At 57.9% G+C, this 57,277-nt stretch carries 54 protein-coding genes and 2 tRNA genes (2 of these 56 cut by a window edge); 19 read left to right on the top strand and 37 right to left on the bottom strand.

The annotated features are described in order from the left end of the window. A protein-coding gene (locus tag ACQUWM_RS01335; RefSeq protein WP_428921416.1) for a bifunctional aconitate hydratase 2/2-methylisocitrate dehydratase crosses the window boundary here: on the top strand, window positions 1–1,877 show its 3' portion. The gene continues 718 nt to the left of window position 1, outside the view; the window shows 1,877 of its 2,595 coding nt (coding positions 719–2,595); its start codon lies off the left edge, out of view; the stop codon is at window positions 1,875–1,877. A gap of 258 nt (window positions 1,878–2,135) precedes the next feature. On the opposite strand, the gene putP is transcribed toward ACQUWM_RS01335, so the two are convergent. The 13 genes from putP to ACQUWM_RS01270 form a co-directional block, all read right to left on the bottom strand. Further along, entirely contained in the window at window positions 2,136–3,626 is a 1,491-nt protein-coding gene (gene putP / locus ACQUWM_RS01330; RefSeq protein WP_428920925.1) for a sodium/proline symporter PutP, read from the bottom strand. A gap of 173 nt (window positions 3,627–3,799) precedes the next feature. Then, complete coding sequence (putA, locus tag ACQUWM_RS01325; protein ID WP_428920924.1) at window positions 3,800–7,018, bottom strand: bifunctional proline dehydrogenase/L-glutamate gamma-semialdehyde dehydrogenase PutA; 3,219 nt, start codon at window positions 7,016–7,018, stop codon at window positions 3,800–3,802. Window positions 7,019–7,219: 201 nt separating this feature from the next. After that, window positions 7,220–7,999: an AraC family transcriptional regulator gene (locus ACQUWM_RS01320; protein ID WP_428920923.1), complete on the bottom strand. Its 780-nt coding sequence runs from the start codon at window positions 7,997–7,999 to the stop codon at window positions 7,220–7,222. Between the two features lie 102 nt (window positions 8,000–8,101). Further along, entirely contained in the window at window positions 8,102–8,734 is a 633-nt protein-coding gene (gene tmk / locus ACQUWM_RS01315; RefSeq protein WP_428920922.1) for a dTMP kinase, read from the bottom strand. Then, window positions 8,731–9,786: an endolytic transglycosylase MltG gene (gene mltG / locus ACQUWM_RS01310; protein ID WP_428920921.1), complete on the bottom strand. Its 1,056-nt coding sequence runs from the start codon at window positions 9,784–9,786 to the stop codon at window positions 8,731–8,733. Before mltG ends, tmk begins: the two co-directional genes overlap by 4 nt. A 1-nt stretch (window position 9,787) precedes the next feature. Beyond that, on the bottom strand, window positions 9,788–10,597 hold the full coding sequence (gene pabC / locus ACQUWM_RS01305) for an aminodeoxychorismate lyase (protein WP_428920920.1): 810 nt from the start codon (window positions 10,595–10,597) through the stop codon (window positions 9,788–9,790). An 18-nt stretch (window positions 10,598–10,615) separates the two neighbouring features. Continuing rightward, window positions 10,616–11,863 carry a beta-ketoacyl-ACP synthase II gene (fabF, locus tag ACQUWM_RS01300; protein WP_428920919.1) on the bottom strand — a complete coding sequence of 416 codons (1,248 nt, stop codon included), beginning with the start codon at window positions 11,861–11,863 and terminating at the stop codon, window positions 10,616–10,618. Between the two features lie 131 nt (window positions 11,864–11,994). Then, window positions 11,995–12,228: an acyl carrier protein gene (gene acpP, locus ACQUWM_RS01295; protein WP_012136033.1), complete on the bottom strand. Its 234-nt coding sequence runs from the start codon at window positions 12,226–12,228 to the stop codon at window positions 11,995–11,997. 132 nt (window positions 12,229–12,360) lie between these two features. After that, a complete protein-coding gene (fabG, locus tag ACQUWM_RS01290) occupies window positions 12,361–13,104 on the bottom strand; it encodes a 3-oxoacyl-ACP reductase FabG (protein ID WP_407001137.1) in 744 nt (247 codons plus the stop codon). A gap of 17 nt (window positions 13,105–13,121) precedes the next feature. Then, window positions 13,122–14,060: an ACP S-malonyltransferase gene (gene fabD, locus ACQUWM_RS01285; RefSeq protein WP_428920918.1), complete on the bottom strand. Its 939-nt coding sequence runs from the start codon at window positions 14,058–14,060 to the stop codon at window positions 13,122–13,124. Between the two features lie 113 nt (window positions 14,061–14,173). Beyond that, complete coding sequence (gene plsX / locus ACQUWM_RS01280) at window positions 14,174–15,175, bottom strand: phosphate acyltransferase PlsX (protein WP_407001135.1); 1,002 nt, start codon at window positions 15,173–15,175, stop codon at window positions 14,174–14,176. Window positions 15,176–15,218: 43 nt separating this feature from the next. Continuing rightward, window positions 15,219–15,398, bottom strand: coding sequence for a 50S ribosomal protein L32 (rpmF, locus tag ACQUWM_RS01275; RefSeq protein ID WP_406984839.1), 180 nt, complete (start codon window positions 15,396–15,398; stop codon window positions 15,219–15,221). 89 nt (window positions 15,399–15,487) lie between these two features. Then, a complete protein-coding gene (locus ACQUWM_RS01270) occupies window positions 15,488–16,042 on the bottom strand; it encodes a YceD family protein (protein ID WP_428920917.1) in 555 nt (184 codons plus the stop codon). A 129-nt stretch (window positions 16,043–16,171) separates the two neighbouring features. Here ACQUWM_RS01270 and ACQUWM_RS01265 point away from each other — a divergent pair, with 129 nt between their 5' ends. After that, window positions 16,172–16,765 (top strand): Maf family protein, encoded by a 594-nt coding sequence (locus tag ACQUWM_RS01265; protein ID WP_428920916.1) that lies wholly within the window; start codon window positions 16,172–16,174, stop codon window positions 16,763–16,765. 9 nt (window positions 16,766–16,774) lie between these two features. On the opposite strand, the gene ACQUWM_RS01260 is transcribed toward ACQUWM_RS01265, so the two are convergent. From ACQUWM_RS01260 to rluC, 3 genes are read right to left on the bottom strand one after another with little or no spacing between them, the layout of a single operon-like run. Next, the gene (locus tag ACQUWM_RS01260; RefSeq protein ID WP_428920915.1) at window positions 16,775–17,806 is read right to left on the bottom strand and encodes a S49 family peptidase; all 1,032 of its coding nucleotides are present in this window, start codon (window positions 17,804–17,806) and stop codon (window positions 16,775–16,777) included. Window positions 17,807–17,838: 32 nt separating this feature from the next. Further along, window positions 17,839–18,486: an HAD family hydrolase gene (locus ACQUWM_RS01255; protein ID WP_407001131.1), complete on the bottom strand. Its 648-nt coding sequence runs from the start codon at window positions 18,484–18,486 to the stop codon at window positions 17,839–17,841. A 45-nt stretch (window positions 18,487–18,531) separates the two neighbouring features. Further along, window positions 18,532–19,620 carry a 23S rRNA pseudouridine(955/2504/2580) synthase RluC gene (rluC, locus tag ACQUWM_RS01250; protein ID WP_428920914.1) on the bottom strand — a complete coding sequence of 363 codons (1,089 nt, stop codon included), beginning with the start codon at window positions 19,618–19,620 and terminating at the stop codon, window positions 18,532–18,534. Window positions 19,621–20,219: 599 nt separating this feature from the next. On the opposite strand from rluC, the gene rne reads away from it, so the two are divergent. Then, window positions 20,220–23,435, top strand: coding sequence for a ribonuclease E (rne, locus tag ACQUWM_RS01245; protein ID WP_428920913.1), 3,216 nt, complete (start codon window positions 20,220–20,222; stop codon window positions 23,433–23,435). Window positions 23,436–23,438: 3 nt separating this feature from the next. Further along, the gene (locus tag ACQUWM_RS01240) at window positions 23,439–23,981 is read left to right on the top strand and encodes a YecA family protein (protein ID WP_407001128.1); all 543 of its coding nucleotides are present in this window, start codon (window positions 23,439–23,441) and stop codon (window positions 23,979–23,981) included. Here the strand turns inward: ACQUWM_RS01240 and ACQUWM_RS01235 are convergent. Next, complete coding sequence (locus tag ACQUWM_RS01235) at window positions 23,978–24,859, bottom strand: PHP domain-containing protein (RefSeq protein WP_428920912.1); 882 nt, start codon at window positions 24,857–24,859, stop codon at window positions 23,978–23,980. The two genes, ACQUWM_RS01240 and ACQUWM_RS01235, sit on opposite strands and share 4 nt — an antisense overlap. Window positions 24,860–24,946: 87 nt before the next feature. Between ACQUWM_RS01235 and ACQUWM_RS01230 the strand changes: the two genes are divergently transcribed. The 3 genes from ACQUWM_RS01230 (at window position 24,947) to ACQUWM_RS01220 (ending at window position 26,337) form a co-directional block, all read left to right on the top strand. After that, on the top strand, window positions 24,947–25,246 hold the full coding sequence (locus tag ACQUWM_RS01230) for a YciI family protein (protein ID WP_428920911.1): 300 nt from the start codon (window positions 24,947–24,949) through the stop codon (window positions 25,244–25,246). A 124-nt stretch (window positions 25,247–25,370) separates the two neighbouring features. Beyond that, the gene (locus tag ACQUWM_RS01225; RefSeq protein WP_407001125.1) at window positions 25,371–26,042 is read left to right on the top strand and encodes a TIGR04211 family SH3 domain-containing protein; all 672 of its coding nucleotides are present in this window, start codon (window positions 25,371–25,373) and stop codon (window positions 26,040–26,042) included. A 4-nt stretch (window positions 26,043–26,046) separates the two neighbouring features. Continuing rightward, window positions 26,047–26,337: a PilZ domain-containing protein gene (locus ACQUWM_RS01220; RefSeq protein WP_406984825.1), complete on the top strand. Its 291-nt coding sequence runs from the start codon at window positions 26,047–26,049 to the stop codon at window positions 26,335–26,337. Between the two features lie 56 nt (window positions 26,338–26,393). On the opposite strand, the gene rraA is transcribed toward ACQUWM_RS01220, so the two are convergent. Next, window positions 26,394–26,873 carry a ribonuclease E activity regulator RraA gene (rraA, locus tag ACQUWM_RS01215; protein WP_407001123.1) on the bottom strand — a complete coding sequence of 160 codons (480 nt, stop codon included), beginning with the start codon at window positions 26,871–26,873 and terminating at the stop codon, window positions 26,394–26,396. A gap of 30 nt (window positions 26,874–26,903) precedes the next feature. Continuing rightward, a complete protein-coding gene (ppsA, locus tag ACQUWM_RS01210) occupies window positions 26,904–29,297 on the bottom strand; it encodes a phosphoenolpyruvate synthase (protein WP_428920910.1) in 2,394 nt (797 codons plus the stop codon). Between the two features lie 103 nt (window positions 29,298–29,400). Between ppsA and ppsR the strand changes: the two genes are divergently transcribed. Beyond that, window positions 29,401–30,216: a posphoenolpyruvate synthetase regulatory kinase/phosphorylase PpsR gene (gene ppsR / locus ACQUWM_RS01205; protein ID WP_407001121.1), complete on the top strand. Its 816-nt coding sequence runs from the start codon at window positions 29,401–29,403 to the stop codon at window positions 30,214–30,216. 60 nt (window positions 30,217–30,276) lie between these two features. On the opposite strand, the gene ACQUWM_RS01200 is transcribed toward ppsR, so the two are convergent. Beyond that, a complete protein-coding gene (locus ACQUWM_RS01200) occupies window positions 30,277–33,201 on the bottom strand; it encodes an insulinase family protein (protein ID WP_428920909.1) in 2,925 nt (974 codons plus the stop codon). Between the two features lie 122 nt (window positions 33,202–33,323). Between ACQUWM_RS01200 and ACQUWM_RS01195 the strand changes: the two genes are divergently transcribed. The 4 genes from ACQUWM_RS01195 to ACQUWM_RS01180 all read left to right on the top strand — a co-directional run bounded on the left by ACQUWM_RS01195 (window position 33,324) and on the right by ACQUWM_RS01180 (window position 37,176). Then, the gene (locus ACQUWM_RS01195) at window positions 33,324–33,860 is read left to right on the top strand and encodes a hypothetical protein (protein ID WP_407001119.1); all 537 of its coding nucleotides are present in this window, start codon (window positions 33,324–33,326) and stop codon (window positions 33,858–33,860) included. A 102-nt stretch (window positions 33,861–33,962) separates the two neighbouring features. Further along, the gene (locus tag ACQUWM_RS01190) at window positions 33,963–35,135 is read left to right on the top strand and encodes a PEGA domain-containing protein (RefSeq protein ID WP_428920908.1); all 1,173 of its coding nucleotides are present in this window, start codon (window positions 33,963–33,965) and stop codon (window positions 35,133–35,135) included. 50 nt (window positions 35,136–35,185) lie between these two features. After that, window positions 35,186–36,223 (top strand): response regulator, encoded by a 1,038-nt coding sequence (locus tag ACQUWM_RS01185; protein WP_428920907.1) that lies wholly within the window; start codon window positions 35,186–35,188, stop codon window positions 36,221–36,223. A gap of 101 nt (window positions 36,224–36,324) precedes the next feature. Then, a complete protein-coding gene (locus ACQUWM_RS01180; RefSeq protein ID WP_428920906.1) occupies window positions 36,325–37,176 on the top strand; it encodes a 6-carboxytetrahydropterin synthase in 852 nt (283 codons plus the stop codon). A 107-nt stretch (window positions 37,177–37,283) separates the two neighbouring features. On the opposite strand, the gene ACQUWM_RS01175 is transcribed toward ACQUWM_RS01180, so the two are convergent. The 3 genes from ACQUWM_RS01175 to gltX all read right to left on the bottom strand — a co-directional run bounded on the left by ACQUWM_RS01175 (window position 37,284) and on the right by gltX (window position 39,039). After that, window positions 37,284–37,359 (bottom strand) — tRNA-Glu (locus tag ACQUWM_RS01175). A gap of 7 nt (window positions 37,360–37,366) precedes the next feature. After that, window positions 37,367–37,442 (bottom strand) — tRNA-Ala (locus ACQUWM_RS01170). A 112-nt stretch (window positions 37,443–37,554) separates the two neighbouring features. Next, entirely contained in the window at window positions 37,555–39,039 is a 1,485-nt protein-coding gene (gene gltX, locus ACQUWM_RS01165; protein WP_407001114.1) for a glutamate--tRNA ligase, read from the bottom strand. A 153-nt stretch (window positions 39,040–39,192) separates the two neighbouring features. Here gltX and ACQUWM_RS01160 point away from each other — a divergent pair, with 153 nt between their 5' ends. Then, window positions 39,193–40,167 (top strand): zinc ABC transporter substrate-binding protein, encoded by a 975-nt coding sequence (locus tag ACQUWM_RS01160; protein WP_428920905.1) that lies wholly within the window; start codon window positions 39,193–39,195, stop codon window positions 40,165–40,167. Here ACQUWM_RS01160 and ACQUWM_RS01155 read toward each other — a convergent pair. The 5 genes from ACQUWM_RS01155 to ACQUWM_RS01135 form a co-directional block, all read right to left on the bottom strand. Continuing rightward, window positions 40,147–41,061: an AEC family transporter gene (locus ACQUWM_RS01155; protein ID WP_407001112.1), complete on the bottom strand. Its 915-nt coding sequence runs from the start codon at window positions 41,059–41,061 to the stop codon at window positions 40,147–40,149. The genes ACQUWM_RS01160 and ACQUWM_RS01155 overlap by 21 nt on opposite strands. Window positions 41,062–41,143: 82 nt before the next feature. Next, entirely contained in the window at window positions 41,144–41,914 is a 771-nt protein-coding gene (locus ACQUWM_RS01150; protein WP_407001111.1) for an SDR family oxidoreductase, read from the bottom strand. Window positions 41,915–41,942: 28 nt separating this feature from the next. Then, entirely contained in the window at window positions 41,943–42,527 is a 585-nt protein-coding gene (locus ACQUWM_RS01145; RefSeq protein ID WP_428920904.1) for a bacteriohemerythrin, read from the bottom strand. Between the two features lie 130 nt (window positions 42,528–42,657). Then, a complete protein-coding gene (locus ACQUWM_RS01140) occupies window positions 42,658–43,065 on the bottom strand; it encodes an MAPEG family protein (protein WP_407001109.1) in 408 nt (135 codons plus the stop codon). 80 nt (window positions 43,066–43,145) lie between these two features. Next, window positions 43,146–44,018, bottom strand: a complete 873-nt coding sequence (locus ACQUWM_RS01135; RefSeq protein WP_428920903.1) for a metal-dependent hydrolase — start codon at window positions 44,016–44,018, stop codon at window positions 43,146–43,148. A 109-nt stretch (window positions 44,019–44,127) separates the two neighbouring features. Between ACQUWM_RS01135 and ACQUWM_RS01130 the strand changes: the two genes are divergently transcribed. From ACQUWM_RS01130 to ACQUWM_RS01105, 6 genes are all read left to right on the top strand, one after another. Further along, window positions 44,128–45,201, top strand: a complete 1,074-nt coding sequence (locus ACQUWM_RS01130; protein WP_428920902.1) for an AraC family transcriptional regulator — start codon at window positions 44,128–44,130, stop codon at window positions 45,199–45,201. A gap of 185 nt (window positions 45,202–45,386) precedes the next feature. After that, window positions 45,387–46,400 (top strand): tRNA dihydrouridine(20/20a) synthase DusA, encoded by a 1,014-nt coding sequence (dusA, locus tag ACQUWM_RS01125; RefSeq protein WP_407001149.1) that lies wholly within the window; start codon window positions 45,387–45,389, stop codon window positions 46,398–46,400. Window positions 46,401–46,488: 88 nt separating this feature from the next. Continuing rightward, window positions 46,489–47,454, top strand: a complete 966-nt coding sequence (gene tal, locus ACQUWM_RS01120; protein ID WP_428920901.1) for a transaldolase — start codon at window positions 46,489–46,491, stop codon at window positions 47,452–47,454. A 33-nt stretch (window positions 47,455–47,487) separates the two neighbouring features. Then, a complete protein-coding gene (locus ACQUWM_RS01115; RefSeq protein ID WP_407001105.1) occupies window positions 47,488–47,934 on the top strand; it encodes a TerB family tellurite resistance protein in 447 nt (148 codons plus the stop codon). A 17-nt stretch (window positions 47,935–47,951) separates the two neighbouring features. Continuing rightward, window positions 47,952–49,079: a 3-deoxy-7-phosphoheptulonate synthase gene (locus ACQUWM_RS01110; RefSeq protein ID WP_428920900.1), complete on the top strand. Its 1,128-nt coding sequence runs from the start codon at window positions 47,952–47,954 to the stop codon at window positions 49,077–49,079. Then, window positions 49,076–49,876, top strand: coding sequence for a glycerophosphodiester phosphodiesterase (locus tag ACQUWM_RS01105; protein ID WP_428920899.1), 801 nt, complete (start codon window positions 49,076–49,078; stop codon window positions 49,874–49,876). Before ACQUWM_RS01110 ends, ACQUWM_RS01105 begins: the two co-directional genes overlap by 4 nt. Window positions 49,877–49,940: 64 nt before the next feature. Here ACQUWM_RS01105 and sthA read toward each other — a convergent pair whose 3' ends face one another. The 9 genes in view from sthA to ACQUWM_RS01060 are tightly spaced (at most 58 nt apart) and all read right to left on the bottom strand, a layout consistent with a single transcriptional unit that may run on beyond the window. Then, entirely contained in the window at window positions 49,941–51,332 is a 1,392-nt protein-coding gene (gene sthA, locus ACQUWM_RS01100) for a Si-specific NAD(P)(+) transhydrogenase (RefSeq protein ID WP_407001102.1), read from the bottom strand. 58 nt (window positions 51,333–51,390) lie between these two features. Further along, window positions 51,391–51,639, bottom strand: a complete 249-nt coding sequence (gene nqrM / locus ACQUWM_RS01095; RefSeq protein ID WP_428920898.1) for a (Na+)-NQR maturation NqrM — start codon at window positions 51,637–51,639, stop codon at window positions 51,391–51,393. Window positions 51,640–51,649: 10 nt separating this feature from the next. After that, the gene (locus ACQUWM_RS01090; protein WP_428920897.1) at window positions 51,650–52,699 is read right to left on the bottom strand and encodes an FAD:protein FMN transferase; all 1,050 of its coding nucleotides are present in this window, start codon (window positions 52,697–52,699) and stop codon (window positions 51,650–51,652) included. A 9-nt stretch (window positions 52,700–52,708) separates the two neighbouring features. Continuing rightward, on the bottom strand, window positions 52,709–53,935 hold the full coding sequence (gene nqrF / locus ACQUWM_RS01085; RefSeq protein WP_428920896.1) for an NADH:ubiquinone reductase (Na(+)-transporting) subunit F: 1,227 nt from the start codon (window positions 53,933–53,935) through the stop codon (window positions 52,709–52,711). 37 nt (window positions 53,936–53,972) lie between these two features. Continuing rightward, window positions 53,973–54,581, bottom strand: a complete 609-nt coding sequence (gene nqrE / locus ACQUWM_RS01080; RefSeq protein ID WP_406984787.1) for an NADH:ubiquinone reductase (Na(+)-transporting) subunit E — start codon at window positions 54,579–54,581, stop codon at window positions 53,973–53,975. Continuing rightward, complete coding sequence (locus ACQUWM_RS01075) at window positions 54,581–55,246, bottom strand: NADH:ubiquinone reductase (Na(+)-transporting) subunit D (protein ID WP_428920895.1); 666 nt, start codon at window positions 55,244–55,246, stop codon at window positions 54,581–54,583. The genes nqrE and ACQUWM_RS01075 overlap by 1 nt, the downstream gene beginning before the upstream one ends. 2 nt (window positions 55,247–55,248) lie before the next feature. After that, on the bottom strand, window positions 55,249–56,052 hold the full coding sequence (locus ACQUWM_RS01070) for a Na(+)-translocating NADH-quinone reductase subunit C (protein WP_428920894.1): 804 nt from the start codon (window positions 56,050–56,052) through the stop codon (window positions 55,249–55,251). After that, window positions 56,045–57,250: an NADH:ubiquinone reductase (Na(+)-transporting) subunit B gene (locus ACQUWM_RS01065; RefSeq protein WP_428920893.1), complete on the bottom strand. Its 1,206-nt coding sequence runs from the start codon at window positions 57,248–57,250 to the stop codon at window positions 56,045–56,047. The genes ACQUWM_RS01070 and ACQUWM_RS01065 overlap by 8 nt, the downstream gene beginning before the upstream one ends. A 4-nt stretch (window positions 57,251–57,254) precedes the next feature. After that, window positions 57,255–57,277 carry the end of a Na(+)-translocating NADH-quinone reductase subunit A gene (locus tag ACQUWM_RS01060; RefSeq protein ID WP_407001094.1) on the bottom strand. 1,324 nt of this gene lie beyond the right edge of the window, so the window shows 23 of its 1,347 coding nt (coding positions 1,325–1,347); its start codon lies beyond the right edge, outside the window; it ends in the stop codon at window positions 57,255–57,257.

The raw sequence follows: 57,277 nt of genomic DNA, 5'->3' as shown, positions 1-57,277 counted from the left end.
TCGGTACCGGTTCCTCGCGTAAGTCTGCCACCAACTCCGTGCTGTGGTTCTTTGGTGAAGACATCCCGGGCGTACCGAACAAGCGTGCTGGCGGTGTCTGTATCGGTAACAAGGTTGCCCCGATCTTCTTCAACACCATGGAAGATGCCGGCGCCCTGGTATTCGAGGCACCGGTAGACGACCTGAACATGGGCGACGTCATCGAGATCCGTCCGTACGAAGGCAAGATCCTGAACGAAGCCGGCGAAACCCTCTCCGAGTTCGGCTTCAAGTCCGACGTCATCCTGGACGAAGTTCAGGCAGGCGGCCGTATTCCGCTGATCATCGGTCGTGGCCTGACCGCCAAGGCGCGCGCCGCTCTCGGCCTGGGCGCTACCGACATCTTCCGTCTGCCAACGGACCCGGAAGCCGGCACCAAGGGCTTCACCCTGGGCCAGAAGATGGTTGGCAAGGCCTGTGGCCTGGAAGAAGGCAAAGGCGTTCGTCCTGGCACCTACTGCGAGCCGCACATGACCACCGTGGGCTCTCAGGATACCACCGGTCCGATGACCCGTGACGAACTGAAAGACCTGGCGTGTCTGGGCTTCCAGGCCGACCTGGTGATGCAGTCATTCTGTCACACCGCCGCCTATCCGAAGCCGGTTGACGTTGAAATGCAGCACACCATGCCGGACTTCATCCAGACCCGTGGCGGTGTTGCCCTGCGTCCGGGTGACGGCATCATCCACTCCTGGCTGAACCGCATGCTGTTGCCAGACACCGTCGGTACCGGTGGTGACTCCCACACCCGCTTCCCGATGGGCATCTCCTTCCCGGCCGGCTCCGGTCTGGTGGCGTTTGCTGCCGCCACCGGTGTTATGCCGCTGGATATGCCGGAATCCGTTCTGGTTCGCTTCAAGGGCGAAATGCAGCCGGGTATCACCCTGCGTGACCTGGTACACGCGATTCCCCTGTACGGCATCAAGAACGGCATGCTGACCGTTGAGAAGAAAGGCAAGATCAACGAGTTCTCCGGTCGCATCCTGGAAATCGAAGGCCTTGAGCACCTGACCGTTGAGCAGGCGTTCGAACTGTCTGACGCCTCCGCCGAGCGCTCCGCAGCCGGTTGTACCATCAACCTGTCTGAAGAGTCCGTGGCCGAGTACCTGCGCTCCAACATCACCATGCTGCGCTGGATGATTGCGGAAGGTTACGGCGATCCGCGTACCCTGGAGCGTCGCGCCAAGCAGATGGAAGAGTGGATTGCCGATCCAAAACTGATGCGTGCCGACAAGGACGCCGAGTACGCCCACGTGGTGGAAATCGATCTGGCCGACATCAAAGAGCCGATCGTATGCTGCCCGAACGACCCGGACGACGCCAAGTTCCTGTCCGAAGTGGCTGGCGACAAGGTGGACGAAGTGTTCATCGGTTCCTGCATGACCAACATCGGTCACTTCCGTGCCGCCGGCAAGCTGCTGGAGATGAACAAGGAGCCGCTGAAGACCCGTCTGTGGATGTCTCCGCCCACCAAGATGGACCAGGCGCAGCTGATGGAAGAAGGCTACTTCAACACCTACGGCACCGCCGGTGTTCGCACCGAGATGCCGGGCTGCTCCCTGTGCATGGGTAACCAGGCGCGTGTGGCTGCCAAGTCCACGGTGCTGTCCACCTCCACCCGTAACTTCCCGAACCGTCTGGGCGATGGCGCCAACGTGTACCTGACCTCTGCGGAGCTGGCAGCTGTGGGTGCGGTACTGGGCAAACTCCCCTCCCCGGCGGAGTACATGGAGTACGCCAAGGACCTGAACAGCATGTCGAAAGAGATCTACAAGTATCTCAACTTCGACCAGATGGAGAACTACACCAAGAAGGCGTCTGAAGCGGACGTCGCTTAAGACCTGACCTTCAGGGTTTAGTTTAGCTCCACGAAAACGCCAGCCTCCGGGCTGGCGTTTTTTATACCTGAAAGATAACCCTTCGAAGTCAGATCGGGCACGGAGTGGGGTACCTTTTCTGTCAGGAAAAAGGTGTCTGAGCGCAGCGAGTTCTTTTTCCAGAAGAAAAGGTACCCCGCTGCGGGCCCAGCCTCGCTATAAAAAAGGGGCCCCCGAAGGAGCCCCTGTCATTACTCAGAGCGTTGTAAGCGCTCTTGTTTACCGGGGGATGGCCTGGTACTCGCCGGCATCCTCTGTGGCAAGACTTACCACCATGATGGCAATCCAGGCAGCGATGAAGCCAGGAATGATCTCGTACACACCCGGGCCACCCATGAACTCACCGTTCCAACCCAGCGAAATCCAGATGATGACGGTGGCTGCACCCGCAACCATGCCCGCAATCGCACCAGCGCCGTTCGTACGCGACCACATCAGCGACAGGATGATCAGCGGGCCAAACGCCGCACCAAAGCCTGCCCAGGCGTTACTCACCAGCGCCAGAACCTGAGAGTTCGGGTCGGAAGCAATAACCGCAGCAACCAGACCAACCAGTACGACACAAACCCGACCGACATTTACGCATTCCCTATCGCTCGCTTCCTTGCGCAGGAACAGGCGATAGAAGTCTTCAGTCAGCGACGATGAAGACACCAGCAGCTGACTGGAGATGGTGCTCATGACCGCAGCAAGCAGCGCAGCGTAAAGGAAACCAGTAATCAGCGGATGGAACAGCAGGTCCGACAGGATGATAAAGATGGTTTCCGGATCCTGCACATCCATACCATTGCGAATTGCGTAAGCGCGGCCGAACACACCCAGAGAGACTGCGCCAATCAGGGAAATAAGCATCCAGCTCATACCGATGTTACGGGCAACCGGTACCTCTTTCAGAGTGCGGATTGCCATGAAGCGCACAATGATGTGAGGCTGGCCAAAATAACCCAGACCCCAGGTAACCGCAGACAGCCAGCCGATAAAGGTCAGTCCCTCTGTCCAGGATAGTAGCGTGGGATCGACTTCATTCAGGGTCTGTGACGCCTGAGCGAAACCGCCGCCACCTTCGCCAAAGAGCACAACCGCAGGCATGATAACCAGAGCCAGCATCATGATGCAGCCTTGTACGAAGTCCGTCATGCTCACTGCCAGGAAGCCACCAACAACCGTATAGCACAGCACGACGCCCAGCGTGATGACGATACCCACAGCGTAGTCACTCAGGCCGCCAAAGTTGAAAATTCCGGCAAACGCGCTCTCAAACAGCTTGCCACCGGCAACCAGGCCTGACGCCGTGTAAACCGCGAAGAAGATAACGATAACGATGGCTGACACCGTACGCAGAGAAAGCGCCTGTGTCGGAAACCGGTTAGCCAGAAAGGACGGAATCGTGATCGCATTACCATAGTGAACCGTCTGTTCACGCAGCCGTGGCGCTACGAGGGTCCAGTTAAAGAACGCACCCACCAACAGGCCGATACCGATCCAGGCCGAACCCAGGCCCGATGCAAACAGTGCCCCGGGCAACCCCAGAAGCAACCAACCACTCATGTCCGAAGCGCCGGCCGAAAGGGCCGCCACTTTTGGACTGAGCGCTCGCCCACCCAGCATGTAGTCCTCGGATGACGACGTAGCTCTGCGCATCGCATAAATGCCGATGGCAATCATGAGCGCAAAATAAAGAAATAGACTTATCCAAACACCAATAGCCATGAAACTCCTCCAGTTCAAATGGGACGGAACTAGCTCCGACCGATTGGCGCGTTTACCATGTTGACTCCGGTAATCGCACCCTTTGTTGTTTTATCGCGTTTTTCTTATCCCCTTATAGTGCGCTACTGCCATTAACGCCAGCGTCTGCATCTCAATACTTACCTCCGTATCATTCAGTTATCGTTGTGCACCACTTTGAGAGCATGACGCCCTTCAACCTTTTCGATTCCAAGCGACAGCAGCGACGCGTTACCGCCCACTGCCGTGGTATTTATGGTGCGTGTCCGCTCGGTGGCGAACCTCAGCAGGTAATGTGGACCGCCCGCTTTAGGCCCCGTGCCTGAGAGGCCGCGGCCGCCAAACGGCTGGACACCAACCACCGCACCAATCTGGTTGCGGTTGATGTAGCAGTTACCCACTTTTACCCGTTGCTCAATGTAAGCTGCGGTGCCCTCACTGCGACTGTGAATTCCCAGTGTGAGCCCGTAGCCCGCTGCATTGATCTCATCAATAACCTCGTCCAGCTTTTCGGCGTCATAGCGGACAACATGAAGGATCGGGCCGAAATGCTCGGTCTTCAGGTCTGTGATGCTGGAAATGCCATAAGCCGAGGGGGGGATAAAGTACCCGGCTTCGCAGGAGGTCGGAACCGGCGCCCTGGCAATGAATCGTGCGCTGCTCTCCAGCGACCGCAGATGCTGCTGCAGTCCGGATTGGGCGTCCTCATCAATGACCGGCCCGACATCCGTGCTGTGAAGCTCTGGATTACCCACAGACAGCTCCTGCATGGCCCCCGCCAGCAGGGTTTCGATCTTATCCGCCACGTCTTTCTGCAGGTACAGCACCCGTAACGCGGAGCAGCGCTGACCGGCGCTGGCAAAGGCGGATTGCAGCACGTCCTGAACCACCTGCTCCGGCAGTGCGCTGCTGTCCACGATCATCGCGTTCTGGCCACCCGTTTCGGCAATCAATGGCACGATAGCCCCTTCCCGAAGGGCCAGCGTACGATTGAGAATATGGGCAACCTGAGTAGATCCGGTGAAGGCAATGCCGGCAATTCTGGGGTCCGGGGTCAGCTTGCCGCCAATTGTTGCCCCCTCACCGGGTAACAGTTGAATAACGTCCGGCGGGAAGCCGGCTTCGAGCATCAGTTCCGTGGCCCGATGGGCCACCAGGCTTGCTTGTTCAGCCGGTTTGGCAATCACGGTGTTGCCTGCCACCAGGGCTGCCATGATCTGGCCGGTAAAAATGGCCAGGGGAAAGTTCCAGGGACTGATGCAGAGAAACACGCCCCGGCCTTCCATATAAAGCTCGTTACTCTCGCCGGTAGGGCCAGGCAACGCAACGGCCTTACCGAAGCGGGCCTGCCCCTGCACGGCGTAATAACGACAGAAATCCACCGCCTCACGCACTTCGTCAATGCCATCCTGCATGGTTTTGCCCGCTTCACGGCAACAGATGGCCATGAGCTCTTCCATATGGGCCTCCAGCAGGTCGGCGTACTTTTCCAGGCACTGAGCCCGCTCCGCGACCGGTCGCTCACTCCACTCACGGAAACCCGAGGCAGCGACATCCAGCGCCTCTTCGGCGTGGGACTCATTCGCCCATACCACATGACCCACAGGTCTGTTCCGGTCATAGGGAGAGCATACTTCTGAACGCTCGCCATCCTGACGACGGGTGCCATTGATGACGGGGGCGGCTTGCCAGCTTGCGTTGCCCCACTCCGCCAGGTGATTCATCAGCGGGTCAAGGTGAGAGGCAATGTGAATGTTCAGCCCCCTGGAATTCCTGCGTTCCTCACCGTAAATGTCTTTTGGCAGAGATATCCGGTCATTGGGCAAGGATTCATACCGCAGCAACTCCTGCACCGGGTTCTGCACCAGCGCTTCAACTGGCGTGGCGGCATCCACAAGACGATGCACAAACGAGGAGTTGGCGCCGTTCTCCAACAATCGACGCACCAGGTAAGGCAACAAGTCCTTGTGGGCGCCGACCGGAGCGTATATGCGCACCGGGATATCGTGCTCCTGGAGAATACCGTTATAAAGCGCGTCCCCCATACCGTGCAGGCGCTGAAACTCGATCTTCCGCCCCCTGGTACGCGCCATCTCCAGCACCGAAGCCACGGTATGGGCATTATGGCTGGCCAGTTGCGGGTACAGCGCCCCTTCGGTGTAATCGCTCAGCAGGTAACGCAAGCAGGCCAGGTAGGAGGTATCCGTGGCCTCCTTGCGGGTAAACACCGGATAGCTGTCCAACCCCAGCTGCTGACAGATCTTGATTTCGGTGTCCCAGTAGGCGCCTTTAACCAGGCGAATCGGAATTTCGTCGCCCTGCTCCTTCGCCAGCCTGGTCAACCAGCACAACACAGGCAATGCACGCTTGGAGTAGGCCTGGATCACCAGCCCCAAGCCCCCCCACCCACTGACGACGGGTGAAGTAAACACCTTCTCGAACAGCTTGAGGGACAGCTCAAGGCGGTCCATTTCCTCAGCATCGATGGTTATCGACACCCCTTTTTTCCGCGCCAGCTCCAGTAACCCGGTGACGGTACTCGCCAATTCCGTCAGAACCCGCTCTTCCTGGGCCACTTCGTATCGGGGATGGAGGGCAGACAGCTTGATGGAAATCGAGGGATTCGGAGCATTGCCTTGCGGATAGGTATCGTTACCCACGGATTCAATGGCGCGGAGGTAGTCCTGCAGGTAGCGATCGGCATCCTCGCGGGTCATGGCGGCTTCGCCGAGCATATCAAACGAGTAGGTGTACCCCATGTCGCGATACTCGCGGGCGTTCTTCAGAGCTTCATGGATGTCCCGCCCCAGCACAAACTGCTTACCCATGATGGCCATCGCCCGGTACATCGCACTGCGGATGACCGGTTCACCGCTGCGCTTGACCAGCCGCTTCCAGATACTGGATGGCGAGCCGTCCAGACGCTTGTCCATCCGGACCACGTGACCGGTGAGCAGTAGCCCCCAGGTCGAGGCGTTCACCAGGGTGGATTCGCTGCGCCCCACGTGTTTCTGCCAGTCCGCCACTGACATCTTGTCCTCAATCAGGGCATCGGCGGTATATTTGTCGGGGATGCGCATCAGCGCTTCCGCCAGACACATCAGCAGGATGCCTTCCTCGGTATCCAGGCTGTATTCCTGTAGCAGGGCGTCCACCATGTGGACCGCATCATCCTGCTCCCGCACTTTGTTGATGAGCGCTGTGGCCGTCTCGGTCACGGCGCGCTGCTCGGCGGCATCACTCTGGGCCAGGGGGATCAGTTCGTTGAGGTAGCGGGTTTCATCAACCGCATAGTTCCCGGTAATGCCCTGCCAAAACCAGGATCGCGGCTGCTCCTGAAACGCAGGCTCAAGCACTTTGCTTGCACTGAACATCGGCATACCTCTTACACTTACCGGGACTGGCCTGTCGGCTCTCATTATCAGAATTGACAGGTCAGCAAATGCGCCCTGATCACCACCATCACCTGACGATAGTCAACTGAGTGTATAAGTTAGTATTACTACGAATGGCAGGCTTACAAAATCCTACGATTATTTTGCAAATTCATCCGGAAGTGGTGATTTTTTGTGAAATCAGGCGACTTTTTCAACAGATCGTAACTTGGTGGGAGTAGTGCCCTTGTACTTTCTCAGTGCATTCGTGAGGGCGCCCTGGGAGGAAAACCCGGTCCGGTAACTGACTTCAGACACCGAAAGGCCGGTGGAAAGGAGCAACTGTGCCGCCTGATCGAGGCGCGTCTGCAGCAGGAACTGATGAGGCGTAATGCCGGTTACTTCCCGGAACATTTCATGGAAACGGCTGACACTCAGGCAGGCCACTCCCGCCAGATCAGTAACCGTGATCTTGCGATGCAGGTTTTCCATGATATAGCGGCGAATGGTGTCAGGCCGTATCACGTGGCGGTTACTCTGTACCGATCGCCCGTCGTTCAGGCGCTCCGCCATGCAATGCAGAATGCTTGCCGCCAGATGCTGCTTCAGGCCTTCATTTTCCGAAGCCCGGTCAAACTCACCGGCCGTGAACTGAACCAGCCCCTGTAATTTATTATCCATTTCCAGGGTTCTTGGGCGTTCAAACAACGGCGCCAACCGCTCATATTCCGCATGAGCAGGTGTGTTTATGGCGGGCATATAGGGATCAAGGTTGATCACCAGCACGTGGTTCTGGTTATCGCCGCAGTAATCGTGACGTGCTTCCGTGGGTACCAGGCAGGCTCGCCAGGTATCCAGGTGGGAACCGGTACCGTCCACACTCAGGTCCGCCTCTCCCCGCACACCCACGACTATCTGATGATGTTCATGGCGGTGCTGGTGTGACGCTATCGGGAGCTTAAGCAAGCGTGCGTTCAACATACCCGGTTTCCGGATGACTGGTGCGAATGAACTTCAATTAAAGCAGATACGAGCAAATTTTGCACAAAACTGACCGGAACGCCGCTAATACCAGCTGGGGCATCAGGCGATGGCAACCAGCTCGGTGATACGACGGGTCACATCCCCGGTGACTTCATCCAGGGATCTGCCCGCATCCACCACCTGATAACGATCGGGATCAGCAGCGGCACGCTCCAGATAGGTATCACGGATCCGCTGGAAGAAATCAACCGCCTCACGCTCGAAGCGGTCCAGTTCGCCCCGGTGGCGGGCACGGGTCATGCCGGTTTCCACCGGCGCATCCAGCAGGATCACCCGATCCGGGCGGACCTCGCCCTGAACCAGGTTCTCCAGCAGGGCAATGCGTTCCGCGGGCACACCACGACCACCACCCTGGTAGGCGAACGTGGCATCGGTGAAGCGGTCACACAGCACCCAGCGACCGGCCTCCAGTTCCGGCAGGATGCGAGTATGAAGGTGCTGTGCCCGGGCGGCGAACATCAGCAACAGCTCGGTCATATCGTTCACCGGCTCATCCCTCGGCGCCAGCAGCAGCTCACGAATGGCTTCGGCCATCGGCGTGCCACCGGGTTCCCGGGTGACGATAAACTCAACTCCAAGGGTTCTCAGCGTCTGCGCGGCAGTTTCCAACTGGGTGGATTTACCCACCCCTTCGGTGCCCTCAAAGGTGATGAACTGACCACGTTGACTCATGGATTATCCTCATTTACCACCGGGGCCGGCGATGACCGGTAATCCGAGCGACGGTTCAACTGGAACTCCCTGACAGCCTTCTGATGCTCGCTCAATGTACGGGAAAACTTATGGGTACCATCACCACGGGCGACGAAGTAGAGAGTATCCCCATCTTCCGGGTTCAACGTCGCATGAATAGCTTCCCTGCCCGGAAGTGCTATGGGTGTGGGCGGCAATCCATCAATGCGGTAGGTGTTGTAGGGAGTGTGACGCCGCAGATCCTTGCGGGTAATACGACCGATATAGCGATCGCCCATGCCATAAATCACCGTGGGGTCCGTCTGCAATCGCATGCCCTTCTGCAACCGGCGCACAAACACACCCGCGACCTGGCCGCGTTCGTGGGGGGCGCCGGTCTCCCGCTCAACGATGGACGCCATAATCAGGGCTTCGTAGGGCGAATCGTACGGCAGGTCTTCAGCGCGGTTGCCCCATTCCTCGGCCAGAACCCTTTCCATGCGCTCAAAGGACCGGCGCAACAGATCCAGATCGGTTTCACTCCCGGTAAACGCATAGGTATCCGGGAAAAAGCGCCCCTCCGGATGCTCGCCCTCGGCACCGACGGCCTCCATGATCGCTTCATCACTCCAGTCCGTGGTTTCCTTTTTCAGCCGCTTGCTGTTCGCCAGAGCCTGTCGCATGTCCCGAAACGTCCAGCCCTCGATAAACTGGATGGACCACTGCTTGGTATCACCGGCCACCATTTTCAACACAATATCTCTGGGCGTCATACCTGAGACGATTTCATATTCTCCGGCCTTTACCTGAACAACCTCCGGATTCAGGCGACCATGGATACGCAGCCACAGGGAGTCCTTCAGAAATCCTTCGGTCTCCAGCATACGGGCCACCTGGCCGAAACCGGTGCCGGAAGGCACATCAAGAAGAACGGGCTCTTCCAGGGCGACAGGAATGTCCAGGGTATTCAAACCCTGCCAAACCCAGAGCGCACTGCCAGAAACAGCCAGCACCAGGACACAAATGACGGATATCAGTAACTTCCGGAGCAAACTAGGATTCCACTAAATCGAGAGGGTTGGAGATTGTCGCAAGAGCGTCATCAACAGGCAAATCCAGCCCGTCGATTCTGCGAACCGGCACCACACCAATGATGCTGTTCATCAGGTAGAGGCCCCGGCAGTCCTTGCCCTCAAGGCTCGATGGGGAAATCGTTGAATATTCAACTTTCTCTCCCTGACTCTCCAGATAGCCCAGCACATGGGCACGCATAATGCCGGCCACCGCCAGTTGCTCACGGGGTGGTGTTATCCAATGGCCACCGGCGTTCAGCAATACGTTGGTGCGAGTACCCTCAACCAGCTGACCGGCAGGGTCACGCATGATCAACTCATACAGGTCGTCGGTGAGCTCACGGCTCGCCATCACCTGTTCCAGTCGGTTAAGCGTCTTGATACCCGCCAGGCGCGGGTTTACGGTCAGTGGAAACTCCGCCAGGCCAACCTCGACACCCTCAGGACCGGGAAGCGGCGGCATGACACTGGCGGATACGATCAGGCTTGGCACCCCCTCAGCCGCGGGCCGGTAGCCACGGCCACCGCTGCCACGGGTCAACACCAGTTTGAGAACCCAGCCGTCGGAGCCAAAGGAACCGGCATGCCGATCAACAGCCTCGCGCACGGCATCACGCAGTTCACGCTCGGTGACCGCAATGCCCAGTACGGCCGCATCCGTCACCATTCTGTGGATGTGCCGGGAAAGCAGAACAGCCCCGCGCCCTTCCATACGAATGGTTTCAAACAGTCCGTCACCGTATGCCAGACCACGATCGGTCGCCGAAACACGGCTACTGTTCGCTGACATCACGTTCAACAAACCGGTTTAGTCCTCGTAACGTCGGAAAATCAACGTACCGTTGGTGCCACCAAAACCGAAGGAGTTGGACAGGGCAACACGAACATCCGCTTTCCGGCTCTGATTGGCAACCAGGTCCAGATCACAGCCCTCATCAGGGTTGTCCAGGTTAATGGTAGGCGGCAACACGCCCTCACGGATGGCCAGAACGGAGAAAATCGCCTCAACTGCGCCGGCAGCACCCAACAGGTGACCGGTCATCGATTTGGTACTGCTCATGGCCAGTTTACTGGCGTGATCGGCAAACACACTCTTGACCGCGGCCACTTCAGCTATGTCGCCCACCTGGGTTGAAGTGCCGTGGGCATTGATGTAACCAATCTCGGACGGCTCGATGCCCGCGTCCCGAATGGCGTTCTTCATGGCACGCGCGGCGCCCTCGCCAGACTCCGGCGGAGCAGTAATATGGTGAGCATCGTCGCTCATGCCGAACCCGATAACCTCACCGTAAATGGTCGCTCCCCGGCTCTGGGCATGTTCCAGATCCTCAAGCACCAGAACCCCTGCGCCATCACTCAGCACAAAGCCATCCCGTTCTTTGTCCCAGGGGCGGCTGGCCTTCTCCGGCTCATCATTGCGGGTAGACAGCGCCCGGGCTGCGGAGAACGCCGCCACACCGGTGCGCGTAGTGGCCATTTCGGAGCCACCGGCCAGCATCACATCGGCATCGCCGTAGGCAATGGTTCGCGCAGCGTAACCGATATTATGGGTGCCGGTGGTACAGGCCGTGGTAATGGCGATATTGGGGCCGCGATAACCAAAGCGAATCGCCACGTTTCCGGAAATCATGTTGATAACGGAGGCCGGCACGAAGAACGGAGACACCTTGCGCGGCCCCGACTTGTCCATGGCAAGCACGCTTTTCTCAATAAACTCCAGCCCACCAATACCGGAGCCAATGGCAACGCCGACCCGTTCGCTATCCAGTTCGGAATACTGCTCCAGACCACTGGCCTCCACTGCCTGCTGCGCAGCGATCAGACCATAATGGATGAAGGCATCCAGCTTTCTGGCGTCCTTCGCGGACAGGTAGGGCTCGATGTCCAGATCCTTGATGGCACCGCCTATCCGGGTGTTGTAACCGGAAGCATCAAAGCGATCGATCATCCCTATTCCGCTCCGCCCTGCCCGGATTCCTTCCCAAGAGGACTCAACACTGTTACCCAGCGGTGACAGCATACCCATGCCCGTAATCACAACACGTCGTTTAGTCATAACCCCTTTCACCTGATTTGGCCATGTGAAACCGAAAACTGATTGAATCTGAATTGTCAGCCAATAAAAAAGCCGTCCTCAGATTTTACACAAGGACGGCTTCGGGCCTGGCTTATAAAACGTGCAGAGTATCAGGTATGCGCGACGATGTAGTCGATCGCGTCCTGAACACTGGCCAGCTTTTCGGCCTCTTCATCAGGAATCTCGGTTTCAAATTCCTCTTCCAGGGCCATAACCAGCTCAACGGTGTCCAGTGAGTCAGCGCCAAGATCCTCTACAAAAGAAGATGAGTTCTGAACTTCGGACTCTTTAACGCCCAACTGTTCACAAACGATCTTCTTCACGCGCTCTTCAACTGTACTCATAATGTCCTCACTTTTGTGTCAACCAAGCAACTTAAGTGCTGCCAGTTTAGTTTAAACCCTACCTGCAAACAAGCAGGGATTCTGTCAAACATGTTGTGCGACAAGGAGTTGCGCACAAACCCGGAAACGGGCTTATCCCATGTACATGCCGCCGTTTACGTGAATGGTTTCACCCGTTACGTAACCGGCCGGTTCCGACGCCAGAAAGGCAACCACAGCTGCCACTTCTTCCGGCTCACCCAGACGACCTGCGGGTATGACTTCCAGCATAGCCTCGCGTTGCTTGTCGTCCAGTTTTCGGGTCATATCCGTGTCGATAAATCCGGGCGCCACGCAGTTTGCGGTGATGCCACGATTCGACATTTCTTTCGCCAGGCTTCGGGTAAACCCTTCCACGCCGGCTTTCGCAGCGCAGTAGTTACCCTGCCCGGGATTGCCCATGCCCGCCACTACGGAGCTGATATTGATAATCCGCCCCCAGCGAGCCTTGGCCATCCCGCGAAGCACCGCCTTGCTGGTGCGGTAAACACTGGAAAGATTGGTTTCCAGCACGGATGTCCAGTCATCGTCCTTCAGACGCATGAGGAGGTTATCACGGGTAATACCAGCGTTGTTGACCAGGATCACAGGTGCGCCGGATTTCTCCACCACCGATTTCAGGCCATCCTCAATGCTGGCGGGGTCTGCCACGTCCATCACGATACCGTAGCCTTTCAGCCCCGCATCTTTGATGGCAGCCGAAATTGACTCAGCACCCTCTGAGCTGGTCGCCGTACCTATAACCTCGGCGCCCTGTTCTGCCAATGCCCGTGCGATGGCCTTGCCAATACCCCGGGTCGCACCAGTGACCAGTGCGGTTTTGCCTTCAAGAGACATGTATCGCTCCCTTCTGTTTAGGACTGTCCGAATGCGTCCACTGCTTTCGCGAGCGCATCCGGCTCTTCGATTCCATACACCGACAAATTGCGGTCGATACGCTTGATCAGACCAGCAAGAACCTTACCAGCCCCACACTCCACGGCAACCTGTACGTCACTGGCAACCAGCGCACGCACAGAGTCGGTCCAGAGCACCGGCGAATACAGCTGCTTGACCAGGTTGGCCTTCAGTGTATCGGAATCCTTCTCTGCCGAGGCGTTAACATTCTGTATAACGGGGATGACAGCATCATTAAAGCTGACTTCGTCCAGCGCGTTTGCCAATTCCTCAGCAGCGCCTTTCATCAGCGCACAATGAGAGGGCACACTCACCGGCAATGGCATGGCCTTGCGAGCCCCTTTCCCCTTGCAGGCTTCGATCGCACGTTCCACCGCTGCTGCGGAGCCGGCTATCACAACCTGCCCCGGCGCATTGAAATTGACGGCGGAAACCACATCCCCGTTGGCTGCGTCTTCGCACGCAGCAACCACGTCAGCGTCTTCCAGACCCAGAATGGCAGCCATCTTGCCTTCTCCGGCAGGCACTGCATTCTGCATCAGCTCGCCACGCAGCCGCACCAGTTCGATGGCATCAAGAAAATCCAGGCTTTCCGCCGCTACCAATGCACTGTATTCACCCAGGCTGTGGCCCGCCAGAAAGTCGGGCCTCTTACCGCCTGCGACAAACCACTGACGCCACAGGGCGACACTCGCCGCCAGCAACGCAGGCTGGGTCACCGTGGTCTGATTGAGCTCTTCTGCGGGGCCTTTCTGGCAAAGGTGCCACAGATCATAACCAAGATGTTGAGACGCTTCAGAGAAGGTCTGCTCGATGATGGGCCAGTGCTCGGCAGCTGATGCCAGCATGCCTACTGACTGCGACCCTTGTCCGGGAAAAATAAAGGCTGATTTCATAAGCGGGATCTTACCGTCATTGGAGGGTTGCGGGAGATTAGCCAATAGTACAATTTAAGACATCATCTCACCAATGTACCGGCTTCAGGGGACAGACTTTAGTCTCAGGCGGGTCAAACCATCAAATCATCGAGGCGATCATTGATGCGCTGGGGCACCTCCAGCTCAACTTCCTTGACGGCCTGACGAATGGCCGAGAGCATGGCGCGCTCATTGGCATTACCGTGGCTCTTGATCACCACGCCCTGCAGGCCAAGCAGGCTGGCACCATTATGACGGGAAGGGTCCATCAACCGCAGCAAGCGACCAATAATCGGGCGGGCCAACAGACCTACAAACCGCCCGTACAATGTTCGGGTAAAGGTTTGCTCCATCAACTCAATCAGCAGGCCGGCCACCCCTTCCCCGGTTTTCAGGGCAATATTACCGACAAACCCATCACAAACCACGACGTCGGCCACGTCACGGAACAGATCACTGCCTTCCACGTACCCGATATAGTTGATGGTATCGCACTGGGCCAGCATGTGGGACGCAAGGCGAACCTGCTCATTGCCCTTGATTTCTTCCTCACCCACATTCAGCAACGCCACCCGGGGCTCTGGCTGGGCACAAATAGCGGACGCCATCAGCGAACCCATAAGGGCATACTGATAGAGGTTTTCAGCGGTGGAATCGACATTGGCGCCCAGGTCGAGCACATGGCAACGACCGCGCAGGGAGGGAATCAACTTGGAAATCGCCGGGCGCTCAATACCCGGGTACATGCGAATAATGGAACGACCAAACGCCATCAGGGCGCCAGTATTGCCCGCACTCACGCAACCCTGGGCTTCACCGTCACGCACCAGACCGAGCGCCACAGCCATTGAAGAATTGCGCTTGTGCCTGAGCGCGTGAGAGGGGCGCTCGTTCATCCGAACCACATCCGCCGCTTCGACGATGCGAATCCGGGAATGCCCTGGATCCAAAAAAGCCTCAAGCTCGCTCCGAATACCGACCAGAACAAGACTCAAGGCTTCATTTTCGCGCACCGCATCCAGTGCCGCAGAGGCAACCACTGCTGCCCCGCGATCACCGCTCATGGCATCAATCGCAATGGTGACTGCCGTCACCCTTTTTGCATCCGGCACTGGATTGCGGCCTGATTGCAACGAATTACTCGTCGCGCGCTTCGATTACCTGTTTACCACGGTAAAAGCCGTCCGGAGACACGTGGTGACGACGATGAACTTCGCCAGTAGTGGTGTCAGTGGACAGAGTTGTCGCGCTCAGGGCGTCGTGTGAACGGCGCATGCCACGCTTTGAGCGGGTCTTTCGGTTTTTCTGTACAGCCATGATTATGCTCCTGACCTGTTAACGTGAACTAAAACAGTAACGTGTGTTCGTTAGTAACGCGCTGGCTTCCCGCAGGAGACCGCGCCCGGTTAATGCTTCTTCGTTTTGAGATCCGCCAGCACACTGAACGGGTTCTCGCCTGGTGCTTTCTCCGGCGCGGCCGGTTCACCATCAGGCTCATATGCTTCCAGATCTTCCCGGGCCGGACAGTCGTTCCGGTCGTGAAGCGGGAATGGTGGCAGCACCAGCAGCAGTTCGTCTTCACACATGGACCAGAGGTCCGCGCTGAATTCGTCCGTCAGGAACGGCTCCAGCTCCTTCGGCAACTGCTGCGCCTGTTCATCACTGGTAACGAGCCCCAGTGTAAATTCTGAATTCAGTGCCTGGTGCATGGCATTCATGCAACGCTGACATTCCAGATCGACCGGAGCCTGCAACTCTCCCGATACGATGCGACGACGCTGACTGTCCATGGTGAATGACAGCCGAACCCGGCACACGGCCCCTTCGCCATACCCGAATATCGCTTCACGGAAACGTGACAATCCGCTCAGAGGAATCTCTCCCTCCAACACGGTGTTCTGCTCCGCCAACCGATAGGGATCGACAGATCTGGGCAACTCGGCGTTTGACGCTTTTGACATAGGCGCGCAATTTTAGGGGCCCGACCGGCCGCTGTCAAAGACTTCATTGCCTTTTGCACAACGGTTCCGGTATGAATAGGTGTATTCTACGACAATTCCCGGCCCGACCGGCGCAAAACAGGCAGGTTCATGAAGTCGCAACCATTACTACTCGCCTCATCCTCCCCTTATCGCAGGGAATTGCTGCAACGGCTCGGCCTGCCATTTACCTGTGCCAGCCCCGGCATCGATGAATCCGCTCAGCCGGGCGAGTCCGCCGAAGGCCTGGCCATCAGGCTTGCCGCCGAAAAAGCCCAGGCTCTGGCACCCACCCACCCCGGGCACTGGATCATCGGCTCGGACCAGGTCGCCTGCCTGCCGGACGGAACCATCCTCAATAAACCGGGCAACCATGAAGCAGCCATACGCCAACTCACCCGAAGCAGTGGCCAGCAGGTGTCCTTTTTAACCGGGCTTGCGCTGATCAATGCCGACACCGGCGTCGCCCTGACCCATTGCGAGCCATTTCAGGTTCACTTCCGCACCCTGGAAGGCGCGGAAATAGAGCGCTACCTGGAACGGGAGCAGCCCTATGACTGCGCCGGCAGCTTCAAGATGGAGGGCCTGGGCATCGCGCTGTTCGATTCCCTTGAAGGCCGGGACCCGAACAGCCTGGTCGGCCTGCCGCTCATCGCGCTGATCGACATGCTGCGAGCCTGGGGGCTGAATCCCCTGCTTCGCTAGCACGCCCCCTTATCGGAGTTCGAAGCGGGTTTCCATCATGCGGTCGGCCAAGGCATTGCCGACAGACACCCCGAACTGATCAACAAATCCCTGAAGGGGAGATTTGCGACGACTGTAATCAACCAGATCTTCCTCACCAATGACCTGGCGAGCCACATGGGACGCACTGCCCAGACCATCAACCAGCCCCAGCTCCAGCGCCTGCTCTCCACTCCACACCAGACCGGAGAATATGCGCTCGTCGTCGACCAGGCGATCGCCACGCCCTTCCCGAACCTTCTCGATAAACTGTTTGTGGGTGGTTTTCAGGACATCCTGCCAGAACGCAACCTCCTCGCCATCTTCCGGCGAGAACGGGTCAAGAAACGCCTTGTTCTCACCCGCGGTATAGAGGCGGCGGTCAACCCCCACTTTCTCCATCGCTTCTGTAAACCCAAAGCCGCCGGCCACCACGCCGATGGAGCCCACCAGACTGGACTTGTCGGCATATATTTCATCCGCAGCCGCTGCAATGTAATAGGCGCCGGACGCACCAATATCGGAAATAACGGCATACACCTTCTTGTCCGGATGCTCACCACGAAGACGACGAATCTCATCATAGACATAGCCGGACTGAACCGGACTGCCACCGCCGCTATTGATACGCAGCACAACCGCAACAGAATTATCCGCCTCGAAAGCCTCACGCAGGGAGCCGACGATATTATCAGCGCTGGCCAACTCATCCGCAGCTATAACCCCATCAATCTCAACGAGAGCAGTGTGCGCCCCAGTAGCCGCATCCAGACTGCCCCCCAGGGGAAACTTAAAAAGAAACAGAAGGGCAAACAGGTAGGTAAACGTCAGCAGCTTGAAAAAAATACCCCAACGGCGACTTTTCCGCTGCTCGGACTGAAGGGAAAGCACCAGCTTTTCAATCAGCTTCCAGTCACGACCGCTTTCCGGCGGCAGGCTCGGTCTCTTACCACCCTTTGACGACTGATTCTCCACGGGAGCATCCCCCCACTCGGGTTTGTTGTCAGAATTCCAATCACTCATACCCAGCTTCCCTCAATAACCACTGATACTACTTACAAACCCAGCACTTCCCGCAGATCCTGCACGGATTCGACAATGGCGTGCGGCTCATAATGCCCGAGAACATCCCGCTTGTGGACACCCCACTCAACCCCGATGGACGGCATTCCGATGCGCTGTGCCATTTCAAGATCGTAGCGGGTGTCGCCAATCATCACTGCCTCGGAGGGCTCAATTCCGTAAAACGTAATGATTTCCTTCAACATGGCCGGATCCGGCTTGGAACGGGTTTCGTCGGCACACCGGGTAATATCGAAATGAGGGCCCAGCCCACTGGACACCAGCGCACCTTCCAATCCCCTACGGCTTTTGCCCGTCGCTACCGAACACCCCTTGCCGCCGAGGCGAATATCCGCCACCACATCCGCCATGCCTTCAAACACATTCTGGGGCGAGGTCACCTTGGCAAAAAAGTACCGGGCATAACCTTCACGGATCGCGCTCATTTCCTCACGACTGATGCCCGGGTAGAGCTTTTCCAGCGCCTCCACCATGCCCAGCCCGATGATGTCCCGGTATGCCTCACGTTCACGCGCCGGGTAGCCCAATTCGGTGGCGGCCTGATGAAGGCTGTCCGCAATATGCTCCACGGAATCCACCAGGGTGCCATCCCAGTCAAAAATTACGACTTTAACGTCCATAAACCTGTTCCTGCTCACCCGATAAACCGGCACAAAAGCCCGGAATTACCGGTTTGAATTGCGACGTGACGCCAGCCTGTCGAGAAACTGCTGAAACGCATCGTCATAAGCTGCTTCCAGCCGCACCGGCTCGCCGGTCACGGGCAGGGCAAACTCCAGCGCACGGGCGTGCAGCATCAGCCTCTGCCCGCCCGCCGCGCGAAACGCTTTCAGGCTGACATCATCCATATACTTGTCATCCCCGGCAATCGGATGACCGGCCCACAATGCATGCACGCGAATCTGGTGGGTTCGGCCTGTCACCGGTGACGCCTCGACCAGGCTGTAACCGCTGAAGGCCGAGAGACACCTGAACGTGGTCAGCGAAGCCTTGCCCGCCTCGTCTACCCTGACCCGACGCTCACCGTTGGGCATCTCATAGCGCAACAGGGGCTGCTCCACCCGATTCACGCCATCAGGCCAGTCACCTGCGACCAGCGCGTGATAGTGCTTGCGCATACGCCTCTGGCGCAACTCCTCCTGCAGGTAACGCAGGGCAGACCGCTTCTTGGCCACCATCACCAGACCCGAGGTATCCCGGTCCAGGCGATGCACCAACTCAAGGAAACGGGCTTCCGGGCGAGCTGAACGCAGCACTTCGATCAGCCCGAAGCTCAGACCACTCCCACCATGCACAGCGATGCCGGCGGGCTTGTTCACCACCAGCATGTGCTCATTTTCGAACACAATGGCACTCTCCATCACACCCTGCACCCGCGAACCCGGCGCCACCTGTTCCGGTTTTTCCTTGCGCGTCACCGGAGGAATACGCACCTCATCGCCGGCCTTGAGCCGGGTATCCGGCTTTACCCTGCCTTTGTTGACCCTGACTTCACCTTTGCGAATGATGCGATAGATGATGCTCTTGGGAACGCCGCGAAGTTGAGCCAGCAGAAAGTTGTCCAACCGCTGACCCTCGTTATCCTCATCCACGGTGACCCGACGGACGCCCTGGCGGACCTCGCCGGTTTTGACCTCTGCTGGCGCAGATCCATGCTGCGGCCGATCTCCCGTTCTCGGCTTCTGATGCTGGGCAGGTTTGCTCCGCCGGGGGCCGGAACGCTGTGCCTGCCTGTTTTTGGGCGCTTTGGACATGAATACCTTATCGGTGATGTGAATGCGGGATTGAAGGCCCGAAAGAATACTGTTATATTCCGGCGTGCTCTGCCGTTTGTCTACGGCCTGACCTAATGAGTCAGAAGCCGGAGCGGCAGAAGTATACCGACACTATTTGAGAGTTTGAACGCCGCAAGCCCAATCATTACCGGGTACGGCGATTAAAATGCTCCCCGGCCATCACGGCATGCCATATAAAGGCCCCTGACCGGATCCCGGGAGAGTGAAAACAACCGTACGGAAAACCGTCGGGCGACATCGCGAAGAATCATTACCAGCACGCAGGGCCGGGCCGTCCAGCTTACGAATACGACGTGAGACCCAGGCACCAGTGTGAACCTGAAAACGGATAACATGCGTCAACAGACACTTACCTTACACGACATCTCCCTGCCCTTAGGCAGACGGACCGTCGGCGGTGGTCTCAGGCTCACGGGACAGTTTCCCCTAAGGGCCTGATCCGTCTGGCCGCCGGTTCGCTTCAGCAGTAGGAAGCCCGCGGCACGCACGTTCTGCTTCGCAGATGCATCTCCCCCCGGTTTTCTGTCAAAACCAAACGACAGGAATCCTTTCATTCCATGAAAAGAATGCTAATCAATGCAACTCATCCTGAAGAGTTGCGCGTCGCCCTCGTTGACGGCCAGCGTCTGTTTGATCTTGATATCGAATCCAGCTCCCGTGAGCAGAAAAAAGCCAACATCTACAAGGGGCGCATTACCCGCGTAGAGCCCAGCCTTGAAGCCGCCTTTGTGGACTTCGGCGCGGATCGGCACGGCTTTCTGCCCCTGAAGGAAATCTCCAAGGAGTACTTCAAGAAATCCCCGGGACAGATCGAAGGCAAGATCAACATCAAGGACGTGGTCTCCGAAGGCCAGGAAGTCATTATTCAGGTTGATAAGGAAGAGCGTGGCAACAAGGGCGCAGCCCTGACCACTTTCATCTCCCTCGCCGGCCGCTACCTGGTGCTGATGCCCAACAACCCCCGTGCCGGTGGCATTTCCCGCCGCATCGAAGGCGAAGAACGCGCCCAGCTGAAAGAGGCCATGAACGACGTTCAGGTGCCCAAGTCCATGGGCATCATCGTTCGTACCGCCGGTATTGGCCGCACCACGGAAGAGCTCCAGTGGGATCTCGATTATCTCGTGCAGTTCTGGGAAGCCATTACCCAGGCCGCCAGCGAGCGCAAGGCCCCGTTCCTGATCCATCAGGAAAGCAACGTTATTATCCGCGCCGTGCGTGACTACCTCCGCCAGGACATTGGTGAAGTACTGATCGACGCACCGACCGTCTACGAAGACGTACTGAATTTTGTACGCGCGGTCATGCCCACCTTCGAGAACAAGATCAAGCTGTACAAGGATGAAATCCCCCTGTTCAGCCGCTACCAGATCGAAGGTCAGATCGAAACCGCGTTCCAGCGTGAAGTGAAACTGCCTTCTGGCGGTTCCATCGTTATCGACCCGACCGAGGCGCTGGTGTCCATCGACATCAACTCCTCGCGCGCCACCAAGGGCCATGACATTGAGGAAACCGCGCTGCAGACCAACCTGGAAGCCGCGGAAGAAATCGCACGCCAGCTCCGTCTGCGCGACATGGGCGGCCTAATCGTGATCGATTTCATCGACATGACCCCGGCCAAACACCAGCGCGAAGTCGAACAGAAGATGCGCGAAGCGCTGGAAATCGACCGCGCCCGGGTTCAGGTCGGCAAGATCTCCCGCTTTGGCCTGCTGGAAATGTCACGCCAGCGCCTGCGCCCTTCCCTGGGTGAGACCCGTAGCGAAGTTTGCCCTCGCTGTGAAGGCCAGGGCACCATCCGGGGCATTGAATCTCTCGCCCTGAGCATCATGCGCCTGATCTACGAGGAATCTTCCAAGGAGAAGACTGGCGAGGTCCGCGCCATTGTTCCGGTTGCCGTAGCGACGTTCCTGCTTAACGAGAAACGCAAGCAACTGGCCGACATCGAAGCGCGCCAGGAAGTCAGCCTTGTTGTCGTACCTGCACCGCACATGGAAACACCGCATTTTGAAATCGTCCGCATGCGCGACGATGAATCAGGTGCTGAGCATGTATCCAGTTACCAGGTTGCCGAAGAATACACCCAGCGTGAAGAAGATGTGTTCGAAGCACCCAGCGCCCAGCAACCGGTTCGCGAACAGGCTGCCGTAAAAGCCATCCGGCCGACCGCCGCCCCCGCACCGGCTCCGGCCAAGGCAACCGTTGCGGCCAATGACCAGGAAGAAGGCCTGTTCCGCAAACTGGGCCGCAAGATCGCCTGCTTCTTCAGCGGTGACGATGCTACCGCCGAGTCCGAACAGCAACAGACTGCCCGGACCGCTCGCGAGGATCGCCGCAACCAGGGTCGTCAGGATCGTCGCAAATCCCGTGTTGCAAGAGACGATAGCCGCTCAGGCAACCGCAGCGGCAATGATCGCCGGCAGTCAGGCCAGCAAAACCGGGGCGACGACAACCGCAATCGTAACCGTAATCGTGGCGACGACCAGAACCGCGGTGGCCAGCAGGGTCGACAGACCTCTGACAACAAAGGCTCCGATAACAAAGGTGGCGACAACCGTCGCGGCGGTCAGGGGCGTGGCCAGGGCCGCAACCGCCCACAACGCGATCAGAAAGACCAGCGCGACCAGAAGGATCAAAAGGACAACCGCGAGCAGCAGGACAACACCGCCAAGGGCGCTCCGGAAAAAGGCGGCAGTGACGACAAGCGCCGCAAGCCGCGCCGCGCCCGTAACCGTGATGGGTCGCCGACTGAAACTCCAGCATCCACCCCGGCGGATCGCAAGGCGTCTCGCAGCGAGCGGCATCAGAAGGACACCCAGCCGGAAGAGCGTCAGGATACCTCCAAACCGGAGGTAAAAACCGATGCCAAGCCCAAGGCTGCAGAGGCCCAGGCGCCGAAGGCCGATAACAAGCCTTCGGAAAAAGCTGCCAAGGCAGAAAACCAGGCTCCAGCCAAAGCTGAGAAGAAGCCTGAAAAGCCTGAGCAGAAAGACGAACCAAAGTCCGCCGAGAAGACCCAGAGCGCGCCTGCAACGCCCGCTGACGCGAAAGCGGAAGCCAGCTCCGAGCGTAAGCCCGCACGGAAGCAGCCGGCAAAAAAGGCAGAGAGCAAGACTGAGAGTAAGGTAGAGGACCAGGCCGCGCCGTCACAGCCCGAAAAGCCGGTAGCAGCAACCGCAGACAAGCCTGAAAAGAAAGACAAGGCCGCGGAAGCGCCCAAGACCGAAAACAAGGCAGCTGACAGCAAGCCGGCAACCACCAGCGAGGCTCCGAAAGCCACGCAAGCGCCGGAAGCTGACACAAAGCCAGCCGACCAGGACAAGCAACCTGCTGAGCCCAAAGCGCAGGCACCGAAGGCGGATGCCGCCAAGCCAGAGGCACCGGCTGCTGAAACCGGGGCCGAGCCAAAAGCTGAAAGCAGTCCCGAACAGCCGGCGCCCAAGGCAGAAAAACCAGCGGCACAACCGGAAAAGCCGGATGCCAAGGCTGAGTCAGCGCCAGCAGAAAAGCCGGCAGAGGCGGCAAAACAGCCCAAGCCTGAGACCAAACAGCCACAGCCCGAGGCAAAACAGCCTGAGCCTGAGACCCAACAGTCGCAGCCCGAGGCAAAACAGCCTGAGCCAGAAACCAAGCAGCCGGAGAAAGCAGCCGAGCAACCAAGCGCTGAAAAGGCACCGGAAGTACCGGTAACGCCTGGACGTGCCTACAATGATCCGAGAGAAGTTCGCAAACGTCAGCGAGCGGCGGAAGAGGCCAAAAAGGCCGGGAGTAACTAAGGCATGCTATCCAATTCGGATATTGAAGCACTGGAAGATATTCTGTTCGCGGAACCCTGGGGCGACGATGCCCTGGATTTCTTCGGGCTTCACGGAGTGGTTTGCGCCAGCGTTGTCGGACCGGTTGAACTGTCGGCGGAAGATATCTTCCGCCTGGCCACGGGAAGCGACCAGCTTCCCGACGGCCAGGTGCCTGAGATTTTCAGCCACTGCGTCAGCCAACTGACCCGGGACATGGCCCACTCCCTGGATATGGGGCAGCCCCTCGAACTTCCCGAACCGGAAGACGGCGACCCAATGAACGCACTGGAGAACTGGTGCGCCGGGTTCGTGGACACCTTCCTGGAGCGTGAGGATGAATGGCTGAACACCGGGGGTGAGGATGAAACCGCAGACCTTCTGGTGCCGATGCTGACACTGTCCGGCCTGTTCGACGATGAAGACTTCCAGAAAGTCCGCAACAGCGACAAACTGTCCCGGCAGATGGCTGACGCCATCCCGGATTCACTGACCGACCTGTACCTGCTCTTCCACGCGCCTGACTAAGAAGCGGGCGCGCCAGGCCCTGCAGGTTGTTTGAAATGATGCCAGACCGGCTCCAGCCCGTCTGGCATTTTCACGATATTGCCCAGTTCACACCAGGGCGCCCCCGGGAAATGGAAATCGCTCCCCTGGGAAGCCAGCAACTCCTGCCGACGACACAGTTCCGCCAGAAACCCCAGGTCACCACTGGATTGGCCGGAGGTTGATACTTCTATCGATCGCCCCCCTGCCCTGATGAAATCATGAATCAGGTTGCGCAATTTGGTGGCCGTCATACGGTACTTGCGTGGATGAGCCAGCACCGCAACGCCCCCAGCCTCAGTGATCCACTGGACAACTTCCGACAGCTCCGGCCAGAAGGCCCTTACGTCCCCGGGCTTACCGGCTCCCAGATAGCGCTTGAATGCTTGCGCCGAATCTTTCACCTTGCCTTCTTCCACCAACACCCGTGCAAAATGAGGCCGCCCCGGCACATCCCCACCGGCTTTATCCGTGGCTTTATCCAGCAAATCAGCGACTCCCACTTTTTGGAGGCGCTCGTCAATCATCCGCGCCCGGGCCCAGCGATTCTCATGCTGACGCGCAAGCGCCTCCACAAAGGCCGGACTGTCACGATCAAAATCAAGGCCAACCACGTGAATGGTCTGGGTTTTCCAGAGACAGGATAGCTCGGTGCCGCTAATGAGGGTAATCCCGGAGGCATCCGCCGCTGCTTGCGCCTCGGGCAAACCTTCAATGGTGTCGTGGTCGGTCAACGCCAGATGGGACACACCCTGTTCGACGGCCCTGTGTACCACGTCCGCAGGCGCCAGGGCGCCATCCGAGGCGGTGCTGTGGCAGTGCAGATCAATGCAGAAAGCGGATTCTTGGGTTATAGTCACACAAATTCCTGAAGCTAATATGAAATCCTGACAGGCAGTGTACCAGTCAAGCCATTGCCTGTATCACACAATGTCCCGGAGCCTTTCATGTACTACGCCATTATCAGCGAGGACGTCGATAACAGCCTGCCACTGCGGCAAACCGCCCGTCCCGCACATATTGAACGCCTTCAGGCACTCAAGGCCGAAGGTCGGCTGCTGGTGGCAGGCCCGCACCCTGCCCTGGACACACCAGAACCAGGCGAAGCCGGCTTTACGGGCAGCCTTGTGATCGCCGAGTTCGACTCACTGGAGGCCGCACAGAGCTGGGCCGACGCGGATCCTTACGTAGAGGCAGGTGTCTACCAGAAAGTCACAGTCAAACCGTTCAAGGCCGTTCTGCCCTGAGCAGCGACCAGGCTCCATGAGCGTATTGTAATAATACGTTGCTTGAACACCGAGGAAGCTGTGACAAAATTGCGTCTTTAATCGCTGACTGTCCGCCCATCGCAAAACTCAGGAAATATAACCAGTGACGTTCATCCGCTTTATTCTCAGTATCCTTATTATCGTGTCCTCCGTAGCTGTAGCCCAGGCGAGGACCATGTATGTGGACGACCAGTTATACCTGCCTGTTCGCTCAGGCCCTGGCACCCAGTACCGGATCATTGAAAATGCCCTGCCCAGCGGCACACCCTTGGAAGTGCTCGACACCGCCAATGAAAACTACACCAAGGTGAGAACGCCCAAAGGCAGTGAGGGCTGGGTATCCAAGCAGTACCTGACCGACACCCCGATTGCCCGCGACCGCCTGGAACGTGCCACCCGCCAACTCGAAGCCGCCCGCAGCGAACTGAATGAGACCCGGGAGCAGCTCAGCACGGTGACCGCTGAACGCGACGAACTGCGCAATTCCAAAACATCGCTGTCCAGCCGCTCCGAAGAGCTTCAGCAGGAACTCAGAAGGATCAAGGAAGTATCCGCCGACGCACTGAACATTCAAAGGCGCAACCGCGAACTGCGGGAGGAAAACCAGAAAATCCGCAATGACCTGGAAGTGCTGACCGCCGAAAACGAACGGCTGGAAGCCAGCAAGGAATCCGATTTCATGCTGCTCGGCGCTGCGCTGGTGCTGGGCGGCGTCTTGCTGGCCCTCATTATTCCGATGCTCAAACCCACAAGAAAAACAGACAACTGGGCGTAACACTATGAAGGACTACTCGGAAAAGCGCGATTTCCATCGCATGCAGGTGAACTCAGAAATCAAGATTACAGACAGTAATGGCGAGACCTTCACCGGCGTCTGCCGGGATCTGAGCGCCGCCGGGATGCAACTGTATGTTGACCGCGCCGTTGCGGTTGGCGAAGAACTACAGACCGTTCTTCACCCTTCCAGCGACCAGTTCCCTCCCCTGGAAACCGTGTGCGAAGTAGTCCGATGTGAACCAGAGGGTGATGGTTTTCTCCTGGGGGCAAACATCAGCGAAGTGACTCGCTGAAACCAGAAACGGCGGCCATTGGCCGCCGTTTTTGTTCGTACCGGGAAAACCGAAGGTCAGACCAGCGGCTTCTCCGATACGATGATGCCGTTGTTATCGGCATACACGTAGTGCCCCGGCTGGAAGCTCACGCCGTGAAAGGTCACCGGCACGTTCAGGTCGCCCAGACCGCGCTTCTCGCTCTTGCGGGGATAGGTATCCAGGGCCTGGACACCCAGCTCGGTGTTGCCGATCTCATCCACGTCACGGACGCACCCGTAGATAATCAGGCCCGCCCAACCGTTGCTCGCGGCTTTTTCCGCCAGCATATCACCCAGCAAGGCATGGCGCTTTGAACCGCCGCCATCGACAACCATCACCCGGCCTTCACCTGGCAGCCCAACCTGCTCCTTGACCACCGAGTTATCCTCAAAGCACTTAACGGTCACAATCTCGCCGCCAAAGGCCTTGATGCCTCCGTAATTATTGAAGCCAGGCTCTGCGACCTTCACTTCCGGAAACTCGTCACACAGGTCGGGGGTAATAATGTTTGCCACGTTGTCGCTCTCCTTATCCTGGAAATGAATTCAGTCGATCTTTTCGTCGGCCAGGAAGAACCAGGTATCCAGTACCGAATCCGGGTTCAGAGACACGGTATCAATACCCTGGTCCATCAGCCACTTGGCCAGATCCGGGTGATCGGACGGACCCTGACCGCAAATACCAATGTACTTGTTGGCTTTCTTGCAGGCCTGAATCGCATTGGACAACAGCGCCTTGACGGCTTCGTTCCGCTCGTCGAACAGGTGCGCAATGATGCCGGAATCCCGGTCCAGGCCCAGAGTGAGCTGGGTCAGGTCGTTGGAGCCGATGGAAAAACCGTCGAAATGCTCAAGGAACTGCTCCGCCAGAATGGCGTTGGCCGGAAGCTCACACATCATGATCACCCGCAGGCCGTTTTCGCCCCGCTTCAGCCCGTTCTCGGCCAACAGGTTCACTACCTGCTCGGCTTCGCCAACGGTACGAACGAACGGCACCATGACCTCAACATTGGTCAGCCCCATCTCATTGCGTACTTTCTGCAGGGCACGGCATTCCAGCTCAAAACAGTCCCGGAAGGTTTCAGAAATGTAGCGAGAGGCGCCACGGAAGCCCAGCATCGGGTTTTCTTCGTCCGGCTCATACAGTGTGCCACCAATCAGGTTGGCGTATTCATTGGACTTAAAGTCCGAAAGACGCACGATAACCTTCTTGGGCGCAAACGCTGCCGCCAGTGTGGAGATACCCTCAACCAGCTTGTCGATGTAAAAGTCGACCGGGGACGGATAGCCGGAAATACGCTTTTCAACCGTCTGTTTGATGTCCCTCGGCAGGCCATCGAAGTTGAGCAATGCCTTGGGGTGAACACCAATCATACGGTTGATGATGAACTCCAGGCGGGCCAGACCGACCCCCTCGTTGGGCAACGCCTGGAAATCAAACGCACGATCCGGGTTACCCACGTTCATCATGATCTTGAACGGAATATTGGGCATGGAGTCGACGGTATTTTCCCGCAGCTCAAAGTCCAGGGCGCCCTCATAGATCATGCCGGTATCGCCCTCGGCACAGGAAACGGTCACTTCCTGACCATCTTTCAGCACTTCCGTGGCATCACCACAACCGACGACAGCCGGAATACCCAGCTCACGGGCGATGATGGCGGCGTGACAGGTACGGCCGCCACGGTCGGTGACGATGGCGGAAGCGCGCTTCATCACCGGCTCCCAGTCCGGATCGGTCATGTCCGTAACCAGGACATCACCCGGCTGAACCCGATCCATTTCGTTGATACTTTCGACAATCTTGACCGGGCCGCTGCCGATCTTGTGACCGATACTGCGGCCTTCCACCAGCACCTTGCCGGTTTCATTCAACAGGTAACGTTCCATGACATTGGCGGCGGCACGGCTCTTGACGGTTTCCGGACGGGCCTGAACGATGTAGATCTTGCCGTCGTCACCGTCCTTGGCCCATTCGATATCCATCGGGCGTTGGTAATGCTTTTCAATGATCATGGCCTGTTTGGCCAATTCTTCCACTTCCGCGTCATTAATACAGAAGCGGTTACGTTCATCCTGCTCAACCTTCACGGTCTCGACAAACTGGCCTTCACCGGGGCTGGAATGGTAGACCATCTTGATGGCCTTGCTGCCCAGGTTACGGCGCAGGACCGCCGGGCGACCATCCTGAAGGGTCGGCTTGTGAACGTAGAATTCGTCCGGGTTAACGGCACCCTGAACCACGGTCTCACCCAGGCCATAGGAGGCGGTTACAAACACCACGTCGCGGAAACCGGATTCGGTATCTAGGGTAAACATCACGCCACTGGCGGCGGTTTCACTGCGCACCATTTTCTGGATGCCGGCAGACAGGGCCACCAGTTTGTGATCAAAGCCGTGATGAACCCGATAGGAGATCGCGCGGTCGTTAAACAGGGAGGCAAACACCTCCTTGACCGAAGTGCGCACCTGCTCCAGGCCCACCACGTTCAGGAAGGTCTCCTGCTGGCCGGCAAAAGACGCGTCCGGCAGATCTTCCGCGGTCGCGGAGGAACGCACGGCGACAGCCATTTTGTCATTGCCATCCTGCAGCTTGGCATAAGCTTCTTTCAGGGCATTATCAAGCACGTCCGGGAACGGCGTATCGATAACCCACTGACGGATACGGGACCCCACCCTGGCCAGCTCGTTGACGTCATTGACATCCAGCTCGTCAAGGGCCTTATCGATCTTGTCCTTGAGACCATCGGTGGCAAGGAACTCACGGTAGGCATGGGCAGTGGTCGCGAAACCACCCGGAACGGTAACACCTGCATTGGCGAGATTACTGATCATTTCTCCGAGAGAGGCATTCTTTCCCCCTACCCGGTCCACATCGGACATTCCCAGGTGATCAAACCAGATAATGTAATCTTCCAAAGCACGTCTCCCTTGATTCATTAGAGCATTCTGCGCTGCGCAGTCTCGAACTGGGCGTGTATGATACTGTAACCTGCGGCAATTACCTAGGGAACCCGTCGAATCCGGAGTTGGACCACACACCATGAAACGAACTGCTTTCTTTATTTCCGACGGTACCGGCCTCACCGCCGAAGCCCTCGGCAACAGCCTTCTGGCCCAATTTGAAAAGATTGATTTCGAAAGGGTAACCGTGCCCTACATTGACGATGCGGACAAGGCCCGGGACATGGTCAAACGCATCAACAAGGCGTCTGAGACCGACCATAGCCGGCCACTGGTGTTCGATACCATCGTCAACAGCGATATTCGCGACATTATATCCACTGCAGACGGTTTCATGGTGGATATCTTCGGCACCTTCCTCAATCCCCTGGAGCAGGAGCTACAGTCCTCCTCCTCCTACTCGGTGGGCAAGTCCCACTCGATAAACAACGAAGGCAATTACGAGCGCCGCATCGCGGCCGTGAACTTCGCGCTCGACAACGATGACGGCGCCCGCACGCGCTATTACGATGAGGCTGATCTGATCCTGGTGGGAGCTTCCCGCAGCGGCAAAACCCCCACCTGCCTCTATCTGGCCCTGCAATACGGCGTGAAAGCCGCCAACTACCCGATCACGGAAGAGGACCTGGATGACCAGCAAATGCCTGGAGTCCTGAAACCCCACAAGGAAAAGATCTTCGGACTCACCATTGAACCGGAGCGGCTGGCAACCATTCGTAATGAGCGGCGCCCCAACTCCCGATACTCGTCACTCAAACAGTGTATGCACGAAATCGAAGAGATTGAACTGATGTATCGCAGGGAGCGGATACCGTACCTGAACACCACGGCCTACTCAGTGGAAGAGATTTCCACCCGGATCATGGTAGCCACCGGGTTGAAGCGGAACCGGTAGATTCCGATTCCTGATATTCCGGAAACAGCCCCGGCGGGGCTGTTTCCGGTGTTTCAGGGCTTACAGCTCCTGAATTTCCAGACCCAGCTGCTCCGCCACCTCGCGGTTTTCCGGACTGGTCACCACGGCGGTACTGGCATTGGCGGGCACCAGCCACTGCCGCGCCACCCGTTTGATATCATCCATCGTGACCGCCAGAACACGCTCGCGGAATCTGGCGCGCTGCTCCGGTGAACGGCCAAACAGCTCGTTATGGAAGGCATGTCTCGCCGCACCAGCCGGTGACCGGGGGCGATCCAGCTGGCCAATCACGCCGAGAATGGATTCTTCCAGTTCCTGGGGATCGTGCTCGGTTTCCTGCAACCAGGTCAGTGCACGGTCAAAATCCTCCAGAGTATCCGCCAGCCTCGGGTCGCGGTATGAGAAGAACCGGAACGTGCCGTTGACGCTGTCCTGCCCTGCACCGCCGCCATAGGCTCCGCCCTTCTCGCGAATCGCCCGGTGCAGGTAACCATTGCGCAGGAAACCGCCCAGCACGGTCAGTGCCGCGGCGTCCTCATGGTCCACGGCCACGGTACTGTACGCCCTGGCGCAGAAGTTAACCTGGGTGGAGGTGAGCCACGCCTGGCGCGTGGTGTAGTTCACCGGATCCATCTTCCAGCCACCAGCTGCGGCCGGCCCGGCGCCCTGCCAGCAGGATTTCAGGTCATCCAGCATCGGGTTCAGCTGCTCTTCCTCACCGATCACCAGGAACTGCCGCGATTGCTGCCGGACCTTCTGGTGCAACGCCGCCAGCCTGGCACAGAAAGCATCCAGTTCGGCGGGATCGTTCAGCGACTGGTCCAACGCCTTGGTGCCGCGGATGGCTTCCAGGCCACCAATGCGGAAAGACAGCCAGGCACCCGGACTCATACCCTGGGACGCCGCTCCCATGGCCAACCCATGACCACTTCCGGTCACAGCCTGCTCCCGACGGGCACGGATCTGGGCAATCAGCTCCCGCACCCGCTCTTTTTCGTCAAAGCGGGCGCCATGGAACACATCGTGCAACAACCGGCTCAACTCGCTGCGATTGCGCGCCAGCGCTTTACCATTGAAGATCAGGTAGCCTGACAGGTCCTGGACGTCATCAACACGCCCCTTGGCCGAGAAAGAGACGCCGATGCCGCCGGATTCCGCAGAAATGCGGTCCTGCATCTGCAGGTAATCCAGCTCACCACATCCCACTTCGGGAATCAGCGTGGTGTAATACGGCAGCAGCAGGAGTTCCTCTTCGGTCAATTCAGGTACCGGCAGAACAACCTGTTGGTAGACCAGGCCGTTGGTGCCACGGGCAAACACCGTTGCCGCGATATCACCATCGTAGCGGCTCTCCGGCTCCGGCATCTGCAGGGGCACGTCGGTCAGATCCACTTTCGGCAGAATGGAATCGTCATCCTTGCGCTGCTGGCGCTCTTCCAGCGCCTGGGCGCGGTCAACAATCTGCCGTACTTCCTCTTCCGTCAGTTCGGCCTTGCGACGCGCCAGTGCCTCGCGAATGGCCTGCTGACGGCGGCTTTCCAGCTTGTCATCGGGGCGCAGGGTCAGGGTTACCCTGTGCGGATTCTCCAGCAGTTTCCTGCGGATCAGGTCCGGCACATAGCGGGGGTCGCGGATTTTCTCACGCATATCCGCCAGCACCGGCTCCAGGTCCAGCAGCTCCACCGGGTCGCCGCCATGAACCATGGGAGCAATCGCTTGCATGATCAGCTGCAACCCGTACGGGAACTGATCACCGGCAATTTCACGCTGATGCAGCTCAAGCTGATGCAGGATCGCTTCCAGGCGCTCCTCGCTGACGCCGTCTTTGACCACCTTGTGCAGGGTGCCTTCAATTAACTCTTCCAGCGCCTTGTGTTGCTCCGGCTCGCTGCCTTCAATGCCGCAGACAAAGGTCATTTCCCGGTTGGAGTCCTCCAGCCCGCACATGGGTGACGGGGCGTGGCCGATATCCGTGGTCTCCAGGGCCCGCATCAACGGCGAGGCGCTGTTCTCCAGCAGTACCGCTGACAGCAGCTGGCCTTCCAGATTTTCCTGCAGGTCAAAACTGTGGCCCAGCAACCAGCCCATCACGATATGGGTCTTGTTCTCGGTGCTTTCGCATTCGTTGACGGCATACCCCTGCTCGACCCGCACCGGCGCAAACATGCGTTTTTCATCCCGTACCGGCAGCTCAATGTCCTGTCGATCGAACCGCTTCAGGGCCAGCTCCTCAAAGCGCTCATGGTGCTCATGGGCAGGAATATCGCCGTAGGTGGCAAAAATCGCGTTACTCGGGTGATAGTGGTGACGATAGAATTTCACCAGGTCGTCATAGCTCAGATCAACAATGTGATCCGGCTCGCCGCCGCTGTTGTAGTGATAGGTGGTGGTCTGGAACAGGTGGCTCGACAGGTTCTGCCACAGCTGGGAGGTGGGCGCACTCATTGCCCCCTTCATTTCGTTGTAGACCACGCCCCGGTAGACCAGATCGGTCCCGGGATCGTCCGGCTTGTCGAACTCCAGGCGGTGCCCTTCCTGGGCAAAGTCCAGCGGATCCAGCTTGGAAAAGAACACCGAATCCAGATACACCGACAGCAGGTTATCGAAATCCTTGCGGTTCATGCTGGCGAACGGATAGGCGGTCCAGTCGCTGCTGGTGAACGCGTTCATGAAGGTGTTGAGCGAGCGGCGAATCATCATGAAGAAAGGATCCCGCACGGGATAACGCTCGCTGCCGCAAAGCGCGGTATGCTCCAGGACATGAGCCACACCGGTGGAGTCCATCGGGAAGGTGCGCAAGGCCACGAAAAATACGTTCTCGTCGTTATCGGCAGCCATGTGCAGATGCCGCGCGCCGGTTTTGCGATGACGATACTCTTCAACCGTCAGGTTCAGAGTCCCAATCCGGTGACTGCGAAGCTTCTCAAAAGCCGGATGGGTTGCGTTGTCGATCACTGCAGCCATTCAATCTATCCTGTCTTTAACGATTTTAGACTTGTAGGGTAACACGTACTATCGATTATCATGCATCAGTCCTGTTAGCCAACCAGTCAGCCCTGTAGCCCATTAAGGTAGTATCCGAATCCATGACCACAGAAAGCCGAAACGACGCCAGCCAGGATCTGACCGACGCCGCCAGCGAGCCTGCTCCAAAACCCGCCGCAGCCACGGCGAGCCCCGGCAAGGGCACGGTACAGGCCCCGGAAGTAGCGGCCTACTGGGCGGAGCGCCGCCGCTATATCGAACGCATCCGCAAGGTTCCCGAAGTCAGACAGCGTTACTGGCGCGAGGCCGGCATGTACCTGCTGCGCCGCATTCTCTGGTCGTTCGGATTCTTCCCCATATTCCTGGCCTTCTGGGTACCATTCGTGCTCTCCAGCTTCAACCCGGTGGTGATGGCGACCGACCTGATTCCGATGCTTCAGGGCTTTGTCGACTCCAACCCGGAAGTTCAGGCTAACACCATCAGCACCATGGCCATTGCCTGGGCCTCCGTAGGGTTCTTCTTCCTGGTGTTCGACTTCGTGCTGACCCCTTTTCGTTCCCCCTATGAATACGAGGCGGATGTCTACATGAGATCCTGGGAACAGCTTAACCATGACCAACTTCCGGACAAAGTGTGAATTGTCCTGCATTATCGATAAGTTCAGATACTTTCTGTTACATAACATTGCAATCAGTGGTTAAGATGAAGGCGTCCGGAATGCAGGAATGCGAGGTTTCCCATGGTCGACGCCAGACCACTGTTGTTCGTCAATGCGCTGGCCCTGATGCTATTGGTCACGGCGGGGTTTGCCTCGGTCCGCCAGGACACATCGCTGACCAATACACCTGCTAACAAAGATGAAGCCCCGCAAGTCGCCCTGGCTGACTCCGCCACGCAGCCTGAAGACAAGACTCCGCCAACACCCGACACCCAACGCATCGAGACTGAGAACGAGGCTTCACCCCCCTCCCAAGCCGAGGTTCGCAACCTCCCGGCCGTAGAGCCCTTTACCATTGCCCCCATGCCGGAATCCGCAGACACGATGGCCGTCGCCGAACCGGCAGCCGCCCTGGAGCCACAGCCGGACGTTCAACCGCAACCCGCCGAACCGGAACCTACGACCGCCAAGCTGGTTCTGCGCTCCAACGTTGTCGGCGACACCGTCACCATCAACGGTCGCGAATACGGCGCCACCCGGCTTGATCTGGAACTGGATCCGGGCAGGTACGAAGTCACCATCAGCAAGGATGGCTTCAAACCCTGGAGTCAGTCCGTTGCCCTGACAGCCGGGCAGTCGAAAACCCTGATGGGACGGCTGAGCCCCTACACCACAGTGAACTACCGGGATGGCACCTGGATTGGCGGTTTGAAAACCGGAGACGGCACCTACGAAAACAGCGAAGGGCTGCGCTATGAAGGCCACTTCGAGGATGGCCAGTTCCACGGCCAGGGCACCCTGACCCGGGGCAACGGCGACATCCTCACCGGCCAATGGGCCGAAGGCAGACTGAACGGCCATGGCTCCCTGACCACGACTGACGGCATGTTCTATGTGGGCGGCTTCCGACAGGGCGAGTTTCACGGTCAGGGCAGCCTTACCTACCCCGACGGTCGTCATTACGAGGGCGAGTTTTCCAATGGTGATTTTCACGGCTCCGGCGCCGAAGTGTTTGCCGACGGGAAAAAATACGAGGGTGAATACATCGAAGGCAAGTTTCACGGTAAGGGCCTGCTACGCAATCCCAACGGCAGCTCCATTGAAGCCACCTTCAAATACGGCGAACCCTATGGACAGGTTCGCCTGACAACCGCGGCTGGCGAGGTATTCACCGCCCGCACCACGGAACCCGGTGTTTGTTATCGGGACAAGAGTTACCGGGCTACCCAGTGCCCGCAACTGGACGGCTGGTAAATCACCGGCCCGATAATGAACGCATAGCTGTAACAGGTTGAGGTTGTGACATGGCGATCAAGAACGCACTCCTGGTAGACGACTCTAAGGTGGCGAGGTTTGCCCTGAGCAAATTGCTGGAAAACCATGAATTGAAAGTCAACATGGCCAGCTCCGCAGAAGAGGCTCTGGACTTTCTCAATAGCCATAACCACCCGGACGTGATCTTCATGGATCACCTGATGCCCGGCATGAATGGCGTGGAAGCCACCAAGGCCATCAAGGGCAACCCGGAGACCGCGGGCATTCCCGTCATCATGTGTACGTCCCGGAAATCCCCCTCTTTTATGGAGGAAGCCCGTAATTTCGGCATCTACAACATCCTCACCAAACCGCCTCACACCGAGGGACTGACCCTGGTCCTGGAGCAGCTGACGAGTGATGTCTCCAACGGTACCCTGCCCGAGCCCCCGCAGCCGACGGTCACATCGCCGGAGCCAGCAGAAGAACCACCGACACCAGTGAACGGAACAGCAAACCTTCCTGAGGACGGGGATCTGGCGGAGCAAGTTGCCCGCTCGACAATCAAAACCCACATCAACAACCGCCTGCACGAACTGCTGAGCGATCTGTTTGATGAACAGTTCGATCATCTGAAACGAGCCCTGGACGAAGCCGGCAAAAAGCAGGCAGCCACCGTTGACGAGAAACTTGGAGCGCTGGCCGACCTGGTGGAAGAACGCACCCGCAACCTGCGGGATGAAGTGGCCGCCGAGGTCAACCTCAACTTGGGGCGGGAACTGGCGGAACTGCGCATGGATCTGTCGCGCACCAACGGTTTTACTGGCAACCACATGGCCGAACTCAAGGACCACATTACCAGCGTACAGACCATTGATACGGAATTCTGGCAAACCCTGCAGTCTGAGGCCATACAGCAGGCTCACGAGATCTCACGGGAAACAGCGGAAGACATTGCCCAGCGCACCATTGATCTGTACGTGGCCCGGCAGCACTCTTCCACATCGAAATTCTACACCGTTGGCCTGACCATCAGCCTCAGTATTTTCACAGTCGGGATCGCCTGGTTGTCGGGTCTGTTTGGCTGAGGCGCTTCCACCGCGCCTGCCGCAATGAAAAGGCTGATAGGTTCCGGGGATTTTTGGTAGAATCCGCCCATCAATCAACCTCATCCTTTTCGGACTTCCCGATGAATCACCTGTTTGTGGACAACCTCACCGTTATTGATTTCGCTTACCTGGACCCGAATCGCGGCCTGGTGGGGGAAAGCTGGATTGCCGATGTGGTCCTCGGCGGCGAGCTGGACGAACAGGGCATGGTGTTCGACTTCAGCAACGTGAAGCGCACCATCAAGCGGGTGATCGACGAGCGCGTGGACCACCGCCTGGTGGTTCCCCGTGGCTATGATGGCCTGGCCTGGACCGAGGAAGAACCCGATACCTTTACCTGGACGCTGACGGACGGCTCGCGGATTGTGCATCGCTCACCGGATGAAGCCGTCGTCTGGCTGTCCTCGGAGCGGGTTTTGCCCTCGGCCGTGGCCGCACTGCTGGAGCGGGAGTTGATGGCCGTATTGCCGGGCAACGTCACCAATGTTGAGGTCCACCTGCGCGAGGATGTGATCGAAGGGCCCTATTACCATTATGTCCACGGCCTGAAGAAGCATCTGGGCAACTGCCAGCGCATCGCCCATGGTCACCGCTCCCCTATCCGCATTGATCGCAATGGTCACCGTGATTATGAACTGGAAAAGCGTTGGGCGACGCTGTGGCGGGATATCTACGTGGGTTCGGAAGAGGACGTGACCCAGCGGTGGGTGGCCGAGGACGGCGTTACCTACGTGACCTTTGAGTATGAGGCCAACCAGGGCGAATTCGCGCTGACGCTGCCGGAGCGAAGGGTTTATATGCTAGCGACAGACACCACCGTGGAATTGATCGCCGCGCATATGGCGGATCAGCTCAAGGCGGAGTTTCCGGAAGAATCCATTCGAGTGAAGGCTTACGAAGGGGTTGGCAAGGGAGCTATTGCTTCACGCTAACTCCCTTCTCGCCAGACCTTGGCACTCACTTTTCTTCAGACACAAAAAAACCGCCCGAAGGCGGTTTTTTTGATGGCTTTCCGGTGGACTAAACCGTCAAGCCGCATTGGCGTCCCCTAGGGGGTTCGAACCCCTGTTGCCGCCGTGAAAGGGCGGAGTCCTAGGCCACTAGACGAAGGGGACTAGAAATTGGTGGAGCCAAGCGGGATCGAACCGCTGACCTCAACACTGCCAGTGTTGCGCTCTCCCAGCTGAGCTATGGCCCCTCAACGGCTGCGTATATTAAGGATCCGCCCTATGGGCGTCAACCTCTTTTCTTCAATTTTTTCAGTTTTCTGAACTTCCCTGTTCATTCCGTTCATTTCTTCACCAAAGCGGTTATTCCGCGAGCAATGCGGCGTATTCTTTTTCCACTCGCTTGGTTTCTTTCTTTGAAAAGCCACCCAATACTCCCAGGGCGTGACGCAACCGTGAACGGGTCATGTCCGGTCCGAGCAATGCCATGGAGTCCATCACCGACCAGGAATTGGGCGTGCCGGCAATGGCCACGAAGATGGAGAACATGAAATCGCCCATTTTCAGGTCCATAGCCTTGGCCAGGGCTTTGATGTCGGCGAAGATGTTGTCCTTGCTCCAGTGGCGCTGGGCTTCGAGCTTCCACAGGGTGAACTGGAGCACTCGCTTGATCTGGGCTTCTTCCAGTTTGTTGTGGGTAAAGTCCTCCGGTTTGAGATTGAGCATGCCGGAGAACATGAACGCTGCCATCGGTGCAACATCGGAGAATACTTCCGCCCTGCCCTTGATGTGCGGGATCAGCGCGCGCAGTGCGTCTTCGTTGAACCACCAGTTGCGCATCTTCTCCACGAACTGATCGTCGCTCAGGTCCTCACGCAGCCACAGGCCGTTCAGCCAGCGCAGTTTTTCCACATCGAACACCGGACCACCCAGGGATACCCGCTGGATGTCGAAGTTCTCGACCATCTCGTCCAGGGTGAACTTTTCCCGCTCATCGGGCATGGACCAGCCCATACGACCGAGGTAGTTGGTGACCGCTTCCGGCAGGAAGCCCATACGCTCGTAGAAATTGATGCTGGTGGGATTCTTGCGCTTGGACAGCTTGCTCTTGTCCGGGTTACGCAGCAGCGGCAGGTGGCACAGCTCCGGCATATCCCAGCCGAAGTACTGGTACAGAAGCTTGTGCTTGGGCGCAGAATTGATCCATTCCTCACCCCGCAACACATGGGTGATGCCCATCAGGTGATCGTCCACCACGTTGGCCAGGTGATAGGTGGGCATGCCGTCGGATTTCAGCAGGATCTGGCAGTCCACCTGGGACCAATCGATCTCAATGGTGCCACGCAGCATGTCGCGGATTTCACACACGCCCTCATCCGGCACTTTCATCCGGATCACATAGGGATCGCCAGCGTCCAGGCGACGCTTCACTTCTTCCTCCGGCAATTCAAGATTACCCTTGATACCGGGGTTCAGGCCCTGGGCCTTGCGCTCTTCGCGGATGGCTTCCAGTTCTTCCGGAGTGCGGAAACAGTAGAACGCATGGCCAGCGGTCACCAGATCCAATGCGTATTGACGATAGGAATCCTTGCGCTCGGACTGGCGATACGGCCCGTGTGGCCCGCCGACATCCGGGCCCTCGTCCCACTCCATACCTAGCCAGCGCAGGGCACGCAGGATGTCCTGCTCGGACTCGTCGGTGCTGCGGGCCTGGTCGGTATCTTCAATACGCAAGATGAACTGGCCGCCATGCTGACGGGCAAAGCACAGGTTGAACAGGGCCACGAAGGCGGTACCAACGTGTGGATCACCGGTGGGTGACGGAGCAATTCGGGTACGTACGGTCATGTAACGATCCTGATAGATAAGTGGCCGACTGGAAAGCCACGCATTATAACGGCCCAGAACGGATTTCGCATGATTGGAGCGACCCGATCTTTAATCAGCAGCTCGCTTGTTATATTATAACGTTCCAATCCTGTTTCAGAGCACGACACCATCATGCCTAACAAATCACAAGCCAGCGCCGCGGTGCTGGGACTGGCAGCGCTGCTGAGCCCGCTTTCAGCACTGGCCGCCACCAACGTCGTTACCTCCATCAAACCGGTGGAACTTCTGGTCAAAGCCGTCGCACCGGACGATGTCGAAGTCACCAGCCTGGTCCCGGCAGGCTCCAGCCCCCACAACTACACTATGCGCCCGTCACAGCGCCGGGCGCTGGAGAATTCCGATGTCATCTTCTGGGTTGGCCCGGAAATGGAAACGTTCCTGTCCCGCCTGCTGGGTGGTGAAGAATTCAGGGAACGCACAGTGTCGCTGATACACGGCGATGACGTACCCCGGGCCGACGACACTGACCTGCACCATGATGACCACGGCGACGATCATCATGACGACCACGGCGACCACGATGAACCTGGCCACGACGCACACGGCCATGACCATGGCGCAGGTGAAGACCCTCACATCTGGCTGGATCCGGTACTGGCCCTGGAAATGGCAAAAGACATCCACAAGGCGCTGTCACAACTGGAAGACGCCAACACAAAGGCCCTGGATGCAAACCTGGCGCGATTCGAAAGGACGCTCCTAGAGGCTGAAGAAGACATTCAACACCGCCTTGAGCCACTGGCCAACATCAGCCTGTTCGCCTATCACGACGCTTTCACGCGATACGCCGGGCACTTCAACCTGAAGCTGGACGGTATTCTCACCCTGAACCCCGAACTGTCTCCGGGCGCCCGGCACATTGCCGAAGTTCAGGACAAACTGCGCAAGGCCAATCAGCCCTGCCTGCTGACCGAACCCCAGTTCAACCGCCAGTGGTGGCGTTCCATCACCCAGGGCCTGGACATTACGTTCAGCACCTGGGATCCGCTGGCCACCGAGATTGAATCCGACCGGGACGGCTACGTGAACTTTCTTCAGGGTATCGCCGACAACGCGCTGACGTGCCTACCAGAGAATGCCCAGTAACAACGGAATCGTGATCATGGCCAGCAACGTCTGGCCACTGATGATGCCGGCCATCAGGGGCGCGTCACCACCGAGCTGGCGCGCCAGTATGTAGGACGAAGTTGCGGTGGGCAGCGCCGCCAGCAACACCGCCACCTGCACCAGCATACCGTCCAGCCCCAACAATAGCGCCAGCCCGGCGGTAATCAGCGGAAACGCTACCAGCTTGGCCACCGACGACACCAGGAACGGCATCGACGCGCCCCGCAACGCCTTCAGTTGCAACCCCGCCCCTACCGTCATCAGCCCCATGGGCAACGCCAGATCGCTCAACGGCGCCAGAATACCGGCAATCAGCGGGTGGAACCCGATCTGGAAATAGCTCCAGATCACACCAATAACCGACCCCACAATCAGCGGGTTGGTCACTATCGCTTTCAACACCGGCCGCAACCGCAGTGGCCCCTGGCCCGCCGCCAGCGAGAACATCAGAATGCACAGCAGATTGAGCAACGGCACCTTGACCGCCACGGCAATGGCAATCAGCGATAGCCCGTCGTCGCCCAGCAGCATGCCGGCCGCCGCCAGCCCCACGTAAGAATTGAAACGGATACCGCCCTGAAAAACGGAAGAGAACACCGGTCCTGGCCAGCGCCAGAACCACTGCAGCAACGTCAGCACCAGTGTCATCACCAGCAGCATGGCCACTATCAAAAGCAGGATGTCGCCATAGGCGGAGGCGGGCAAGCGGGCCTGGCCCAGTTTATAGACCAGCATGGCGGGAAACAGCGCGTAGTAGGTGAAGCGCTCCGCCTGCATCCAGAAGCCTTCACCGGGGAAGTTCCAGCGGCGGAACAGGTGCCCCATCACAATCAGCGCAAACACAGGCACCAGCGCCTGAACCATTACCGGCATGTTGAATTTCTCCCGAACCCCACTCTCACAAGGCCCGAAAGGATAACAAAGTTAGCAGGCTAGCGTCTTGATAAGGTCTGCCTTATTTGCGCCACAGCCTGCGCAGCACACCACGGGTGACCGACGCGGGTGCGGATTTGGCAATGGGCCACAACGCGCGGAACTGCATCGAGATTGGCCGGTGCAGGCGCGGCTGCTCCACCTGCGCCCAAACCTGGGCGGCCACCACATCCGGCGTCAGATTCACGCCAAGACGCTCGAACAGCCGCGAGCCCTGCTCGTTCTGCTGAACCATGCCGGTATTCACAAACGGCGGCATCAGATCGCACACACGAATACCGTGGGGCTCCCATTCAATATCCAACGCCTCCGTCATCGCCCGGACCGCGTGCTTGCTGGCCGAATAGGAGGCAAAATCCGGAATCCCGTAGGCGGCAGACGCCGAACTCATATTCACCACCTGGGCATCCGGCGTCGCCTTCAGGTACGGAAAAGCGGCGTGCAACACCGTCATCAGCCCGATCACATTGACCTCAATAATGGCCCGATGCGCCGCCATACCGATCTCCTCGAACGGCCCCACCTTCAGAATGCCGGCATTGTTGTGCAGCAACCGCAGTTGTCCGTTGGTGCGCTCGGCAAAATCCGCCAGCCCCTGCTTCACCGATGCCTCATCCACCACATCCATCACATGGGTACTGCAGCGGTCCTCACCCAGCTCGTGCCGCAGCGAGGCCAACGCCGACTCGTCCCGGTCTGCTGCCCCGACAAACCAGCCTTTGGAAGCAAACAGAAGCGCGGTTTCGCGGCCGATGCCAGCGGCGGCGCCGGTGATGAAGATGCATTCTTTCACGGGAAGTCCTTGGAGTTATTGTGTTTCATTAGGGCCTGCCGCGGTGAGCCTCCCTGATTGACCGGGCAACTCGGGCCGACAAGCCCGCGTACTTTTCCAACAATGCTGATACGGTGGCCGACACTTGGCCGCTCAACTGATCATCCACCGCACGCCTTGCCTCAACCAGAGTGCTGCCGCGTTTCAGCTCCAGCACAGTCAGCGCCATACGCCGATCAGATTCAAGAATATGGAAAGCCAGCCACCTGGCAAGATAGTCGAAAATGTCCGCAAGCACCTGCTCTTCACGGGCCTTACTGCCCCTGAAAATCTGAATCTGCGCAAAAAAGAGTTGGTGGCTGTCGTGATGATTCCGGACTGCGTCCCCGGTACCCAGACCCTCACGCCAGATAGCTTCTTCGGACTTGAAGTGAAACGCCGCGTAAGCAAGCAACTCATCAAGGATGTGTTCGCAATCCACCCTGGCGTCACCGGAGACAAAATGTTGGGCCAGCCGATTCAGAATGTCGACCAGCACCCGGTGTTGCTGATCAATCTCATCGATTCCGGTCTCAAAATTCCGGTTCCAGGGGAACGGTTCGAGAGTAGCGGAGCCCGTCTCATGATCCGGCATGGTGAAGCCCTCCCCGGCTGGGCGCGTCATTGCAACCAGCATATCAGGGAGGCCACAGGAGAGCCTTGTCCAAGATCAAGGCGGGGAGACACACCCGCTTAGTCCGAAAGCCGGGCAGGCCCCATCTCTATCAACCGAGAAGCAAGCCGTACACCATCACCAGCACCAGCACGATCTGGATCAGGAAGAACGTCGCCCGCAGCAGTATCTGTACAAATGACGTGCCGCTGATATGTACCAGGCTTTGAGCCATTCGTGCATAAAGAACAAACGCCGCCAGAGTGTTGACCACGTCCAGACGATCCATCAGGCCGGCGACGACGACAACCGATGCAAACACCGCGAAATTCTCGATACAGTTCAGGTGCGCGGCCTTGGCGCGCTGCAGAATAGGCGCATCACTCGGCTGCTTGTTGCGCTCCCAGCTGTCGATGGGTTTTGCACCGGTCAAGGCCTGGGGCACTCGGGGAGTGGCGTAGATCAGCGCCAGAATCAGCATCCATCCGGCGTACAACAAAACAGCGGTATAAGCGGTCATTCATTCTTCCTTATTATTGAATTAAAACAGGCATTGCCCGTTGGTGTCTTGCACTCATCATGACATGTAATCGCTGCCGGTCAGCTTGGCTCTCCGAGCCATTTTGCCTTGGCTTTCTCAACCAGCGTGCGGGCATCGTGATTCCACGGATGAAATCCCGGGCTATAGAACTTGAGATAGGATGGCAGAAGTTTGCGAAACACCCCGGGCTTACCCCACATATAGTTCAGGGCGCCGGCCCAGGACTTCAGATTGCCCAACTGGCCGTCTTCCTTCATCAATTGCACCAAATGGATACTGGTAAACACCGGGAAAATCACACTCACAATCAGCATTTCCTGCAGCCGCACGCTCTCACGACCACCAACGGCCTTGAACACATCAAAAGCCACCGCCTTGTGTTCGGATTCCTCAATGGCGTGCCAGGCCCAGATCTTTGCCATGCGCGGGTCCATTTCTTCCAGCGCGTCATACTTCAACAGGAATTCTTCCGCCATCAGCGCGGTGAAATGCTCAACCGCCACGGTGTGGGCCAGTTGCCGTTCGGGGCTGAAGTTCTTACGCATCCAGTCCATGAACGCCTGAATTTCGGCCTCCAGCCGGCCGAGACCGACGCCCCGCTCTTCCAGAAAGCCGTTCAGCAACTTGTGCTCCCGGGAGTGATGCGCCTCCTGACCAATAAATCCGCGCACGGCTTTTTTCAATTCCGGATCGGTGATGCGGTCCTGGTAATGGCGTACCGAATCGATAAAGAAGGTCTCCCCCGGCGGAAACCCGGAGGACAACGCTGCCAGTAACAGGGTTTTGACCGGATCGTTGTCCCACCAGTATTTGGGCACATCCCCTGCCAGGTCGATATTCGGGCGGCGCACCTGGGGAATCACGCTCAGGGGTGGTTTGGCGAGCTTACGTTTCTGTGAACGAATAGCTTTGAGGTTAACGACTGAAGTCATCGACAGTCTCCGGTATGGGGGATTTCTTGTAATCTGGCCCATAGAGTACTGGTCAGATGGATACCTCCGTGAGATGTTTGGCGGACAAAGCACTTGTCATTGGTGGCCAATGTTCGACGGATCTCCACAGACCATCACAGCTTCAGAGATGCCCGGCTGGACCCGGCAGCCCAACCAGCCCGTGACCTATCCCCGCATGTTTGTCGCGTCGGCGGTGGAACTTGGCGCAAACCACAGCGGGATCCTTCAGCGCGCAGGTGTGTCGGCTGAGATTCTGGACGACCCCGCAGGGCGGATCTCATACCTGCAAACCCTGCAGCTTTTCGAGGCGGTTCACGCCGCGATTGACGACACCGCCCTGGGCTTCGATACCGGCCTACGCTTACCACTGACCGCCCACGGCAACCTGGGATACGCATTGATGTGTGCCCCCACCCCACGTGAGGCCATTTCAATTCTGGAGCGGTTCTGGCACTTACGCGGGCGCGGCACACTGATGACAGTGAGAGAATCGGAAACCGATCTGTTCTTTGAGATCGAACCGGAAGTGCCCATCCCGGTTCCACTCCGGGAAATGATGTTCAGTTCCATTCTGACCAGCATGATTCGGGGCATGGAGTTCGTGTTGCCCATGCTGCCCAATGAGCGAGAAATCTGGTTATGCGGACCGGAACCCGGGGGTTATAGCAGCCGACAGCTGCAAGTGCCTGGCGTGAGGTTCAATATGCCCCGTGCTGGCGTGGTTCTGGGCGGTGACAGATCCTGGCTGGACCAGCCATTACCAACCGCCAACCCGGAAGGGTTGGCCCAGGCGCTGGCGCAATGTGAACGGGAAAGCGCGCTCACAGAGATCGATAACGACATTGCCCGCCAGGTCCGCGCCCATTTGGTGCTGGGCCAGAATGGCTACCCCGCCCCCGAGCAGCTGGCTGCCAATCTGTGCCTGACAACAAGGACATTGCGCCGACGGCTGCATGAGCGGGGCCTGAGTTATAAGCAGCTGCTGGATGATGTCCGGCGGCGGGACAGTTGCCATCTGCTAGCGACTTCCGATCTGGAGATTCAGAGTGTTAGTGAGCTGCTTGGTTTTGCGGATCCTGCGAATTTTACCCGGGCTTTCAAGAGTTGGACGGGATTGGCTCCGCGAATGTGGCGACGCAATAATTCTCAGCTTCGACGCTAGCTCACCGCCTTGAGCCACCAGAAACATTTCGCAAAAGCCTTACGGCCAGCGGGTTCGCTTTCCTGATACAATAATCCCCGTTTTCAATTGCTCCGTAGATCACAACAGCAGATGACGGATAGATTCAGATTGGGCAGTCAATGACCGCAAACAGCACAACAGGCAACGTCGACCATTCACCGGCAATGAGTGTAAGCACCGGATCAGAGCCCTCCCGGAAGTTCTGCGTGGCGCCAATGATGGACTGGACTACCAGCCACTACCGCTACCTGGCGCGCCAGCTCAGCCGCCACACCCTGCTCTACACGGAAATGGTCACCACCGGTGCGTTGATTCACGGCGATACCGCACGGTTTCTGCGTCATGACGAGGCGGAGTATCCGCTGGCGCTGCAGCTTGGCGGCAGTGATGCCGGTGAGCTGGCCCATTGTGCGAAGCTGGCGGAGCGGTACGGGTTTGATGAGGTGAACCTGAATGTGGGCTGCCCCAGTGATAGGGTGCAGAACAATATGATCGGTGCCTGTCTGATGGGGCACCCGGACAAGGTGGCCGAGGGCGTGCGGGCGATGATCGACGCCACGGGCCTGCCGGTGACGGTCAAGCACCGCATCGGGATTGACGGGCGGGAGTCCTGGGATGATCTGTGCGAGTTTGTTGAGAAGGTCGCGGCCGCCGGTTGCCGTACGTTTATCGTCCATGCCCGCATTGCCATTCTTGAGGGCCTGAGCCCTAAGGAAAACCGGGACATTCCGCCGCTGAAATACGACTGGGTGTATCGCCTGAAGGCCAAATACCCGGAGTTGGAGATCATCATCAACGGCGGCATCAAGACCTTTGAGGAGTGCCACCAGCACCTGGAGCACACGGATGGCGTGATGCTGGGCCGAGAGGCGTACCACAACCCGTGGCTGCTCGCCGGTGTAGACCCGGAATTCTTCGGCAAAGCGACACCGGTGCAAAGCCGCCATGATGCCCTGCGTGCCATGCTTCCCTTTATCCAGAGTGAACTGGAGCGGGGCGTGTTCCTTACGCACATGTCACGTCACCTGCTGGGACTGTTCCATGGGCAGCCCGGCGGTCGGCAGTTCCGCCGCTACATCAGCGAGAACGCCCATAAACCCGGGGCCGGGCTGGAGGTCATCCAGGAAGCCCTGGCGAAGGTGAAGGAGCCATCGGAGCCAGTAATAGCGACGGCTTAATCGGGTCTATACGTTTTGTTGTCTTGTTCCTGTCAGACCAGCCCGTTATTGTAGGGAAAACAATTCAGACAGGACGACAGGACGACGAATGACCAGCAAGCTTGAACAACTGAAAGCCATGACCACGGTGGTTGCCGATACCGGTGACCTGGATGCCATCGCCCAGTGGCGCCCCGAGGACGCCACCACCAACCCCTCCCTGCTGCTGAAAGCTGCTGCGTCAGACGCCTATCGCCCTATGCTGGACAAGGCCGTTGCCATGGCAAGCCAGCAAGGCGGCTCTGACGCCGAGCAACTGGGCTACGCCACGGATGCCCTGGCCGTGCTGGCCGGACGCGAGATTCTGGAACTGATTCCCGGCGTGGTCTCCACCGAGGTGGACGCCCGCCTGTCTTTCGATACCGACGCCACTCTGGCCCGGGCTCGCAGGCTCGTCGACCTGTACCGGGAGCAAGGTGTGGACACCAGCCGGGTGCTGATCAAGATCGCTTCCACCTGGGAAGGTATTCGCGCGGCGGAGCAGTTGGAGAAAGAAGGCATCCATTGCAACCTGACGCTGCTGTTCTCGTTTGTGCAGGCGGCGGCCTGTGCCGATGCCGGGGCTTTCCTGATTTCACCGTTCGTGGGTCGTATCCTGGACTGGCACCTGGCCCACAGCGGTCGGGACAGCTTCCCGGCAGCGGAAGATCCCGGCGTCCAGTCTGTGTCCCGCATCTATAATTACTACAAGGCCAACGGTTTCAAGACCGTGGTGATGGGCGCCAGCTTCCGCAATCTCGGTGAAATCGAGATGCTGGCCGGCTGTGACCGCCTGACCATCAGCCCTGCCCTGTTGCAGGAGCTGAAAGATGATACCGCGCCGCTGTCGCGCCAGTTGTCACCGGCCACTGCCTCCAGCTCCGATGGGTTCGGTGCGATGGATGAACATCTGTTCCGCTGGGAATCCAACGAAGACGCCATGGCGACCGAGAAGCTGGCTGAAGGCATTCGCCGCTTTGCCGCAGACCAGATCGAGCTGGAAGGTCGTGTCAGGCAACTGGCAAAAGCGGCGTAACGGTCGTAAATATACAGGAGAACCCTTCAGGTCATGATCGAACGTCTGAAGCAATTATTTGCCCCTACCGAGGCAACCCGTGAAGCACCGGACCCGCACTCTCTGGCCGTCGCTGCCACAGCGCTGATGGTCCAGCTCTCGCGCATTGATAACAATGAGGATGAGCGGGAACTGCAGACCATTGTGGATTGCGCCGTCAATGCCCATGAGGTTACCCGTGAAGAAGCCGAGGACATCCTGCAGGATGCCCTCAGCCACGCGGATGACGCCACGTCACTGTATGAGTTTACCGGCCAGATCAATGAACACCTGGACCAGACCGCCAAGCAGAGCCTGCTGGAGAGCATCTGGCGGGTGGCATTTGCCGATGGCCGGATCGACAAATACGAGGAACATCTCATTCGCCGCATGGCCGATTTGCTGCATCTTAATCACCGCGAATACATGCAGGCTCGCCATCGTGCGGAAGGCGCGGACTGACTGTTAAAGGAGTCAACATGCTAGCCATTCTCCACCCCGATACGCCACTGGACAGCGACGCCTACCGGCAGACCATGCATTTCCTGGAGAACCTGCCGGGCGTCTCGGTTCGGGTTCATGAGGTTCAGGGCGCCAGCCAGCGGCTGACGGAAATCTACCTGCTGGGTGACACCAAGTCTCTCGACAAGGAAGAGATTGAAGCCCTGCCGGCGGTGGAGCGGGCTATCCGGATTTCCGATGACTACCGTATTCTGGGCCGCCACCGCGATGACAGACGCCAAAGCGGCTTTACCTACAACGATGTGGAATTCAGTCAGTCCAACCTGAACATATTCGCCGGGCTGTGTGCGGTTGACGTGCCCGAACACGTAGAGATGATGATGCAGGCGCTGGAAGATCATGGCGAGGTCTGCACCCGCATGGGCGCCTACAAGCCGCGTACCAACCCCTACTCCTTCCAGGGGCATGGCAAGGGCTGTCTGCCCTGGGTGTTCGAAAAGGCGGGAAAACATGGCATCAAAGTCATCGCCATGGAGATCACCCACGAGAGCCATATCGAAGAGATAGACACCTGCCTCGAGAAACTGGGCCGCCCCACCGGCGTGATGCTTCAGGTGGGTACCCGTAATACCCAGAACTTTGAGCTGCTGAAAGCCATTGGCCGCCAGAGTACCTACCCGGTGCTGCTGAAACGAGGCTTTGGTATCACTCTGAACGAGTCCCTGAATGCCGCCGAATACCTGGCCAGCGAGGGCAACGCCAACGTTATTTTCTGCTTGCGGGGCATGAAAACCGAGGCGGGCCAGCCCCACCGTAACATGGTGGATTTCGCCCATGTGCCGGCGGTTAAGCGGCTGACGCGTATGCCGGTGTGTGTAGACCCGTCCCATTCCGTGGGCAGCCGTGAGAAAGCGCCGGACGGCGTTCTGGATGTCATGCACGCAACGGCTCAGGGCGTCATTGCCGGCGCCAACATGGTGCTGGTGGACTTCCACCCGAAACCGGAGAAAGCCCTGGTGGACGGTCCACAGGCGCTGCTGATGAACGAATTGCCCGCTTACCTGGAAGATATCCGCCTGTGTCACGACACCTGGAAAAAACGCCAGGCCATTTATCAACGTCTTAAGGAATCAGCAACAGAATGATTGTCTACGGACACCGTGGGGCCAAGGGAGAAGCCCCGGAAAATACACTGGCCGGATTTTCCCACGCCTACCGGCACGGCATCCGCCATTTCGAACTGGACCTGGTGTTGTCAAAAGACGGCAAGCCGGTGATCATCCATGACCTGACGGTTGACCGCACCACCGGTCAGAAAGGCGCCGTGACCAGCTTCACCAGTGAGGAACTGGCAGCGATGGATGCGAGAAAGGGCGCAACCCCATCCTGGTCCAGAAAGGTCGGCATACCGGCCCTGGAAACACTGCTGGACGCATTCGCGGATCTGGAGCACCTGCAGCTGGAGGTCAAGAAAGACAACCGTCAGCGGCTGAACGTATTGTGCAACCGCCTGACTGAGATCATCCAGCGCAGAAACCTTTACCAGCGGGTCACCGTGACCTCGTCAGATGTCTGGTTCCTGCAGCAAATCCGGCGGCGGGACAAGAATATCACCATTGGCCTTGTAGCCGAGCGCAAATTCCCGCGCCCGATCAACGTCGCCTCACGGCTGCACTGCGAGTTCCTGTGTGTAAATTGGAAGATCTGTTCGAAATCCCTGGTGGACGACGCCCATCGTCGCGGCATGCATGTGTCAGCCTGGACCGTCAACCGGATCCACGACATGCTGGAACTGGAGCAGCAGGGGGTCGACAGCATCATTTCCGACTTCCCCACCAGTACCCGCATGTACTTTGACAATCGCGCCCGCTCCCTGATCAGCCTGCCCCGGGGAAATGCCACGGAGAACAAGTCGGAAGACGCCGCCGTATCCACGAGCTGACATCACAGGCACAAAAAAACCGGGGTGCGGATAGCCGCAGCCCGGTTCCCGTCAGCCACACCGATCAGAAGATCCGGTTCAATCCGTTCAATGCCGCTACCCGGTAGGCTTCCGCCATGGTCGGGTAGTTGAACGTGGTATTGATGAAATAGTTCAGGGAATTGGCTTCCCCTTCCTGGTTCATGATGGCCTGGCCGATGTGCACGATCTCCGCCGCCTGGTCTCCAAAGCAGTGAATGCCGAGAATCTCGCGGGTCTCGCGGTGGAACAGGATCTTCAGCATACCCACGGCTTCGCGGGTGATCTGGGCGCGGGCCAGATCCTTGAAGAACGCCTGACCCACTTCATAGGGCACCTTGGCTTCGGTCAGCTCGCGCTCGGTCTTGCCCACGGAACTGATCTCGGGAATGGTGTAGATACCGGTCGGCACGTCCGATACGAAGCGGAAGAATTCGTCGTGCAGGATATCGGACGACGCTGAGCGGCCCTGATCGTAGGCGGCGCTGGCCAGACTGGGCCAGCCGATCACATCGCCAGCGGCATAGATGGTATCCACTTCGGTACGGTAATGTTCGTCCACCGCCAACTGGCCACGGCCGTTGGGCACCAACCCGACGTTATCCAGGCCAAGTTTTTCGGTGTTCCCGCTGCGGCCATTGCACCACAGGAAGGCATCGGCACGGATTTTCTTGCCGGATTTCAACGACAGCACCACACCATGATCATCGCCATCAACCGATTCGTATTCCTCGTTGTGACGAACCAGCACGCCGTTATTACGCAGGTGATAGCTCAGAGCATCAGAAATCTCGTCATCCAGGAACGTCAGCAGACGGCTACCGGGGTTGATGAGGTCAACCTTCACACCCAGGCCGGCAAAAATGGACGCGTATTCCGAGCCGATTACACCGGCACCGTAGATAATCAGGGTACGGGGAGTATGGGACAGGTTCAGGATGGTGTCCGAGTTGTAGATCCGGTGGTGGCGGAAATTCACATCCGGCGGCAGGTATGGCCGGGACCCGGTGGCAACAATGGCCTGTTTGAAGTGCAGGGTCTCAACTGACTTGTTACCGCGGACTTCGATGCGGTGCTTGTCCAGAAATGACGCACGGCCAGTGATCAGATCTACCCGATTACGGGCGTAAAACTGGGTTCGCAGGTTAACCTGCTTATCGATCACCTTCTGGGCATTCTGCAACACCCGTGGAAAAGAGAACCAGCGGGGCTCACCGATATCCCGGAACATCTGGTTGGTATTGAAGGTGATGATCTGTTTGACCGAATGGCGCAGCGCCTTGGAAGGGATGGTGCCCCAGTGGGTGCAGTTACCGCCAACCGTGGGCTTGTCTTCGATGATCGCGACACGTTTGCCGTGTTTCGTCGCATTCATCGCTGCGCCTTCTCCGGAAGGGCCAGCGCCGATAACGACGACGTCGTAATGATGTTCTGCCATGCGTGCAGTGACTCCTTATCTACGTCGTTAAAATGTGTTCTTATTTATTGGTGCGGGATCAGCGATCACCGGTTTTGCTAGCGTCGTAGCTCAGCTCATCCGCCGTCTTGCCCTCATTGGCAAGGCGCTCGTTTTCCTCTTCACACTTCTGCGTATTCCCGCCACATATGTCACAGGACTTGCTGATACCCAGGGCACCAATGCCGCCGCAGGTACCGCTGATCGGCTTGCGGCCGAAAATCACACCGATCGACATGGCTGCCACCAGCATGGAAACAATCAGTAAAACCAACAGAAAGGTACCCATAAGCCCTCCCCTAATCTGCCAGGTACGCGGTAAATGCGGGCGTGTAGTGAGTCTCAAACCCGTTATCACCTCGTACGATGAAGTAAGCCGCCATGTTTTCACGGGTGGCCAGTGCCTGTGCCCGCTCATAGCCCATGACGTTGAAACCGGTCGCCAGCGCATCCGCCAGCATGGTGTTCTCGGCAATCACTGTGACGGAAGCAAGTTTGTGCCGAATTGGCTTACCGGTCTCAGGATCTATTGTATGCGAATAACGCCGGCCTTCCGATTCGTAATAGTTACGATAATCACCGGAAGTCGCCATGGCCTGGCTATCCAGCGCCACCACACGATTAATCTGACGGCGCTCCGAAACGGGCTCCTCAATGGCCAGACGCCAGGCATCGCCGTTGGGTTTGCGGCCATTGACACGAACTTCGCCGCCTATCTCCACCAGGTAAGCATCTATTCCCGCCTCCTCAAGATAGCGGGCAACCACATCCACCGCATAGCCCTTGGCAATCGCCGACAGATCGATGTATTGAGGACGACGGGTCCGCAACGCTGGCGGATCTGCCCTCAATTCGATGTTCTCGTATCCGGTCTGGCCTAGCTTCGCCTTGAGTTCTTTATCGTCGGGGACTTTATCGGGCCGGGCATCGGGGCCGAACCCCCAAAGGTTGACCACCGGACCGATCGTGACATCAAACGCCCCTTCAGTGAGATCGGATACATCTGCCGCCACAGACAGCACTTCGTAGAGAGGTTCAGAGAGCTCAATCCATGCCGACTGGTCCTCCCGATGGTTAAGGCGGGAAAGCTCCGAATCCTCGCGCCAGGTCGACATGGAAGCGTCTACATCTTCCAGAACCTGTTCAATACCGCTTCCCAGATTCTCAAGGCGGGACTCATCCTCGGTCAATACGACGTTGATATGGTACTGGGTGCCAAACACCGGGCCGGCAATTTCCCAGATCTTTTCCTCAGACTCAAACGAACAACCCGCCAGGGCGGCAACAGCCAGCGCCCAGAAGACGCTGACCATTGCCACCCTGACGGGCCGAAACATGCAGGATGTCATGTGAGTAAACTACCCTCCGAAGTCATCCAGCATGATGTTCTCGTCCTCGACACCCAGATCCTTGAGCATCTTGATTACGGACGCGTTCATGATGGGGGGCCCACACATGTAGTACTCACAGTCTTCAGGGGCCGGATGGTCCTTCAGGTACTTATCATACAAGACGTTGTGGATAAACCCTGTCGGGCCTTCCCAGTTATCCTCCGGCAGCGCGTCGGACAGGGCTACGTGCCACTCGAAGTTGTCATTTTCCTCGGCCAGACCGTCAAAGTCTTCCACGTAGAACATCTCGCGGACGCTTCGCGCACCGTACCAGAAGCTGATCTTGCGCTTGGAGTTCAGGCGCTTGAGCTGGTCGAAAATGTGGGAACGCATCGGCGCCATACCGGCGCCACCGCCGATAAATACCATTTCGGCGTCGGTCTTCTTCGCAAAGAACTCACCAAACGGCCCCATGACCGTTACCCTGTCGCCCGGCTTCAGGTTGAACACGTAGCTGGACATGATGCCCGGCGGATAATCCGTGCCTGGAGGCGGCGTGGCGATACGGATGTTGAACTTGAGAACACCCTTCTCTTCCGGGTAGTTCGCCATGGAATAGGCGCGAATGGTCTCTTCCTTGTTGATCGCCTTGTAACGCCAGATGTCGTGCTTGTCCCAGTCTTCATGGAACTCTTCCTCGATATCGAAATCCTTGAAATCGATCTCGTAGGGAGGGCACTCCAGCTGCACGTAACCGCCAGCACGGAAGTCAACTTCCTCACCCTCAGGCAGCTTCAACACCAGTTCCTTGATGAAAGTGGCCACGTTGTGGTTCGAGACAACCTCGCACTCCCACTTCTTGACCCCGAAGAATTCCTCCGGAACTTCCACCTTCATATCCTGCTTGACAGGAACCTGGCAGGACAGGCGCCAGCCTTCTTTCTCTTCACGGTTGGTGAAGTGGGTCTTTTCCGTGGGCAGCATCGCGCCGCCACCGTCCAGAACCTTACACTTGCACTGGGCACAGGTGCCGCCACCGCCGCAGGCTGATGACAGGAAAATGCCGTTGTTTGCCAACGTTCCCAGGAGCTTACCACCGGCCTCAGTGGTCAGGGTGTGCTCCGGGTCGTCATTGACTTCGATAGTCACATCACCGGTGCTTACCAGCCTGGACCGTGCCGCGAGGATGACTGCGACAAGGGCCAGTACGATAACGGTGAACATGACCACGCCGAGAATAATTTCTGTACTCATGGTCTCGCCTTTTCGTTAAACCGAATCACCGGGTTGATTACAGTGAAATACCTGAGAATGACATGAAGCCTAGGGACATCAGACCAACCGTAATGAAGGTGATACCCAGGCCACGCAGCCCCTCGGGAACGTCGCTGTACTTGAGCTTCTCACGGATACCGGCCAGGGCCAGTATTGCCAGCGCCCAGCCAACACCTGCACCAAACCCGTACACCACGCTTTCACTAAAGGTATAGTCACGCTCGACCATAAACAGTGAGGCGCCCAGGATGGCGCAGTTCACTGTAATCAACGGCAGAAACACCCCCAATGCCGCATAGAGGGTCGGGATGTACTTATCCAGTATCATTTCCATGATCTGGATAAGTGCGGCGATGACACCGATATACGTAAGCAGGCCAAGAAAGCTCAGGTCAACATTCGGCAAACCTGCCCACGCCAGAGCGCCTTCACGGAGAATGCTGTTGTACAGCAGGTTGTTCACCGGGACCGTAATGGTAAGCACCACAACAACCGCGATACCCAGACCGGCGGCAGCCTCGATCTTCTTGGAGATCGCCAGGAACGTACACATGCCCAGGAAGAAGGCCAGCGCCATGTTCTCGACGAAGATGGCCTTCAGAATCAGACTGATATAATGTTCCATCAGAAGGCCTCCTTAACGGTATGGCGAGACATCTTGTAATCAGGCTCTTCAACCTGCTCCGGCTTCCAGGTGCGCAAGCCCCAGATGGCCAGGCCGATAATGAAGAACGCGCTCGGCGGCAGCAGCAACAGACCGTTTGGCACATACCAGCCACCTTCGTTCACCACCGGCATCAGGGACACACCAAACAGTGACCCGGCACCCAGAAGCTCACGGAAGAACGCAACGAAGATAAGCAGCACCGAGTAGCCCAAACCGTTACCAACGCCGTCCAGGAAGCTCAGCCACGGGCCATTCTTCATGGCGAAACCTTCCGCACGGCCCATCACGATACAGTTGGTGATGATCAGTCCAACAAATACCGACAGCTGCTTGGAGATTTCGTAGGCATAAGCCTTGAGTATCTGGTCGACCACAATAACCAGTGACGCGATGATGGTCATCTGGACGATGATCCGGATACTGCCCGGAATCTGGGCACGCACAAGAGAAACCGCCAGGTTGGAACAGGCTGTTACCGCGATAACCGCCATACACATAACCAGGGTTACGCTCATGCTGGTAGTTACCGCCAGCGCGGAACAGATACCAAGAATCTGCAACGCGATCGGGTTGTTACTGAAAATCGGTTCGAAGAGAACCTGTTTGGCTGAAGCGTCTGCCATGATCAGACCTCCCCTTCACGAAGTTTTTTCAGGAACGGTGCGTAGCCACGGTCACTCATCCAGTAGTTAACCAGCTGCTGCACACCGCGGCTCGTCAGGGTCGCACCGGAGAGCGCATCAACCTTATGCTCCTTGTCAGCAGCATCGGCGCTTACGCCACCTTTAACCAGGCGGATCTGAGGCTCTTCCAGCTCATCGCCGTAGACTTCCTTACCAACCCACTGACTTTTCCAGCGGGGGTTGTCCACTTCGCCACCAAGACCCGGTGTTTCAGCGTGGGAATAGAAGCCCAGCCCTTCAATGGTGTTGGCGTCGCCTTCCAGGGAAACAAAACCGTACAGGGTGGACCACAGGCCGTACCCGTGGACCGGCAGAACCACACGTACCAGTTCGCCGTTTTCAGAGAGCGTGTAAATTTTGGCCACGTTCGGGCGGCGCTTGATACCTGCCTTGTCTTCCGACGATGGAATGTTGATGGACATGGCAGGATCGGACGCGGCTTTGTACATATCGTACTTCATCGGATCCTCTACCCCGACCTCGGAGGGTTCGACATAGTCACCACTGTCCAGGTCCAGCAAACGCACGTCAAAACGGGAGAAATCCTCCTCAATTTCGTCGGCGCTCGCACCTTCCTTCAACATACCGGCAGCCGCCAGGATGTTGGTTTTGATATCCAGATTCTGGTTCTTGATCTGTGCCGGTCTGAGAGACACCGCGGCGGTGGAAACCACAACCGAGAAGACAATACTCAGTACCAGGGCAACAAGCAGCGTTCTGGAGACAGTTTCTTTAGCTTTAGCCACGAGCGAGCCTCCGTTTGATGTTGGCCTGAACCACGTAGTGATCCATCAACGGTGCGAACAGGTTGGCGAACAGGATGGCGAGCATGATGCCTTCCGGGAACGCCGGGTTAACAACGCGAATCAGCACGGTCATCACGCCGACCAGAATACCGAAACACCAGCGACCGGTGTTGGTCATGGCTGCAGACACGGGGTCGGTTGCCATGAACATCATACCAAAGGCAAAACCGCCCATGACAAGGTGCCAGTGCGCCGGTACATCAAACATCGGATTGGTGTCGGAACCGATGATGTTCAATAGTAGTGTCATGGCAATCATGCCGATGAGAACGCCCCCAACGATGCGGTAAGACGCAATCTTCATGATCAGCAGGATGATGCCGCCAATCAGAACCGCCAGGGTGGAGGTTTCGCCCACGGAGCCCTGAATGGTGCCCATGAACGCGGACATCCAGCCAATCTGCTCCTGCAGGGCTTCCAGACCGCCACTGGCGGCCCAGCTCAATGCGGTAGCGCCACTGAAGCCATCGACAGCCGTCCATACGGTATCACCGGAGATTTGTGCCGGGTATGCGAAGTACAGGAACGCACGACCGGTGAGCGCCGGGTTGAGGAAGTTCTTGCCGGTACCGCCAAATACTTCCTTACCGATCACCACACCGAAGGTGATACCCAAAGCCACCTGCCACAACGGAAGATCCGGCGGGCAGATCAGCGCAAACAACACGGAGGTCACGAAGAAGCCTTCGTTGACTTCGTGGCGGCGAACGGTGGCAAACAGTACTTCCCAGAAACCACCTACAACGAAGGTCACGAGGTAAATGGGCAGGAAGTACGCCATACCGTAGACGAAATTATCCCAGATACTGGCAGCATCGTTACCGGCCAGGGCGCTGATAAACGCAGTACGCAGGCCACCGTCACCCATCAGGGCATCCGGATTTTCAGCGAGGAAGCTGTTGGCCTGGAAGCCAATATTCCACATACCGAAGAACATGGCCGGGAAGGTACACAACCACACGGTGATCATGATGCGCTTCAGATCAACGCCGTCACGAACGTGAGCCGTGGTGGAGGTTACACTGCCAGGCGTGTAGAAAATGGTATCGACGGCTTCGTAAAGCGCGTACCAGCGCTCGTACTTGCCACCTTTTTCAAAGTGATGCTCGATGCCATCGAGAAACTGTCGGATTGCCATCGTATTAGCCCTCGATCTCGATTCGGG

It is taken from the genome of Marinobacter sp. DUT-3 (assembly GCF_050379435.1).
GTDB lineage: Bacteria > Pseudomonadota > Gammaproteobacteria > Pseudomonadales > Oleiphilaceae > Marinobacter.
This window is presented reverse-complemented; position numbering and strand designations above follow the sequence as displayed.

Excerpts from the sequence above, each read along its gene's own strand:
- tmk (WP_428920922.1), bottom strand. The coding sequence starts at position 8,734 with ATGAGTCAACGTGGTCAGTTCATCACCTTTGAGGGCACCGAAGGGGTG.
- ACQUWM_RS01190 (WP_428920908.1), top strand. The coding sequence starts at position 33,963 with ATGGTCGACGCCAGACCACTGTTGTTCGTCAATGCGCTGGCCCTGATG.
- nqrM (WP_428920898.1), bottom strand. The coding sequence starts at position 51,639 with ATGGGTACCTTTCTGTTGGTTTTACTGATTGTTTCCATGCTGGTGGCA.
- ACQUWM_RS01105 (WP_428920899.1), top strand. The coding sequence starts at position 49,076 with ATGATTGTCTACGGACACCGTGGGGCCAAGGGAGAAGCCCCGGAAAAT.
- ACQUWM_RS01230 (WP_428920911.1), top strand. The coding sequence starts at position 24,947 with ATGTACTACGCCATTATCAGCGAGGACGTCGATAACAGCCTGCCACTG.
- dusA (WP_407001149.1), top strand. The coding sequence starts at position 45,387 with ATGAGTGTAAGCACCGGATCAGAGCCCTCCCGGAAGTTCTGCGTGGCG.
- ACQUWM_RS01075 (WP_428920895.1), bottom strand. The coding sequence starts at position 55,246 with ATGGCAGACGCTTCAGCCAAACAGGTTCTCTTCGAACCGATTTTCAGT.
- ACQUWM_RS01220 (WP_406984825.1), top strand. The coding sequence starts at position 26,047 with ATGAAGGACTACTCGGAAAAGCGCGATTTCCATCGCATGCAGGTGAAC.
- ppsA (WP_428920910.1), bottom strand. The coding sequence starts at position 29,297 with ATGAATCAAGGGAGACGTGCTTTGGAAGATTACATTATCTGGTTTGAT.
- rluC (WP_428920914.1), bottom strand. The coding sequence starts at position 19,620 with ATGTCCAAAGCGCCCAAAAACAGGCAGGCACAGCGTTCCGGCCCCCGG.
- rne (WP_428920913.1), top strand. The coding sequence starts at position 20,220 with ATGAAAAGAATGCTAATCAATGCAACTCATCCTGAAGAGTTGCGCGTC.
- tal (WP_428920901.1), top strand. The coding sequence starts at position 46,489 with ATGACCAGCAAGCTTGAACAACTGAAAGCCATGACCACGGTGGTTGCC.
- ACQUWM_RS01195 (WP_407001119.1), top strand. The coding sequence starts at position 33,324 with ATGACCACAGAAAGCCGAAACGACGCCAGCCAGGATCTGACCGACGCC.
- fabF (WP_428920919.1), bottom strand. The coding sequence starts at position 11,863 with ATGACTAAACGACGTGTTGTGATTACGGGCATGGGTATGCTGTCACCG.
- nqrF (WP_428920896.1), bottom strand. The coding sequence starts at position 53,935 with ATGAGTACAGAAATTATTCTCGGCGTGGTCATGTTCACCGTTATCGTA.
- ACQUWM_RS01110 (WP_428920900.1), top strand. The coding sequence starts at position 47,952 with ATGCTAGCCATTCTCCACCCCGATACGCCACTGGACAGCGACGCCTAC.
- ACQUWM_RS01160 (WP_428920905.1), top strand. The coding sequence starts at position 39,193 with ATGCCTAACAAATCACAAGCCAGCGCCGCGGTGCTGGGACTGGCAGCG.
- putA (WP_428920924.1), bottom strand. The coding sequence starts at position 7,018 with ATGTTCAGTGCAAGCAAAGTGCTTGAGCCTGCGTTTCAGGAGCAGCCG.
- sthA (WP_407001102.1), bottom strand. The coding sequence starts at position 51,332 with ATGGCAGAACATCATTACGACGTCGTCGTTATCGGCGCTGGCCCTTCC.
- ACQUWM_RS01140 (WP_407001109.1), bottom strand. The coding sequence starts at position 43,065 with ATGACCGCTTATACCGCTGTTTTGTTGTACGCCGGATGGATGCTGATT.
- pabC (WP_428920920.1), bottom strand. The coding sequence starts at position 10,597 with ATGTCAGCGAACAGTAGCCGTGTTTCGGCGACCGATCGTGGTCTGGCA.
- nqrE (WP_406984787.1), bottom strand. The coding sequence starts at position 54,581 with ATGGAACATTATATCAGTCTGATTCTGAAGGCCATCTTCGTCGAGAAC.
- ACQUWM_RS01115 (WP_407001105.1), top strand. The coding sequence starts at position 47,488 with ATGATCGAACGTCTGAAGCAATTATTTGCCCCTACCGAGGCAACCCGT.
- ACQUWM_RS01320 (WP_428920923.1), bottom strand. The coding sequence starts at position 7,999 with ATGTTGAACGCACGCTTGCTTAAGCTCCCGATAGCGTCACACCAGCAC.
- ACQUWM_RS01260 (WP_428920915.1), bottom strand. The coding sequence starts at position 17,806 with ATGAGTGATTGGAATTCTGACAACAAACCCGAGTGGGGGGATGCTCCC.
- ACQUWM_RS01145 (WP_428920904.1), bottom strand. The coding sequence starts at position 42,527 with ATGCCGGATCATGAGACGGGCTCCGCTACTCTCGAACCGTTCCCCTGG.
- ACQUWM_RS01255 (WP_407001131.1), bottom strand. The coding sequence starts at position 18,486 with ATGGACGTTAAAGTCGTAATTTTTGACTGGGATGGCACCCTGGTGGAT.
- putP (WP_428920925.1), bottom strand. The coding sequence starts at position 3,626 with ATGGCTATTGGTGTTTGGATAAGTCTATTTCTTTATTTTGCGCTCATG.
- fabD (WP_428920918.1), bottom strand. The coding sequence starts at position 14,060 with ATGAAATCAGCCTTTATTTTTCCCGGACAAGGGTCGCAGTCAGTAGGC.
- ACQUWM_RS01265 (WP_428920916.1), top strand. The coding sequence starts at position 16,172 with ATGAAGTCGCAACCATTACTACTCGCCTCATCCTCCCCTTATCGCAGG.
- ACQUWM_RS01180 (WP_428920906.1), top strand. The coding sequence starts at position 36,325 with ATGAATCACCTGTTTGTGGACAACCTCACCGTTATTGATTTCGCTTAC.
- ACQUWM_RS01270 (WP_428920917.1), bottom strand. The coding sequence starts at position 16,042 with ATGTCAAAAGCGTCAAACGCCGAGTTGCCCAGATCTGTCGATCCCTAT.
- ACQUWM_RS01200 (WP_428920909.1), bottom strand. The coding sequence starts at position 33,201 with ATGGCTGCAGTGATCGACAACGCAACCCATCCGGCTTTTGAGAAGCTT.
- ACQUWM_RS01240 (WP_407001128.1), top strand. The coding sequence starts at position 23,439 with ATGCTATCCAATTCGGATATTGAAGCACTGGAAGATATTCTGTTCGCG.
- ACQUWM_RS01155 (WP_407001112.1), bottom strand. The coding sequence starts at position 41,061 with ATGCCGGTAATGGTTCAGGCGCTGGTGCCTGTGTTTGCGCTGATTGTG.
- acpP (WP_012136033.1), bottom strand. The coding sequence starts at position 12,228 with ATGAGTACAGTTGAAGAGCGCGTGAAGAAGATCGTTTGTGAACAGTTG.
- ACQUWM_RS01130 (WP_428920902.1), top strand. The coding sequence starts at position 44,128 with ATGTTCGACGGATCTCCACAGACCATCACAGCTTCAGAGATGCCCGGC.
- fabG (WP_407001137.1), bottom strand. The coding sequence starts at position 13,104 with ATGTCTCTTGAAGGCAAAACCGCACTGGTCACTGGTGCGACCCGGGGT.
- ACQUWM_RS01135 (WP_428920903.1), bottom strand. The coding sequence starts at position 44,018 with ATGACTTCAGTCGTTAACCTCAAAGCTATTCGTTCACAGAAACGTAAG.
- ppsR (WP_407001121.1), top strand. The coding sequence starts at position 29,401 with ATGAAACGAACTGCTTTCTTTATTTCCGACGGTACCGGCCTCACCGCC.
- ACQUWM_RS01185 (WP_428920907.1), top strand. The coding sequence starts at position 35,186 with ATGGCGATCAAGAACGCACTCCTGGTAGACGACTCTAAGGTGGCGAGG.
- gltX (WP_407001114.1), bottom strand. The coding sequence starts at position 39,039 with ATGACCGTACGTACCCGAATTGCTCCGTCACCCACCGGTGATCCACAC.
- ACQUWM_RS01090 (WP_428920897.1), bottom strand. The coding sequence starts at position 52,699 with ATGACATCCTGCATGTTTCGGCCCGTCAGGGTGGCAATGGTCAGCGTC.
- rpmF (WP_406984839.1), bottom strand. The coding sequence starts at position 15,398 with ATGGCTGTACAGAAAAACCGAAAGACCCGCTCAAAGCGTGGCATGCGC.
- ACQUWM_RS01065 (WP_428920893.1), bottom strand. The coding sequence starts at position 57,250 with ATGGCAATCCGACAGTTTCTCGATGGCATCGAGCATCACTTTGAAAAA.